46 protein-coding genes and 1 tRNA gene (2 of these 47 only partly in view) are annotated in these 57015 nt (G+C 66.2%); 23 read left to right on the top strand and 24 right to left on the bottom strand.

Going from position 1 to position 57015, the window contains the following annotated elements:
• From ACK4FJ_RS13810 to ACK4FJ_RS13800, 3 genes are all read right to left on the bottom strand, one after another.
• Window positions 1-19, bottom strand: partial view of a ferredoxin family 2Fe-2S iron-sulfur cluster binding protein gene (locus tag ACK4FJ_RS13810; protein WP_409767282.1) — the 5' end (the start) only. Its footprint begins 308 nt before the window's first position; only the first 19 of its 327 coding nucleotides appear in the window; its start codon is at window positions 17-19; its stop codon lies off the left edge, out of view.
• Between the two features lie 68 nt (window positions 20-87).
• Complete coding sequence (locus ACK4FJ_RS13805) at window positions 88-501, bottom strand: group III truncated hemoglobin (RefSeq protein ID WP_409767281.1); 414 nt, start codon at window positions 499-501, stop codon at window positions 88-90.
• A gap of 179 nt (window positions 502-680) precedes the next feature.
• Window positions 681-1862 (bottom strand): cysteine desulfurase family protein, encoded by a 1182-nt coding sequence (locus ACK4FJ_RS13800; protein WP_409767279.1) that lies wholly within the window; start codon window positions 1860-1862, stop codon window positions 681-683.
• 118 nt (window positions 1863-1980) lie between these two features.
• On the opposite strand from ACK4FJ_RS13800, the gene ACK4FJ_RS13795 reads away from it, so the two are divergent.
• On the top strand, window positions 1981-2694 hold the full coding sequence (locus ACK4FJ_RS13795; protein ID WP_409767278.1) for an alpha/beta hydrolase: 714 nt from the start codon (window positions 1981-1983) through the stop codon (window positions 2692-2694).
• A 117-nt stretch (window positions 2695-2811) separates the two neighbouring features.
• Here ACK4FJ_RS13795 and ACK4FJ_RS13790 read toward each other — a convergent pair whose 3' ends face one another.
• From ACK4FJ_RS13790 to ACK4FJ_RS13780, 3 genes are all read right to left on the bottom strand, one after another.
• Window positions 2812-3573: a hypothetical protein gene (locus ACK4FJ_RS13790; protein ID WP_409767277.1), complete on the bottom strand. Its 762-nt coding sequence runs from the start codon at window positions 3571-3573 to the stop codon at window positions 2812-2814.
• Between the two features lie 252 nt (window positions 3574-3825).
• On the bottom strand, window positions 3826-4524 hold the full coding sequence (locus ACK4FJ_RS13785) for a hypothetical protein (protein ID WP_409767276.1): 699 nt from the start codon (window positions 4522-4524) through the stop codon (window positions 3826-3828).
• Window positions 4525-4718: 194 nt separating this feature from the next.
• The gene (locus ACK4FJ_RS13780) at window positions 4719-4889 is read right to left on the bottom strand and encodes a hypothetical protein (RefSeq protein WP_409767275.1); all 171 of its coding nucleotides are present in this window, start codon (window positions 4887-4889) and stop codon (window positions 4719-4721) included.
• A 125-nt stretch (window positions 4890-5014) separates the two neighbouring features.
• On the opposite strand from ACK4FJ_RS13780, the gene ACK4FJ_RS13775 reads away from it, so the two are divergent.
• The 4 genes from ACK4FJ_RS13775 to ACK4FJ_RS13760 all read left to right on the top strand — a co-directional run bounded on the left by ACK4FJ_RS13775 (window position 5015) and on the right by ACK4FJ_RS13760 (window position 8668).
• Entirely contained in the window at window positions 5015-6334 is a 1320-nt protein-coding gene (locus ACK4FJ_RS13775) for a ferric reductase-like transmembrane domain-containing protein (RefSeq protein WP_409767274.1), read from the top strand.
• Between the two features lie 153 nt (window positions 6335-6487).
• Window positions 6488-6967 (top strand): MarR family winged helix-turn-helix transcriptional regulator, encoded by a 480-nt coding sequence (locus tag ACK4FJ_RS13770; RefSeq protein ID WP_409767273.1) that lies wholly within the window; start codon window positions 6488-6490, stop codon window positions 6965-6967.
• A gap of 56 nt (window positions 6968-7023) precedes the next feature.
• Window positions 7024-8316: a beta-ketoacyl-ACP synthase II gene (gene fabF / locus ACK4FJ_RS13765; RefSeq protein ID WP_409767272.1), complete on the top strand. Its 1293-nt coding sequence runs from the start codon at window positions 7024-7026 to the stop codon at window positions 8314-8316.
• A 34-nt stretch (window positions 8317-8350) separates the two neighbouring features.
• Complete coding sequence (locus ACK4FJ_RS13760; protein WP_409767271.1) at window positions 8351-8668, top strand: hypothetical protein; 318 nt, start codon at window positions 8351-8353, stop codon at window positions 8666-8668.
• Between the two features lie 41 nt (window positions 8669-8709).
• Here ACK4FJ_RS13760 and ACK4FJ_RS13755 read toward each other — a convergent pair whose 3' ends face one another.
• Window positions 8710-9798, bottom strand: coding sequence for an anhydro-N-acetylmuramic acid kinase (locus ACK4FJ_RS13755; protein ID WP_409767270.1), 1089 nt, complete (start codon window positions 9796-9798; stop codon window positions 8710-8712).
• A 108-nt stretch (window positions 9799-9906) separates the two neighbouring features.
• On the opposite strand from ACK4FJ_RS13755, the gene tyrS reads away from it, so the two are divergent.
• Both tyrS and ACK4FJ_RS13745 read left to right on the top strand, forming a co-directional pair.
• Window positions 9907-11163: a tyrosine--tRNA ligase gene (tyrS, locus tag ACK4FJ_RS13750; RefSeq protein WP_409767269.1), complete on the top strand. Its 1257-nt coding sequence runs from the start codon at window positions 9907-9909 to the stop codon at window positions 11161-11163.
• Between the two features lie 340 nt (window positions 11164-11503).
• Window positions 11504-13891, top strand: coding sequence for a penicillin acylase family protein (locus tag ACK4FJ_RS13745; RefSeq protein ID WP_409767268.1), 2388 nt, complete (start codon window positions 11504-11506; stop codon window positions 13889-13891).
• Between the two features lie 206 nt (window positions 13892-14097).
• On the opposite strand, the gene ACK4FJ_RS13740 is transcribed toward ACK4FJ_RS13745, so the two are convergent.
• Together ACK4FJ_RS13740 and ACK4FJ_RS13735 are read right to left on the bottom strand one after the other, a co-directional pair.
• On the bottom strand, window positions 14098-14334 hold the full coding sequence (locus ACK4FJ_RS13740) for a GIY-YIG nuclease family protein (protein ID WP_409767266.1): 237 nt from the start codon (window positions 14332-14334) through the stop codon (window positions 14098-14100).
• 126 nt (window positions 14335-14460) lie between these two features.
• Complete coding sequence (locus ACK4FJ_RS13735; RefSeq protein ID WP_409767265.1) at window positions 14461-17649, bottom strand: AsmA-like C-terminal domain-containing protein; 3189 nt, start codon at window positions 17647-17649, stop codon at window positions 14461-14463.
• A gap of 145 nt (window positions 17650-17794) precedes the next feature.
• Between ACK4FJ_RS13735 and ACK4FJ_RS13730 the strand changes: the two genes are divergently transcribed.
• From ACK4FJ_RS13730 to ACK4FJ_RS13715, 4 genes are all read left to right on the top strand, one after another.
• Complete coding sequence (locus ACK4FJ_RS13730; RefSeq protein ID WP_409767264.1) at window positions 17795-21034, top strand: bifunctional [glutamine synthetase] adenylyltransferase/[glutamine synthetase]-adenylyl-L-tyrosine phosphorylase; 3240 nt, start codon at window positions 17795-17797, stop codon at window positions 21032-21034.
• The gene (locus ACK4FJ_RS13725; protein ID WP_409767263.1) at window positions 21018-21584 is read left to right on the top strand and encodes a peroxiredoxin; all 567 of its coding nucleotides are present in this window, start codon (window positions 21018-21020) and stop codon (window positions 21582-21584) included. The genes ACK4FJ_RS13730 and ACK4FJ_RS13725 overlap by 17 nt, the downstream gene beginning before the upstream one ends.
• 182 nt (window positions 21585-21766) lie before the next feature.
• Window positions 21767-23173 (top strand): M23 family metallopeptidase, encoded by a 1407-nt coding sequence (locus ACK4FJ_RS13720; protein ID WP_409767262.1) that lies wholly within the window; start codon window positions 21767-21769, stop codon window positions 23171-23173.
• On the top strand, window positions 23130-23645 hold the full coding sequence (locus tag ACK4FJ_RS13715; protein WP_409767261.1) for a polymer-forming cytoskeletal protein: 516 nt from the start codon (window positions 23130-23132) through the stop codon (window positions 23643-23645). Before ACK4FJ_RS13720 ends, ACK4FJ_RS13715 begins: the two co-directional genes overlap by 44 nt.
• A 55-nt stretch (window positions 23646-23700) precedes the next feature.
• On the opposite strand, the gene ACK4FJ_RS13710 is transcribed toward ACK4FJ_RS13715, so the two are convergent.
• The 3 genes from ACK4FJ_RS13710 to ACK4FJ_RS13700 all read right to left on the bottom strand — a co-directional run bounded on the left by ACK4FJ_RS13710 (window position 23701) and on the right by ACK4FJ_RS13700 (window position 26055).
• Complete coding sequence (locus ACK4FJ_RS13710) at window positions 23701-24387, bottom strand: esterase/lipase family protein (RefSeq protein ID WP_409767260.1); 687 nt, start codon at window positions 24385-24387, stop codon at window positions 23701-23703.
• A gap of 138 nt (window positions 24388-24525) precedes the next feature.
• On the bottom strand, window positions 24526-25395 hold the full coding sequence (locus tag ACK4FJ_RS13705) for an SDR family oxidoreductase (RefSeq protein ID WP_409767259.1): 870 nt from the start codon (window positions 25393-25395) through the stop codon (window positions 24526-24528).
• A gap of 21 nt (window positions 25396-25416) precedes the next feature.
• The gene (locus tag ACK4FJ_RS13700) at window positions 25417-26055 is read right to left on the bottom strand and encodes a DsbA family protein (RefSeq protein ID WP_409767258.1); all 639 of its coding nucleotides are present in this window, start codon (window positions 26053-26055) and stop codon (window positions 25417-25419) included.
• An 84-nt stretch (window positions 26056-26139) separates the two neighbouring features.
• Here ACK4FJ_RS13700 and ACK4FJ_RS13695 point away from each other — a divergent pair, with 84 nt between their 5' ends.
• Window positions 26140-27042 (top strand): LysR family transcriptional regulator, encoded by a 903-nt coding sequence (locus ACK4FJ_RS13695; protein WP_409767257.1) that lies wholly within the window; start codon window positions 26140-26142, stop codon window positions 27040-27042.
• Window positions 27043-27137: 95 nt separating this feature from the next.
• Here the strand turns inward: ACK4FJ_RS13695 and prfB are convergent.
• From prfB to ACK4FJ_RS13680, 3 genes are all read right to left on the bottom strand, one after another.
• Window positions 27138-28257, bottom strand: a protein-coding gene (prfB, locus tag ACK4FJ_RS13690) for a peptide chain release factor 2 (protein ID WP_409767255.1) whose coding sequence is annotated in 2 segments (ribosomal slippage) — window positions 27138-28187 and window positions 28189-28257 — 1119 coding nt in all. Because the reading frame shifts where the segments join, the coding sequence is not laid out codon by codon here.
• Window positions 28258-28417: 160 nt separating this feature from the next.
• The gene (locus ACK4FJ_RS13685) at window positions 28418-29182 is read right to left on the bottom strand and encodes a DsbA family protein (protein ID WP_409767254.1); all 765 of its coding nucleotides are present in this window, start codon (window positions 29180-29182) and stop codon (window positions 28418-28420) included.
• A gap of 82 nt (window positions 29183-29264) precedes the next feature.
• Window positions 29265-30602 (bottom strand): M48 family metalloprotease, encoded by a 1338-nt coding sequence (locus tag ACK4FJ_RS13680; protein WP_409767253.1) that lies wholly within the window; start codon window positions 30600-30602, stop codon window positions 29265-29267.
• A gap of 133 nt (window positions 30603-30735) precedes the next feature.
• On the opposite strand from ACK4FJ_RS13680, the gene ACK4FJ_RS13675 reads away from it, so the two are divergent.
• Together ACK4FJ_RS13675 and ACK4FJ_RS13670 are read left to right on the top strand one after the other, a co-directional pair.
• Window positions 30736-32205, top strand: coding sequence for a gamma-glutamyltransferase (locus ACK4FJ_RS13675; protein WP_409767252.1), 1470 nt, complete (start codon window positions 30736-30738; stop codon window positions 32203-32205).
• A 29-nt stretch (window positions 32206-32234) separates the two neighbouring features.
• A complete protein-coding gene (locus tag ACK4FJ_RS13670; RefSeq protein ID WP_409767251.1) occupies window positions 32235-33392 on the top strand; it encodes a pyridoxal phosphate-dependent aminotransferase in 1158 nt (385 codons plus the stop codon).
• A 121-nt stretch (window positions 33393-33513) separates the two neighbouring features.
• On the opposite strand, the gene ACK4FJ_RS13665 is transcribed toward ACK4FJ_RS13670, so the two are convergent.
• Entirely contained in the window at window positions 33514-33981 is a 468-nt protein-coding gene (locus ACK4FJ_RS13665; RefSeq protein WP_409767250.1) for a GNAT family N-acetyltransferase, read from the bottom strand.
• Between the two features lie 20 nt (window positions 33982-34001).
• Window positions 34002-36932: a ribonuclease E/G gene (locus ACK4FJ_RS13660; protein WP_409767249.1), complete on the bottom strand. Its 2931-nt coding sequence runs from the start codon at window positions 36930-36932 to the stop codon at window positions 34002-34004.
• A 512-nt stretch (window positions 36933-37444) separates the two neighbouring features.
• On the opposite strand from ACK4FJ_RS13660, the gene ACK4FJ_RS13655 reads away from it, so the two are divergent.
• Window positions 37445-38659 carry an N-acetylmuramoyl-L-alanine amidase gene (locus ACK4FJ_RS13655; RefSeq protein ID WP_409767248.1) on the top strand — a complete coding sequence of 405 codons (1215 nt, stop codon included), beginning with the start codon at window positions 37445-37447 and terminating at the stop codon, window positions 38657-38659.
• A 9-nt stretch (window positions 38660-38668) separates the two neighbouring features.
• Here the strand turns inward: ACK4FJ_RS13655 and ACK4FJ_RS13650 are convergent, their stop codons facing one another.
• Window positions 38669-39220 (bottom strand): TlpA family protein disulfide reductase, encoded by a 552-nt coding sequence (locus tag ACK4FJ_RS13650; RefSeq protein WP_409767246.1) that lies wholly within the window; start codon window positions 39218-39220, stop codon window positions 38669-38671.
• A 232-nt stretch (window positions 39221-39452) separates the two neighbouring features.
• On the opposite strand from ACK4FJ_RS13650, the gene ACK4FJ_RS13645 reads away from it, so the two are divergent.
• The 4 genes from ACK4FJ_RS13645 to ACK4FJ_RS13630 all read left to right on the top strand — a co-directional run bounded on the left by ACK4FJ_RS13645 (window position 39453) and on the right by ACK4FJ_RS13630 (window position 43938).
• Window positions 39453-41909, top strand: coding sequence for a penicillin-binding protein 1A (locus tag ACK4FJ_RS13645; protein WP_409767245.1), 2457 nt, complete (start codon window positions 39453-39455; stop codon window positions 41907-41909).
• Window positions 41910-42033: 124 nt separating this feature from the next.
• Window positions 42034-42108: transfer RNA gene (locus tag ACK4FJ_RS13640), tRNA-Val, on the top strand.
• 75 nt (window positions 42109-42183) lie between these two features.
• Window positions 42184-43017: an aldo/keto reductase gene (locus tag ACK4FJ_RS13635; protein WP_409767291.1), complete on the top strand. Its 834-nt coding sequence runs from the start codon at window positions 42184-42186 to the stop codon at window positions 43015-43017.
• Window positions 43018-43056: 39 nt separating this feature from the next.
• On the top strand, window positions 43057-43938 hold the full coding sequence (locus tag ACK4FJ_RS13630; RefSeq protein WP_409767244.1) for a response regulator: 882 nt from the start codon (window positions 43057-43059) through the stop codon (window positions 43936-43938).
• A 6-nt stretch (window positions 43939-43944) separates the two neighbouring features.
• Here the strand turns inward: ACK4FJ_RS13630 and ACK4FJ_RS13625 are convergent, their stop codons facing one another.
• Window positions 43945-45006, bottom strand: coding sequence for a helix-turn-helix transcriptional regulator (locus ACK4FJ_RS13625; protein WP_409767243.1), 1062 nt, complete (start codon window positions 45004-45006; stop codon window positions 43945-43947).
• Window positions 45007-45257: 251 nt separating this feature from the next.
• On the opposite strand from ACK4FJ_RS13625, the gene ACK4FJ_RS13620 reads away from it, so the two are divergent.
• A complete protein-coding gene (locus ACK4FJ_RS13620; protein ID WP_409767242.1) occupies window positions 45258-47252 on the top strand; it encodes a TonB-dependent receptor domain-containing protein in 1995 nt (664 codons plus the stop codon).
• A 21-nt stretch (window positions 47253-47273) separates the two neighbouring features.
• Here the strand turns inward: ACK4FJ_RS13620 and ACK4FJ_RS13615 are convergent, their stop codons facing one another.
• Together ACK4FJ_RS13615 and ACK4FJ_RS13610 are read right to left on the bottom strand one after the other, a co-directional pair.
• Window positions 47274-49184 (bottom strand): bifunctional sugar phosphate isomerase/epimerase/4-hydroxyphenylpyruvate dioxygenase family protein, encoded by a 1911-nt coding sequence (locus ACK4FJ_RS13615; RefSeq protein ID WP_409767241.1) that lies wholly within the window; start codon window positions 49182-49184, stop codon window positions 47274-47276.
• Between the two features lie 152 nt (window positions 49185-49336).
• Window positions 49337-50035, bottom strand: coding sequence for a TetR/AcrR family transcriptional regulator (locus ACK4FJ_RS13610; RefSeq protein ID WP_409767240.1), 699 nt, complete (start codon window positions 50033-50035; stop codon window positions 49337-49339).
• Between the two features lie 243 nt (window positions 50036-50278).
• Between ACK4FJ_RS13610 and ACK4FJ_RS13605 the strand changes: the two genes are divergently transcribed.
• A complete protein-coding gene (locus tag ACK4FJ_RS13605) occupies window positions 50279-51097 on the top strand; it encodes an RMD1 family protein (RefSeq protein ID WP_409767239.1) in 819 nt (272 codons plus the stop codon).
• Between the two features lie 33 nt (window positions 51098-51130).
• On the top strand, window positions 51131-52540 hold the full coding sequence (locus ACK4FJ_RS13600; protein WP_409767238.1) for a homospermidine synthase: 1410 nt from the start codon (window positions 51131-51133) through the stop codon (window positions 52538-52540).
• A gap of 49 nt (window positions 52541-52589) precedes the next feature.
• On the opposite strand, the gene ACK4FJ_RS13595 is transcribed toward ACK4FJ_RS13600, so the two are convergent.
• The 3 genes from ACK4FJ_RS13595 to ACK4FJ_RS13585 all read right to left on the bottom strand — a co-directional run bounded on the left by ACK4FJ_RS13595 (window position 52590) and on the right by ACK4FJ_RS13585 (window position 55833).
• A complete protein-coding gene (locus tag ACK4FJ_RS13595) occupies window positions 52590-53333 on the bottom strand; it encodes a CoA-transferase (RefSeq protein WP_409767237.1) in 744 nt (247 codons plus the stop codon).
• A gap of 5 nt (window positions 53334-53338) precedes the next feature.
• The gene (locus ACK4FJ_RS13590; protein WP_409767235.1) at window positions 53339-54157 is read right to left on the bottom strand and encodes a CoA transferase subunit A; all 819 of its coding nucleotides are present in this window, start codon (window positions 54155-54157) and stop codon (window positions 53339-53341) included.
• An 80-nt stretch (window positions 54158-54237) separates the two neighbouring features.
• On the bottom strand, window positions 54238-55833 hold the full coding sequence (locus ACK4FJ_RS13585; protein ID WP_409767233.1) for a class I adenylate-forming enzyme family protein: 1596 nt from the start codon (window positions 55831-55833) through the stop codon (window positions 54238-54240).
• A gap of 196 nt (window positions 55834-56029) precedes the next feature.
• Here ACK4FJ_RS13585 and ACK4FJ_RS13580 point away from each other — a divergent pair, with 196 nt between their 5' ends.
• A protein-coding gene (locus tag ACK4FJ_RS13580) for a PHA/PHB synthase family protein (protein ID WP_409767232.1) crosses the window boundary here: on the top strand, window positions 56030-57015 show its 5' portion. 811 nt of this gene lie beyond the right edge of the window; 986 of the gene's 1797 nt are visible here — the first part of the coding sequence; its start codon is at window positions 56030-56032; its stop codon lies off the right edge, out of view.

Below are 57015 nucleotides of genomic sequence, written 5' to 3'. Positions count from 1 at the left end.
TGAAGGTCATCTTGGGCATCGCTTACTCCTTGCTGGGGCGGGCTGGATATATAGCCCAGTCCGCCGGCCCGCAAGTTAGGGGACCCCTCAGCCCTCTCCCGGACGGGGCGCCGTCTCCCGCTCGCGGATGGCGGCCTGCCAGTGGCGCAGGCGCTGGTCGACGAAGCCGGCCGCCTCCATCACCCGCTTCTGCCCGGCCGGCGGCAGGTTGGCCTCGGCGGCCTGGCGGAACAGGGTGAGCCAGCGGTCGAACTGGGCCTCGCTCATCCGCAGCCTGCCATGGGCGCTCATGACGCAGCCGGCATAGCGGTCGGTGCCCAGCAGGACCCGGGACCAGAAATCGGTCACCACGGCGAGGTGCCCGTCCCAGTCGGGGATCACCGCCCGGAACATCGGACCCAGCAGCGGATCGGCATCGGCGGCGGCATAGAAGTCGCGCACGAGAGCGGCCACCTGATCCTCCGTCGCCAGCACATCCGCCTGTTCCTGAACCTCTGCCATGACCGACTCCCTGAGACCGAACCGGCCTCATGGGTAGCCGAGTCACGCCCGGGAAGGCCTTGCGCAGGATCAAAACCGGGGAAATTCCCCACCGTGCCGGCGGGGCGAAAAATCACTTTAAAATAACTAAATTATATTAATAAATTCAAATAATTATATAAATAATATAATTCAAAACATCACTTCATGTTTCTGTTCGCCAGGGCGATCCAGGCCGCCGCCGCGCGCTCGACGTCGTCTGCCGTGCTGGCCCAGCCGAGGCTGAAGCGCAGGGCCTCGCGGGCGGCCGCTTCGGGCAGGCCCATGGCGGTGAGCACATGGCTGGGGGTGACCTTGCCCGACGAGCAGGCCGACCCCGCCGACACGGCCACCCCGGCCAGGTCGAGGGCCATCACCTGGGTCTCGGCCGGCAGGCCGGGCAGACCGATGCAGAGCGTGTTGGGCAGGCGGGCGACCTCGCCGGCATGGACCGACGCCGCCGGACAGGCGGCCAGCATCAGACCCTGCAGCCGGTCGCGCAGGCTGGCCAGCCGGGGGCCTTCCAAAGGCAGGGCCAGCCGGGCGGCCTCGGCGGCGGCCCCGAAGCCGGCGATGCCGGACAGGTTCTCGGTGCCGGCTCGCATGCCCAGTTCCTGCCCCCCGCCGGCCAGCAGCGGCGCCGGGGTCCAATCGTCGCGCAGCACCAGCGCCCCCACCCCGGTCGGGCCGCCCAGCTTGTGACCCGAGAGGGTGAGGAAGTCGCAGGCCAGGGCCGCCAGGTCGACCGGGATTTTGCCGGCGGCCTGCACGGCATCGCACAGCACCAGGGCGCCGGCCTCATGGGCCAGCTGGGTCACTTCGGCCACCGGCTGGATCGCCCCGGTTTCGTTGTTGGCCAGCATGAGGGCAACCAGCGCCGGGCGGGGCAGTTCGGCCAGGGCGGCGGCGATGGCCCCGGGCGGAGCCACGCCATCCGGGCCGGCTGGCACTTCGCGCAGGGGCAGCCCCAGTTCGGCGGCCAGCAGGCGGGCCGGGCGCAGGACGGAATCATGCTCGATGGCCGAAACGACCAGCGCCTTCACCCCGCCCTGCCGGATCGCCAGCCGGAAGGCCAGGTTGTTGGCCTCGGTGCCGCCGGAGGTGAAAACCACGCGCTTGGGTTCAGCCCCCACCAGAGCGGCAACCTGGCCGCGCGCCCGGCTGGCCAGCGCCCGGGCGGCGCGGCCGAACCGGTGCACCGAGGAGGGGTTGGCCGGGGCGCCCAGGACCTCCAGAATCGCGGCGCGGGCTTCAGGCCGAAGCGGGGCGGTGGCGTTGTAGTCCAGGTAGGCCGCCGTAGACGTCGCAGGGGATGTTTCGGGGGGTGCCTTAGGGGCAGTCATCTGATTTCCTGCTTTTAAGCTTGAATTTCGCGCTGCCAACTATGGTAAAACTGGCCCGCGAGCAACCGAATATCCAGCGCCGGATACTCCCCAATTCCGGCGGAAGCGACGAGCAGAGATGCCTGACATAATTTTCCCCGGTCCCGACGGGCGGCTGGAAGGCCGTTATACCCACGGGCCGGAGGCCAATGCCCCCATTGCCCTGATCCTGCATCCGCACCCGCTGTATGGCGGGACGATGAACAACAAGGTTGTCTACAACCTGTTTCACGTCTTCGCCAAGCGCGGCTTCTCGGTGCTGCGCTTCAACTTCCGCGGCGTCGGCCGCAGCCAGGGCGTCTTCGACCATGGCACCGGCGAACTTTCCGATGCGGCCTCGGCGCTCGACTGGCTGCAGGCCTATAACCCCAATGCCTCGGCGGTGTGGATCGCCGGCTTCTCCTTCGGCGCCTGGATTTCGATGCAGCTGCTGATGCGGCGGCCGGAGATCGACGGCTTCATCTCGGTGGCGCCGCCGGCCGGCATGTATGATTTCGGCTTCCTCGCCCCCTGCCCCTCCTCGGGCCTGATCATCCAGGGCACCGACGACAAGATCGTGGCCGAGCCGGAAGTGGCCAAGCTGGCCCAGCGCCTCGCGCTGCAGAAGGGCATCAAGATCGATTACAAGAAGGTCCAGGGCGCCGACCATTTCTTCGAAGGCAAGCTGGATGAACTGACGGCGGCCTGCGACAAGTATGTGAAGACCTCGCTGGTGCCCACCTCGGCCCGCGCCGGCAAGGGCGCCGTGGCCGCGAACAGCAATCCGCAATCCGGGCCGCAATCGGGCAGCTGATTTAGCTTCCCATTTGTAACTCTGGCGTCTCATTGCACAGACAGCAAATGGGACCCCGGGTCTCGTTGCACTCGCCCGGGGTGACGATAAGAAACAGTCGTCACCCCGGCCGGAGCGTCAGCGCAGAGCCGGGGTCCCATTATTTTGCGCCTCCATCTCCTCGTCGGGATCGGGGTCTTTCGCATAACGGATGCGGTGCATGTCCGGCCCCGGCAGGTCGATGATCGTGCCGAGCAGTTCGGCGCGGCTGCGTGGCGGCGGCGGCGCGGGTGGACGCGGCGGGCGCGGTTCCGGCTGCCAGGCTTCCGCGTAGCTGCGCGGCTTGGGCGGTGATGATGACTGCGGCGGCAATGGTGACTGGGGCGCGGCGGCCTGCACCGGCTTTGCGTCGTTTTGCGATGGTTTTGCATCGCTTACATCTTGATTTTGTTGAGACTGGTTTTTCTGCGCTGAGGCTTCAGCGGCCTGCCGGCGCGCGAAGCTTTGCTCCATGCGCGCCACCTCGGCATCCATCCTGGCGCGCTGGGCGGCAATGCGTTTGCGGAAGGCCTGGTTGGGCGGCGGCGACGCGGCGAGCCGCAGGCGTTCGCCGGCATCGGGGCGGTTGGTCGATGGCGTAACCTCAGCGAGTCCGGCCTGCTCACCCAGCCAGCGCAGCGTCGCCGGATCGTATTTTTCGATCTGCGGCATGGCGCGCAGCAACGCCTCGCGTCCCTCGCGGGCCAGCCTGAATTGCGCCTGCAGGCGGCGGCGGTCGCCGGCCTGCTGGATCAGGAAGCGGAACCGCTGGCTGCTGCGCACATGGCGCCAGAAACGGTCCTCGTCGATGCCGAGCGCCGCGCAGATGGTCGGCAGTTCCTCGCCATCGGCCCACATCACCGCCCCGCGCCGCCAGGCGATCTGCGGCCGATTGCGGCGGGGGTATGTACTCTTCCTTGAACGGATCGTTTTCCGGTCGGTACGGCATAGCTCGCCTCCTGCTCTGGGGAGGCGGACAAGGATAACGCGGATTGAGGAAAAAGAAAACAAAAAAAGAACAAATAGGATAGAAGACTATAAATCAGACGCTTTCAGCCACAAGACCGAGTGATCACGCCTTGGCTGACGAAAGAACTGAGGGTTTTCCAGCCGCTACTCTTGTGGAGGTCTCCGCCTATTTAGACTTATGACCGGGGGCGTATACGTCCCTTCAGGACTATGCCGAGGGGGCTGAGTTTTTACTGAAGGGGCTTCGTAACGATGGCTAGGCAGTTCACCCACCCTCTTCCGATACTCGGGTTCTAGATACCGCAGTAGATCCAACGTGTAACGAAAATAGGCTTCTTGCTGTTTCAGAATTTCCAGGTCCAGATGCTCAACGTGGAGCATGATGTCGCCTGTTTCAGTCTTCACAGCTTTATCGAAGTCTGTGAAGTAAAGCCCGTCTTCAATGTCATAAGCCCAGTGGCAGTGAGCATACTGATTCCGGGTTCCTTTACACCATCGCATTGCGCCTAATGTTTCGTTGTAGACATCTTTCATCCCAACCGAGTCAAATTTTGGCCGCATAATCGCGCTTGTTATCTGGATGCGTGAATCTTCGCCTTTGATCCGAAAAAAAGCGCGTATTCCGGACTGTCGGTCTCCCAGGGTAGCCGCAAAACAAGACGCAAATAGGTACTCCAGTTCGCCGTAACCGGCTAATATGCGGCCGATAATGGCTGCATGATTTGGAAACGCCATAAAGGCTGGCATTATGGTTTCTGACATTAGCAAATCCCTCGATTCCGCAATGAACCGACTCCCACCCAAATAGGCGAAAGAGCGTTTTGAGGCGGCTTTGTGCAGCACGCTAGCTATCCCGCCTCACAAGCTGAAGGATATCTCTAAGCAGGTAGATAGGCCCAAGTAGAAAAAGAAAGTCGACTAAAGCTTCCTCTTAAGCTGCTTCACATACTCCCGTATCAATCAAACCCACATGGTAAGCGGGGGACCTAGGCAGGTTGGTGATTCATCAGTCGCACGACGAGCTGCCGGGCCATGGCCTAGTCGTGCGGCTTGGGCGGGTCGCGCTCCTGCCCGGTGCCCCAGCTTTCCAGCCAGGTGCCGAGTTCATCGCCGGTGATATGCAGGCCGGTTTCCTGGAAATCCTGCCACGCCCCAAGCGCCTCGCGCTTGAAGCTTTCGCGGGCTTCCTTGCGATCAGGAAATTCCATGGCGGCTGTGCCTTCTGAACACGCGGCAGAAAATGACGTGGGCCAAAAAATATGAACCAGTCGTAGCACGGATAATCGGATGTTGGGAATTTTCCGGCAAGCTTATCGTGTGCCATAATCGCCCCATGCCTCCAGCCCTGCTGATCGCCGGCTATATCCTGCTCACCCTCGCCCCGCTGGCTCTGGCCTGGGCGCAGGGCAAGCCGCCGCGCGCCTTCGTCGACGAGCTGTCGTCCGGGCTGGCGCTGGCCGCCTTTGCCATCCTGCTGATGGAGTTCCTGCTGTCGGGCCGGTTCCGCAGCATCTCGGAACGCATCGGCATGGATGTGACCATGCGCTTCCACCAGTTGCTGGCGCGCGTGGCCGCCGCCTTCATCCTGGTGCATCCCTTCCTCTATGCCACGCCGCTGGGCCTGGTCCGGCCCGACGACGCCACGCATCAGGGCCATCTCGGCCTCACCGGGGCTGCGGCCTATAGCGGCATCATCGGCTGGCTGCTGCTCCTGCTGCTGGTGGTCACGGCGATGCGGCGTACGCAGATCGGCCATTCCTACGAGCGCTGGCGCATCGGACATGCCGTGGGCGCCGTGCTGATCGCCGCGCTGGTGGCGCATCATGCCTTTGCGGCCGGGCGCTACAGCGGCGAAGGGCCGCTGCTGTGGTTCTGGGTTGGGCTGCTGGTGCTGGCGGGCATGACCATGCTGGTGGTGTATCTGATACGGCCGCTGCTGCGGCTGCGCCGGCCCTATGAGGTGGTGGCCGTGACGCCCGTGGCGCCGCAGACCTGGCAGCTTGAGATCAAACCGCGCCATGGCGCGGCGATGACATACGACGCCGGGCAGTTCGTCTGGCTGCGTGTGGGCGGCAATCCGTGGTCGCCCGACGAACACCCGTTTTCGCTGGCCTCGGCGCCGGCGGACCGCACCAAGCTGTCGTTCATCATCAAGGCGTTTGGCGATTTCACCTCAAAGCTGGGCGACGTCGCGCCCGGCACAGTGGCCTATGTCGACGGGCCTTACGGGCATCTGACGCTGGCGCGGCGAAAAGCTGAGGGCGTGGCTTTGCTGGCCGGCGGCGTCGGCATCGCGCCGCTGCTGGGTATCCTGCGCCAGATGCAGCTGAGTGGTGATCGCCGCCCGGCGATGCTGGTCTATGGCAACCGCAGCCGGACGCAGATCGTGCTGGCCGATGAGTTGGAGGCGCTGACGACAAGCCTCAATCTCACAGTCGTGCATGTGCTGTCGGAACCTGATGATGCGTGGACCGGCCGGCGCGGCATGCTGGACGAAGCCCTGCTGCGCGAGTTGTTCGGCTTCGACGGCGCCCAGCGCTGGTGCTACCTGCTCTGCGGGCCGCAGGGCATGATGGACAGCTGCGAGCGCAGCCTGCTGGGCCTAAGCATTCCGGCGCGGCAGATCGTCTCCGAACGGTTTTATTACGACTGAGGCGCCCATGACGGCCGCACACAGACTGCTGGTTGTTTTCTGGGGTATCACCGCAGCCATCGTGGCGGCCGTGCTGGCCTTCGCCCTGCGGTGAGGACTATGGCTTCCGGGCCGGGCCTTTGACTTGTGCATATGCATATGTCAGGGTGGGTCATGGCCGCCCGCCCCCCGAAAACGTCCAAGGTCAAAACCGCCAAGGCCGCCGCCTGCCTGCCGGAGGGCATGTCGGATGTCTGCATGCTGCTGAAGACGCGGCGCGCGGCACGCACGGTCACGCGGCGCTACAACGCGCTGCTGAAACCCTTCGGGCTGCAGAGCACGCAGGTTTCGCTGCTGGCCGCGATTGCCAGGGGCGGCTTCGACTCGGTGAGCGACCTGGCCGAGACCATGGCGCTGGAACGCAGCGCCATGCTGCGCAACCTGAAACCCCTGGAACAGGCCGGGCTGATCGCCTGCCCCCGGGGCGGCCAGGGCCGGGCGCAGAAATTCGCCCTCACCCGCAAGGGCGATGCGCTGCTGGTGAAGCTGATCCCGCTCTGGCAACGGGCGCAGGATGAGCTGCGCGAGGCCCTGGGCGACAAGGCCTGGCGCGCGGCACAGCGGGGGCTGGCCGCGCTGGGATCGCTGGCGTGAGTTTTGGGGTCTGAAAATTTTTTGCCTTAACATGTGTATATGCACAGGAGAAAGCCATGAGCATATCTAACGCCCGCCCCGCCAGCGACCGTATCGTTGTCACCGGCATGGGCCTCGTCACGCCTCTGGGCTGCGGCGTGGCGAAAGTCTGGGAGCGGCTGGTGGCGGCGAAATCCGGCATCCGGCGCAACACGCGCATCGATGTCGCCGACCTGCCCAACCAGATCGCCGGCCTGGTGCCGACGCGCGCGGACGATGCCGAGGCCGGCCTCGATATCGACAGCGTGGTGGCGCATAAGGATCGCAAGAAGGTGGATCTCTTCACTATCTATGCGCTGGCCGCAGCGGAAGAAGCGCTGACGCAGGCTAACTGGAAACCCGAGGACGAAGCGGCGCGCGAGCGCACCGCCACGGTGATCGCCAGCGGCATCGGCGGCTTCCCGACGATCACCGAGGCCAAGGCCACGTTGGACTCGCGCGGGCCGCGCCGGCTGTCGCCCTTCGTGGTGCCGGCCTTCCTCGCCAACTTGGCCGCCGGCAATGTCTCGATCCGCTATGGCTTCAAGGGGCCGCTGGGCACGCCGGTGACGGCCTGCGCCGCCGGATTGCAGGCGATCGGCGACGCCATGCGCCTGATCCGCTCGGGCGAAGCCGATGTGGCTTTGGCCGGCGGCACGGAGGCCTGCATCGACCGGCTCTCCATCGGCGGCTTCGCCGCGGCGCGCGCCTTGTCGACGGCGCGCAACGATGCCCCCGAGACGGCCTCGCGGCCGTTCGATCGCGACCGCGACGGTTTCGTGATGGGCGAAGGCGCCGGCCTGCTGGTGCTGGAGACGCTGGAGCATGCGTTGACGCGCGGTGCTGTGCCGCTGGTGGAACTCACCGGTTATGGCACCAGCGCCGATGCCTGGCACCTCACCTCGGGGCCGGAAGACGGCTCGGGCGCGGCGCGCGCCATGCAGGCGGCACTGAGGATGGCAGGCTCAGGCGGCGGCGAGATCGGCTATGTGAACGCCCATGCCACCTCGACGCCGGTGGGCGACAATGGCGAGGTGGCGGCTTTGCGCCGCGTGTTCGGCGACAAGCTCAAGGACGTGGCGGTTTCCTCCACCAAGTCGGCCATCGGCCATCTGCTCGGCGCGGCCGGCGGCGTGGAGGCGGTGTTCACCGCCATGGCGATCCGCAGCGGCATCCTGCCGCCGACCCTGAACCTGCATGCCCCGGACGACGGCAACGAGGATCTCGACTTCGTGCCGCTGACGGCGAAGGCACGCGCCATCACGGCGGCTTTGTGCAACGGCTTCGGCTTCGGCGGCGTGAATGCCGCGATTGTCATGAAGGCTGTGTGATGCTTAGCTGACGGGGCAAAATGAAGGAGCCGGCATGAGTCTGCGGGCATGGATCATCCTCGCCATCATCGCCGCCGCCGGCTGGACCGCCGCCGGCCTGATGGCGCTGGTCTTCCTCGCTTATGTCGGCTGGATCGGGCTGCTGGTGATCGGCCTGATCGTGTTGCTGGCCAGCATCGCGGTCGACCTCAATGCCGACCACCCGGCGCATCTGCCCAGCGCGCATCTGATGGCGCGGCAGTATGAAAGGATGCTGGAAGGCAGCCCGGAGGACCGTGCCGCGCGGTTTGCCGAGCGGCTGGAGCGTCGGCGGCTGCTCTACTCGTGCGCACCTTCGCCATCGCGCTGGTGATGCTGGGCGGCGGCATGACTTTGCTGCACCAGATCTGAAAATCAGGGGCGATAGAACCGCCCGCCGCTGACCGGTCTGCGTACGCCGGTGGTGCCGGGCAGGCTTAAGCTCAGGCCGCGCGCGGCCCGCGCGGCGAGGAAAGCGAAGGCCTCGGCCTCCAGGTGGTCGCCATGCCAGCCCACGGCCTCGACCGCCTCGACCGGCATGTTGAGCTGCTGGGTCAGCATACGCATCAGCGTCGTGTTATGCCGGCCGCCGCCGCAGACCAGGCAACGCAAAGGGCGTTGCGGCAGATGTTGCAGCCCGCGTGCGACGCTGGCCGCCGTGAATGCCGTGAGCGTCGCGGCGCCGTCCTCCACTGAAAGCCCCTGCACGGGGGCGGCGCTGAAATCGTTGCGGTCGAGGGATTTCGGCGGCGGGGCACTGAAATAGGGATGGTCGAGCAGGCGCTGCAGGGCGGCTTCGTTCACGCGGCCCTGCGCCGCCGTTGCGCCGCCTTCGTCATGGGCCTGACTGCTGTGATGCAGCATCCAGTCGTCGATCAGCGCGTTGCCCGGGCCGGTATCGAAGGCGATCAGGTCGGAGTCTTGGTCGCCGCCGATATAGGTCACGTTGCCGACGCCGCCGAGATTGAGCACCAGCAGCGGCGGCGCCAAGCCGGCATGACGCGCCAGCGCTGCATGATAGAGCGGCACCAAAGGCGCGCCCTGCCCGCCCATGGCGACATCGGCGGAGCGGAAATCGGAAACGGTGGCGATGCCGGTGAGCCGCGCCAGCAGGGCGCCGTCGCCGATCTGCCAGGTGCGGCCTTCGTCCGGGCGATGCAGGATGGTCTGGCCGTGGAAGCCGAGCCAGGCGATGTCCTGCGCTGTCATGCCAGCCTTCTCCAGCAGGGCGGCGACGGCCTCGGCATGGGCCTGGGTGAGCTGCCGCGCCACGGCGCCGGCCGCATGGCCGCCACTGTTCAGCAGCGCGCGGATTTTCTCGCGCAGCGCCGGGGCATAGGGCAGCGTCAGCGCCGGGCCGAACTCCGCGATGCTTTCGCCATCGGTGCGCAGCAGGGCGGCGTCGATGCCGTCCAGCGAGGTGCCGCTCATCAGGCCGATGATCCAGGAGGGCTGCGGGGACAAGTCGGGAACACCTGATCGAGAGGGCGGAGGCTGGGAGAATCGGGTCCGCTATGATAGACCATCGGGCCTTTCCCGCCCACAGGACCCAAGCCAAAGCCAGAGCGCGCCATGACCGAGTTCCGTTCCGACTTCCTGCAGACCATGAGCCAGCGCGGCTACCTGCACCAGTGCACCGACGGCGAAGCCCTCGACGCACTCGCGCAGACGCCGGCGGGGATCACCTGCTATGTCGGCTACGACTGCACCGGGCCGAGCCTGCATGTGGGCCACCTGCTCTCGATCATGATGCTGCGCCGCCTGCAGCAGGCCGGCCACAAGCCCATCGTGCTGATGGGCGGCGGCACCACCAAGGTGGGCGATCCCTCGGGCAAGGACGAGGCGCGCAAGCTGCTGACGGTGGACGACATCGCCGCCAACATGGCGAGCATCAAGACCGCCTTTTCGCGGTTTGTCACCTTCGGCGACGGCCCGTCGGACGCCATCATGGTCAACAACGCCGACTGGCTCGACAAGCTCAACTACATCGACTTCCTGCGCGATTACGGCCGGCATTTCTCGGTCAACCGCATGCTGTCGTTCGACAGCGTGAAGCTGCGGCTGGAACGCGAGCAGCCGCTCAGCTTCCTCGAATTCAACTACATGATCCTGCAGGCCTACGATTTCGTCGAACTGGCCCGCCGCCACAAATGCAATCTGCAGATGGGCGGCTCGGACCAGTGGGGCAACATCGTCAACGGCGTGGAACTCGGCCGCCGCGTGCATGACCTCAGCCTCTATGGCCTGACCTGCCCGCTGCTGACCACCGCGGCCGGCCACAAGATGGGCAAGACCGCTTCGGGCGCCGTGTGGCTGAACGAGGACATGCTGCCGACCTACGATTACTGGCAGTACTGGCGCAACTGCGAGGATGCCGATGTGGGCCGCTTCCTGCGCCTGTTCACCGACCTGCCGCTGGACGAGATCACGCGGCTGGAGCGGTTGCAGGGCGCCGAGTTGAACGAGGCCAAGAAGGTGCTGGCCACCGAGGCCACTGCCTTGTGCCGTGGCCGCGAGGCGGCCGAACATGCGGCCGAGACCGCGCGCAAGGCCTTCGAGGAAGGCAGTTTCGGCGGCGACCTGCCGGTGGTGAAGGTCGCGCGCGACCGACTGGAAGCCGGCATCGAGGCCTTCGCGCTGGTGCTGGAAGCCGGCCTGGCGAAATCGGGCGGCGAGGCGCGCCGGCATATCCGCGGTAACGCCATCAAGCTGAACGACCAGCCGGTGAAGGAAGAGACCCAGCGCATCTCGGCCACCGACCTCGGCGCCGATGGCCGCCTGCGGCTCAGCTTCGGCAAGAAGCAGCATGTGCTGATCGAGACGGCGTAAGACCAAACAAAAAATGGGATCCCCGCTTTCGCGGGGATGACGTTCCGTGTTTCGTCATCCCGGCCTTGAGCCGGGATCCCATTTACGCTCCCCGAGTCGCTTCCATCATTCCTAAACCGTCACCCTCGGGCTTGGCCCGAGGGTCCATCTGTCAGACCTGTCAGGTCGTGAGCTACCAGAAAAAACGTGGATGCCCGGAACAAGTCCGGGCATGACGGTTTTGGGAAATCGATTCAATGACGATACAACGAATCGTCATGCCGCCTTCCCGCTTCCGCAGCGGCAGGATTGCCGCCGCCGCCGCGCTGGCGGATAGTCTCCTCTATCAAGGAGACCCGCCATGCTGAAGCGCATCGTCCAAATCCTGCTTGCCCTCGTGATCGTCGTCGTCGCCGGCATCGGCGGCGGGCTGGCCTGGCTGCGCTGGGGCAACGGCTACAAGACCGACGGCGAGCTGCGGATGGCCGGCCTGGACGCGCCGGTGCGCGTGCTGCGCGATGGCCATGGCATTCCCTATATCTTCGCCCAGAACACGCCCGACTTGATCCGCGCGCAGGGGTTCGTCACCGCGCAGCACCGCCTGTTCCAGCTGGAAGCCTATCGCGCGCTGATCTATGGCCGCGTGGCGGAAGTCGTCGGCGAGGCCGGGCTGGAGAGCGACAGGCAGATGCGCATTCTGGGCCTGGCGCAGAATGCCCAGCGCCATGCGAAACTGCTGAGCCCGGAAGCGCGCGATTTCCTCACCTGGTATGCGGAAGGCCTGAATGCCTATGCCGCGCTGACATCCGACCACCCCGTCGAGCTGAAACTGGCTGGCTTCCGCGTCGGGCCGTGGAGCCTGGACGACATGGTGGCCGTGCTGCATTTCGTTAATCTGAGCCACGCCACCAATTACCGGGCCGAGCTGCTGATGCAGGCGATGATCGACAAGCTGGGCTTCGAGAAGGCGAAGGCGCTGTTCCCGCTCAACGTCAATCCCGACCGCAAGGCGCAGCTGGCTTCGCTCGATACTCCGGTGCAGGTGGTGGAAGGCCTGAACGTGCAGGACCTGATCCTGCAGACCGGCGCGCCGATTGCCGCCCCCATCGAACTGGGCAGCAACAACTGGGCGGTGTCGGCCGCGCGCTCGGCTTCGGGCGCCACGATTGTCTCCAACGATCCGCATCTGGATGCGCGCACCCTGCCCGGCATCTGGCATCCCGTCGGCCTGTTCGCGCCCGGCATCCAGGCCGTGGGCGCCGCCCTGCCCGGCGTGCCAGGCCTGACGGTGGGCCGCACGCCCCACGTGGCCTTCGGCGTGACCAACGGCTATGGCGATTCCCAGGACCTGTTCGTCGAGACGGTCGATCCCGCCAACCCGGCGAACTACATGAATGGCGGCGCGAGCGTGCCCTTCGAGACGCGCGAGGAGATCATCCGCGTGAAGGACGGCAAAGCGGAAGGCGGCGTGCGGGAAGAGAAACTGACCGTGCGCGGCACGAAACGCGGCCCGGTGGTGGGCAGCGCCGCCAATGGCCGCGTGCTCAGCCTGCGCATGGCTTCGGCCGAGATTCCGGGCGGCGGTTTGGGCATCGAAAAGCTGCTGACGGCGAAAACCGTGCAGGAGGTGGATGCCGCCGCGCAGCAGATGGGTGTGATGTATTTCAACTACGTGTTCGGCGACAGCAGCGGCGCGGTGGGCCATCGCGCCACCGGCCTGGTGCCGTTGCGCGCCAGCGGCCAGGGCGTGTTCCCCAAGCCGGCGGAAACAGCGGCCAATGACTGGCGCGGCTTCATCCCGCCCGACAAACTGCCCGGCCAGATCGCGCCGGCCCGCGGCTGGGTCGGCACCGCCAATCACGACACCCAGCCGGATAACTATCCCTATCATTACGGCAGCTATTTCTCGCCGCCCTATCGTTACGCCACGATCAAGAACCGCATCGAAAACGGCCCGGCGATGAAGGCCGAGGACCATCTGAAGCTGATGCAGGATATCAGCAACGCACAGGCGCGCATGCTGGCGCCGAAGATCGTGGCCGCCCTGCAGGGCGGCAAACATGCCGATCTGGCGACGATCCTCTCGGGCTGGGATTTCCACGAGCGCACCGACAGCGCCGCGCCCACCATCTATCATGCGATCTACGAGGCGCTGGCAATGCAGACCTTCGCCGATGACCTTGGTCCGGAGCTGGCGAAACGCTGGCTCTCAAGCTGGTACACTTGGCAGTCGCGTTTCGATGCGCTGCTGGAAAACCCGGCCTCGCCCTGGTTCGACGATGCGGCCACGCCAGCCGTGGAAACCCTGCCCGACATGATCCGCCGCGCCGCCGATGTCGCGCGCGCCGACCTGCAAGCCAAATACGGCGAGACGCCGCAGGGCTGGCTATGGGGCAAGGCCCATACCATCGCCTTCGTCAGCCCCTTGCGCCGCAGCGGCGCGGGTGCGGCATTGCTCGGCACCGCGCCGCAGGCTTACGCCGGTTCGGGCGAGACGGTGCAGCGGGCACTGTCGGCCTATGGCCAGGGTTTCGAGACGCGGTTCTTCGCCTCGTTGCGCTTCATCGCCGACTTCTCGGATTCCGAGAAGGTGATGGCGGCGGTGTCGGGCGGCGTGGCCGAGCGCCAGTTCGGCCCGCACCAGCGAGACCAGCTTGATGCCTGGATGAACGGCCGCCTGCTGCCCTGGTGGTTCGCGCCGCAGGCGGTGGAAGCCAATGCGCGGCAGGTGCTGGTGCTGAAGCCGTAACGCAAGCTGCCTCACCGTCGCAGGAAAATGGGACCCCGGCTCTGCGCTGACGCTTGGCCGGGGTGACGATATTTTTTCGGCGCCCTTTTATCCGCCACTCCGGGCGAGTGAAACGAGACCCGGGGTCCCATTTTTCAAAGCAATGTCTCGTATAAATCGGCCCAGGTCGGATTCGTCGACTGAATCAGTTCGATCTTCCAGGCTCTCTACCACCGCTTGACCCGCTTCTCGCGTTCTATCGCCAGACGGATATCGTCGTGGGCTTCGACATAAACAAGGCGTTTCAAGCCGTACCGTTTCGTGAAGCCATCCGCCACCCCATCGCGATGCTCCCATGCCCGCCGTTGAATATCGGATGTGACGCCGACATACAGCGTTCCGTAGGGTTTGTCCGTGACGATATATACCCACCCGCCTGCCATGCGGAAGATGGTCGAAAACAATGGGACCCCGGGTCAAGCCCGGGGTGACGCAATGCGGGTTAAAAATAGCACCGTCACCCCGGGCGAGTGAAACGAGACTCGGGGTGACGGCTTTTGTGAGAGCCGCGAAATGGCGCGGCCCAGTACCTAAGGCGTGATCTTGGGAGGTTCCGGCGGCGGTGGGGGCTGCGGCGGCTGTTGCGGCTGCTCCTGCGCGGCGCCCGGTTCGCTGGTCGGTGCCTGGAAGACGCGGCGCAAAAAACCCGGTGCGATGGCCGACAATGGATTGACGGTGAATTGCGGGTCGTCCTTCGAGCCCGAGACCGCGAAATTCACACCGATGATGCCGTCGCCCACGAACAGGTCGCCCAGCAGCGGAATCCTGCCCAGGATGGTGTTGAGCACGAAGGCGGGCACGGCGGTGCCGGCGACGCTGATGCTGTCGGTGCGGTCGTAGATATTGCCCTCGAAGGTGATGCCAAGCTGCGGACCGGTCAGGCGCGCGGGATGCAGGGTGAGCACGCCATCCTTCTTGCTGAACGGCACCTCGCCGGTCTCGAACAGGATGCCCTCGCCCGAGAGCAAAGCCGAGAGGCCGGCGAAGGAGCCTATGCCGAGCAGCCGCGCCAGGAAGGGCGCGCGCACGGCGCGGACGTTCTGCATGGTCATCTTGCCGGTGAGCGGCTGGCTGGCCTTGGTGTCGTCGTAGGCGCCGCTGACCTGCATGGTGCCGCCCTGCATGTCGGTGATGCCGAGGAAATGCAGGATGGCGCCGGCATTGTCGGAATCGAGGCGCAGGTTGCGCCCTTCCAGCGCCGGCGTGATGAAGAAGCTGATACCGCCCTTGGTGGCGAAGCCGCCGGTGAGGCTGACGCGCTCGAGCCGCTTGGGCTCGCGCTGCACGCTGAGCGACAGGTTGCGCATCTCCAGCCCGTCTTCCAGCACCGCCTCGTCGAGCCGCAGGTCGAGCGTCAGGCGCGGTTTGGTCGCACCCGGCTCGCCATCATCGGCGAAGGCATCCCTCACGAAGGGCCGCAGGTCGAAGCGTTTGCCGCCCAGTTCGATCCGCGCGTCGCCGTTGGCGGCATAACCGATGCGGCCGCTGGCGTCGTTGTCGCCATATTTCAGGCTGGCGATCTCGGCGGACCAGCCGCCATCCTTGTTGAGCTGTGCCTTGGCGCGACCCGACAGCGCGGGGCCGGTCAGTTCGATCAGGTCGAAGATCACCGGCTGACCGGCGCGGGTGCGGACCTGCACCCGGCCCTGCCCTGGCGTGCCGGCCGGCTTGCCCAGATGCGCCTCGGCGACGACGATGGTGGCGTCCGTCAGGTCGAACTCGCCGCCGATGGCGGTTTCGCCGCCGCGGCGTTCCTCGATCTCCATGTTGGCATCCACCGGCCCGTCGATATAGGGTGCCAGCGGATAGCCCAGCGCCTTGCGCTGCGCCTCGTCGATGCGGCCCTGCAACCGATAGCGCGCCGGCACGGCGACGCGGGCATTGAATTCCTGGCGCCAGAAAATCTGCAACGGCACGCCGTTGAGCGCCGCCTTGCCGCTGGCCTCCAGCGCCTTGGCATCGACCTTCAGCTTCATCTCGCCATTGCTCAGGCCATAGCGCCCCATTAGGCCGTCCATGCTGAGCCCGGTGAGGTCTGCCTCGGCCGTCACCGCGATGTCGTCGGTCTTCAGGCTGTTGAGCAGCGGGAATTTCAGCCGCCATTTCACGACCGCATCGCCGCCCACGCCTGCCGGCTTGATCGCCAGCCGGGAAGGAAAACCAAGCGGCTTCTGGTCGATCAGCGCCAGCACGTCGCTGCTTTTGCCGCGCGCCGCGCTGACGATCTCGGCATGCTGCTCGGCATCCTGCAGGCCGGTGATCTTCACCTGGCCGGGGCCGACCTGAAGCACGCCGGTTGGCAGCGTGACGGTCGCGTTTTCCACGGTCAGGTCGAGCAGATCGGCATCCAGCGTGGCGCTGCCCTTCGCCGCGCGCAGCTTGGTCATCGGCGCGAGGTAATCGACCTGTAAACCCTCGAAGGCGAAATCCAGTTTCACGGCCTCGCGCGGCAGGCGCTGTTCGCCCGACAGCATGGCCGGAGTGAGCGCGGCCTCGAAGCGGCCGGCCGAGACCTTGCCCTCGCGGATATTGCCGGTGACCCAGTCGCGCGCGTTCTTCGCCATGCCGGCCGGCCAGTATTGCGCCAGCGCGTCGGTCGGCAGGTCGAAGAACTGGCCCTTCAGCTCCAGGCCGTAGCGCTCGCCCTCGGCGCGGCTGACCCAGCCGCCGAAGGACATGCGGAAGCCATCGGCGAAGGCGATGCTGCCCTCGTCGATGTAGAGGCGGTTGTTAGCACCATCGGCATAGCCGCGGAAGCGCGCCTCGGTCAGATCGAGCGGCACGGCGAGGACATCGGGCGCCTGCACGCGGCCGGCGCCGGCATGCAGGTCGAAATTCAGGCCAAGCTGTTCGCCGCTTTCGTTCAGGCGCAGGGTCAAGCTGCCGCTGAGCGGCGCGGCGAAATAGTCCAGCGGCTGCAGTTCGGGCACCACGTCGGCGAAATCGGACGGTTCGACATTGTCGAACTGCACGTTGACGCTGGCGGCGCGGTCGGCCGAGACGTAATCGGCGCCGACCGTGAGGTTGACGCGGCGGTTGCGCCAGTCGAGCGCACCGGTGGCCGAGGCATAGACATGGCCCTCGCCGCGCCGGAAGGAGAGCTGCGCTTCCGGCACCACCCAGCGCTGATTCAGCTTCCAGTCCTCGATCACCAAGCGCTCGGCCAGGATCGAGACCATCTGGACCTGGCTGAGCGGATCGGTGGGATCGGGCGTGCGCGAGAGCGCGTCGAACACGCCAGCGAACATGCTGGTGGCGAGCGCGTCGCTGGGCGTGCGCAATTCCTCGGCATCGGTGGTGGCGCCGGGCTGGCCGTCGCCCTCAAGCGGCAGGCCGATCTGGAAACGGCCCTGGGCATCGCGCACCAGGCGTGCCTCGACGCCGCTGGCGAAGATATAGCGCGGCGCGATCACCCCGCGCAGCAGCGACGGGCCGCTGAGCGCCATGTCGACGAAGGGAATTCGCAGGGTGACGCGTTCGTCGCTGGCCCGGTAGCGCACGTCGACCACGCGCAGGCGCAGATTCTGGTCGCGCTCCGACCAGGCCAGCACGAGGTCGGCCATCTCGGCACGGATGCCGAATTGCGGCAGGGCCAGCGCCTCGCTGACATAGGGAATGAGAAAACCGACCGAGATCGGTTCCTGGGCCACGCGCCAGGCCAGAAACCCGCCCAGGCCGACCAGCGTCAGCGCCACCGCCACGACCGAGCGAACCAGCAACCGACTCCATCGCAAAACCACGTATCGCGTCCTCGTATGCGCCGGCCCGACCCGGCCGGACTGGCATTATGGTGACAGGGGGTTGCCGCTGCTTGACCCTGTGCGGAGTTTAGCCGAACTTCGCCTGCGGCACGAGGGAAACGCCATGCCATCCAAGCGATTACCGGCAAAAACCGGCAGGAAGACCAGCACGGCCAAAGCAACTACGGGCCGGGCGGCGAAATCCTTCGCCGCCAAACCGGCTGCCACGAAAAAAGCCGCCCCGAAAAAGAGCGCCGGCAAAAAAGCAGCCAAGGCTTCCGCCTTAAAGATCGGCACGGGCGGCACCGGCCGCAAGGCCGCCCCGGCAAAAAAACGTTCCGCCACGCGCCCGGGTTCCGGCGGCGCATGGCCGGGCCTGCCGCAGCCATTCGACCGGGACGCCGCCGCACGCGGTTTCGAACACTGGGCCGACATGCTGGCCGACCTGCCAGACCGGGCGCTGGCGAAACACCTGACCGCGGCGACGAAACACCCTGACGCAAAAACCCTGCTGGCCTGCCTGTTCGGCAACAGCCCGTTCCTGACCCAGCTGGCGCTGGACGAGCCCGCCACTCTGGCCCTGCTGCTGGAACGCGGCCCCGATGCCGCCTTCGAACAGGCGATGCAGGCCGTGAAGGACGCCACGCGCGGCTGCGACGAGCCCGAGGCGCTGGCCACGCCGCTGCGCCATGCCAAAAAACGTATCGCGCTGTCCATCGCGGTGGCCGACATCGCAGGCCTGTGGCCGCTGGAGAAGATCACCGGGTGTTTAAGCGACTTCGCGAGTCTGAGTATCGACAGCGCCATGGCCGTGCTGCTGCGCCATGCCGCCGCGCAGGGCGAACTGAAACTGCCCGATGCGAAGAAGGATCCCTGCCGCGGCTCGGGCTTCGTCGCCTTGGGCATGGGCAAGCTGGGCGCGCGCGAGCTGAACTATTCTTCCGACATCGACCTGATCATGCTGTTCGACCAGGAAGTGGTGCGCTACACCGGCCGCAAGACGCCGCTGGAATGCTTCGTGCGGCTGACGCAGCAGATGTTCCGCCTGCTGCATGACCGCACCGAGGACGGCTATGTGTTCCGCACCGACCTGCGGCTGCGGCCCGATCCGGGTTCGACGCCGGTGGCGCTCTCCATGGCGGCAGCCGAGACCTATTACGAAAGCTTCGGCCAGAACTGGGAACGCGCGGCGATGATCAAGGCGCGCCCCGTGGGTGGCGACGTCAAGGCGGGCCAGGGCTTCCTGCAGCGCCTGACGCCCTATGTGTGGCGCAAGAACCTGGATTTCGCCGCCATCGAGGACATCCATTCGATCAAACGGCAGATCCATGCCCATAAGGGCCATGCCGAGATCGCGGTGGAAGGCCACAACATCAAGCTGGGCCGCGGCGGCATCCGCGAGATCGAGTTCTTCGCCCAGACCCAGCAGCTGATCGCCGGCGGCCGCGACACGCGGCTGCGCTCAGCACCCACCTGCGATGCGCTGCGCGCCCTGGTCGCCACCGAGCGCCTGAGCCAGGCCGTGTGCGACGAGCTGATCGAGGATTACCGCTACCTGCGCAAGGTGGAGCACCGTCTGCAGATGATCGCCGACGAGCAGACCCATACCCTGCCGCGCGAGATCGACCATCTGGCCTGCTTCCTGGGCGAGGCGAATCCGCAGGCTTTCCGCGCTCGCCTGCTGGATGTGCTGGCGCGGGTGAAGCGCTATTACGACGACCTGTTCAGCGAGGCGCCGTCGCTGGGCTCCGAGACCGGCAGCCTGGTCTTCACCGGCACCGACGACGATCCGGAGACGCTGAAGACGCTGAGCGGTCTGGGCTTTACCGATCCGCCCGAGATCGCGGCGATGATCCGCGGCTGGCATTTCGGCCGCTATCGCGCCATGCGCTCGGAACGCGCCAGAGAAAAACTCACCGCCATCATGCCGCAATTGCTGGAAGCCTTCTCGCGCACCGGCAGCCCCGACGTGGCGATCCGCCGCTTCGACCATTTTTTGTCCAGCCTGCCGGCCGGCGTGCAGCTTTTCGCGCTGCTGCAAGCCAATCCCGCCGTGCTGGGCACCCTGGCCGAGGTGCTGGCCGCGGCACCGCAGCTGGCCGAGACGCTGGCGCAGAACAGCGCGCTGTTCGACAGCCTGCTGGAATATGCCGAGCATCCGCCGAGCTTCGACGCCGAGACGCTGGCGGCCAGCCTGAAGCGGCAGCTTTCGGCGGCGCGCGACTTCCAGGACGTGCTGGACTGGACGCGGCGCTGGACCACGGAGCTGAAGCTGCAGGTCGGCATCGGGCTGCTGCGCGGCACACTGGACGGCGTGGCTGCCGGCGATGCCTTAAGCCGCGTGGCCGATGCGGTGCTGGCCGAGTTGCTGGAGCGCGTGACGGCGGAATTCGCCAGCCAGCATGGCAGGATTCGCGACATGCAGTTGGCACTGATCGGCCTGGGCCGACTGGGCAGCCGCGAACTGACGCTGGAATCCGATCTCGACCTGGTGCTGATCTTCGACTGCCCGGAGAATGCCGGGGAGTCGAACGGCGCGCGGCCGCTGACGCCGGGGCTGTATTTCGCGCGGCTGTGCCAGCGCTTCATCAACGCGATCACGGCGATGACCGGCGAAGGCCGGCTGTATGAGATCGACATGCGCCTGCGTCCCAGCGGCGGCGCGGGGCCGATCGCCATCAAGCTGGATGCCTTCGCCGAATACCAGCGCACCGAGGCCTGGACCTGGGAGCATATGGCGCTGACGCGCGCCCGCGTGGTCTGCGGCGACACGAAGCTCAGCGCGCGCTTCGACAAGGTGCGGCGCGAAATCCTGACCATGGCGCGCGACGAGAAACGTCTGCTGGCCAATGTGGCGAGCATGCGCGCGCGGCTGGCGGCGCAGAAGCAGGGCAAGGGCATCTGGGACCTGAAACAGAGCCGCGGCGGCCTGGTCGATCTGGAATTCATCCTGCAATACCTGTTGCTGCGCCATGGCGCGGCGCAGCCGGACATCCTGCTGGCCAATCCGCTGCAGGCCCTGGAGGCCATGGCGCAGGCCGGCCTGCTGGACGCGAAGGCTTTGCGCGTGCTGCGCCTGGCCGGGCCGCTTTATGCCACCCTGCTGGCGGTGACGCGGCTGGCGGGGCGCGAGGAAGCCGGCGATCCCAGGCTGTGGCCGCCGGCCCTGGCCAAACGCCTGCCGGAACTGACGGGCGATGGCGGCCTGGAGGCCCTGGACGAACGGCTGGAGGATTGCCAGCGCCAGGTACACAGGCTGTTCGTCACCCTGGTCGAGCAGCCGGCCGCGCCCCATCTTTCGCTCGCAGATTCGCTGAACCAGGATTCCAACCGCACAGGACAGGACGATGGCAACCGCAGCTAAGACGAAGACCGCAACAAAGAAGAAAGCCGCCGCCAAGACGGCAACGCCGAAGAAGGCCGCATCGAAGAAGGAGGGCGCTGCCGCCGCCGGATTGCAGGTGGGCGACAAGGCCCCCGCCTTCACCATGCCGACCGATGGCGGCGGCACGGTTTCGCTCAGCGCCCTGAAGGGCAAGGCGGTGGTGCTGTATTTCTATCCCAAGGACGACACGTCGGGATGCACCAAGGAAGCCATCGACTTCACGGCGGCGAAGGCGAAGTTCGACAAGCTGGATGCCGTGGTGATCGGCTGCTCGCGCGACACCGCGAAAAGCCACGACAAATTCAAGGACAAGCACAAGCTGAAGGTGGTGCTGGCGGCCGACGAGTCGGGGAAAATCACCGACTCGTATGGCGTCTGGGTAGAGAAGAGCCTGTACGGGCGCACCTATATGGGCATCGAACGATCCACATTCCTGATCGACCGTACCGGGAAGATCGCGGCGATTTGGCGCAAGGTAAAAGTGCCCGGTCACGTCGACTCGGTGCTGAAGGCTGTGCAGGCGGTTTAGAATCAAGCGCTTGCTGCCTTTATCCACATTCTGTGGATAACACGCGCGACACGTGTTAAGTCCGTGTTCGCGCGTGTTTTTCTAAGATTCGTAACAGATTCTTTCTTGCATTAACCAAACCAAATAAGCCCTAATCGGCCCCAGCCAGAGGCGAGCGGTTTCCAAGACAAACGGGGGGCTTAGTGACGCGACGCGCGAGACGGCAATGGCGGGAGTTGCGCGACCGCCTGTTCCCAGAACGGCAGATCATTTTCCGCAGCCGGGGCGACGTGCGTTACGTCGCTCTCTCCAGTCGCGCCCAGATCGCGATGGCGGTGAGCGTGGTCGCTTTCGCCGGCTGGATCGGCTACGCCTCCGTGAACGTCTTCTATCGCGACGCCCTGCTCGACAGCCGCGACCGCCGCATCGCCGAACTCAGCCTGGCCTATGACCGGCTGGCGGCCGATTACGAAAAGAACCAGGAAAATTTCGTGGTCGCCTCGCGCGACCTGGAAGAGCGCTATCGCCGCCTCTACGACATGGCGATGAAACAGCGCAGCCCCGTCCTGCCCCCATCCGACACTGCCGAGGGCAACAAGGCCACGCCGCCGAAGGCCACCGCCAAGGCCGCCCCGGATGCCGCGCCCCAGAGCACGCTGGCCGCCAAGCCGGACGGCGAAACGGCCAAGGCTGTGGAAGGCGCAGCCGGCGGTGCCAAACCCGGCAGCGCGAAACCCGAGACCACCAAGCTGGCCTCGGCAGCCACCAGTCTGACCGGCAGCGACGACCCTGCCTCGATCGAGGATCTGGAAGGTATGCTGCGCGAGTCCAAGGCCAAGCCGCCGGTGCCGGCGGTGAAGCCGCGCGACATCGAGACCCGCATCCTGGCGGTGCGCGGCCGCCAGCGCGAATTACTGGATGAGCTGAGCCATCGCACCGAGCAGAGCCTGGCCGCGCTGGAGAAGGCGCTGAGCCGCACCGGACTGGATATCGGCGGCATGCTGGCACGCGCCACCGAGGCCCGCGCCGAGGTCGGCGTCGGCGGTCCGCTGCGCAGCCTGGACAGCCCGGCGACCCAGACCGCCTCGCTGGATCCGGTCGACCGCGACATGAACAGCCTGGAAGGCAAGCTCGGCCGCTGGGGCGAATTGATGGCCCTGGCCCAGCGCCTGCCGCTGGCCCTGCCGATGGGCGGCGAAGCGGAAACCTCGTCCACCTTCGGCCGCCGCATCGACCCCTTTACCAAACAGCCCGCCTTCCATGCCGGCATCGATTTCATCGGCCCGAACAAGGCGCCGGTGATGGCCACCGCACCCGGCGTGGTAGTCTTTGCCGGCCGCAAAGGCCCGTATGGCCGCGCGGTGGAAATCGACCATGGCCTAGGCGTGAAAACGCGCTATGCTCACTTAAGCTCGATTTCCGTTCAGGCGGGCGAGACCATTCCCTACGGCCGCCTGATCGGCACCATGGGTTCGACCGGCCGCAGCACCGGTCAGCATCTGCATTACGAAGTGCTGCTCGACGACGAGCAGATCGATCCCGCCAAATTCATCGAGGCTGGCTATCATGTTTTCAAGCAGCAAGAAGACCAATCCGCAGCCCGCCGCTAAGCAGGCTCCGCCCTCGATCCTGAGCGCCGGCCTGACGGTCAACGGCGATCTCAATTCCGAAGGCGAGGTGCAGATCGACTGCCTCGTCAACGGCGATGTCACCGCCGGCCGGCTGGCCATTGGCGAGAATGCCAAGGTGGTGGGCGAAGTGGTGGCCGAGCATGTGCTGATCCGCGGCGAAGTGATCGGCCGCATCCGCGCCAAGTCGGTGGAACTGGACAAGACCGCCAAGGTGCGCGGCGACATCTGGCACGAGCTGCTCTCGATCGCCGCCGGCGCCAAGATCGAAGGCCTGTGCAAGTTCGCCGAGAACCCGCGCGACATGGTGGCCAAGCTGAGCGTGGTCGCCTCCTCGGACGCCAAGGAAGAAACCGAGAAGACCGTGCAGAAGGCGATCAAGGGCGCGGCCGAAACCGGCCTGTCGGGCACCCTGCCCGGCCTCGCCGCCCGCGCCGCCACGGCGACGAGCTGAGAGAACCTTCATCCAGTCCAGAAGGCGGCCCCTGCGGGCCGCCTTTTTTTATGGCCTAGAAACGTCCCTCTTTCAGGAACCTTTGCACGGCGGCGATCACGTGCGGATCGTCGGGCAGAAAGCTATGCCCGACCGGCAGCATCAGCGTATGCGTCAATGCCGGCGGCAGGGCGGAATCCAGTTCCACCGTGCCGTCGCCCTGCTCCGTGGCACGATGCAGCAGGTTGATCCAGGCGCTGGGAATCAGCGGATGGAAACGCCGCGTGCCGGCAATCGCGCCGGTCTCCAGCTTCGGCCAGGGCAGGTCTGCCAGCCAAGGCGCGTCGCGATACAGCTCGCGCGCCGGGCGGCCGAACATCTCGGGCAGGCGGCTGAAGCCGCGCCGCGCCTGCAACCGCGCCACGGATAACGCGCCGCGATTGGGCACCCCCAGCAGCACGAGGCGACCGGCAGGAAACGGCAGCGGCTCGGACAACAAACTGCGCAGCAGCAGGCCGCCCAGCGAATGGCCAACAAAATGCGTTCTGGCGAAGTGGGTGCGTTGCGCACCGGCCAGCGCGGCGATGCGCGGCCGCAGCAGGGCCAGCAGGCCGGCATAATCGTGATGCCGCGAGGGATAATCCCAATTTTCGACGGCATAGCCGTCGCGCACCAATGCCTGCGCCAGCTTCGCCATCGAACGCGGCGTGCGCGCCAGGCCATGCAGCAGGATCACGCGGTCGGGTGATGATGTGGAATCCATTCCCCATAGTCATGCCCGGACTTAATCCAGGCATCCATGGGTATTTTAAACAGCGACTGGAAAATGCGTCGATGGCCGGCCAAGGAGGAGTGTTCCCGGGCCGGCCATGACGATAATAACGTGGTCCTTACGCCAGGTTTATGCCGCCGCCTGCAACGCCGCGCGCAACACTTGCTCGATGCCGAGCGGTTTCTGCCCGGTCAGCTTTTCCACTGTATCGGTCACCTTGGCCATGCGCCCCTGCTCCACTGCGGCCTGGGCACCGACCAGCGCTTCGACCAGAAAGGGCGGCATGCCGAGCTTCTCACGGAAAAAGCCGGCAAGCTGTTCCGGCGTGAGCGGCACCACCGGGATCGGCTTGCCGGCGATCTTCGACACGATGGCGGCAACATCCGGCGCACCGAGCGCTTCCGGGCCGGTCAGCTCGTAGACCTTGCCGTCATGGCCGGGCTCAGTCAGTACGGTAGCAGCCACACGGGCGATATCGGCGCGGGCGATCGAGCTGGTCTTTCCGGTCGGCGCCGCCGTGGCATAGGCCCCGTTGGCAATCGCGCCTTGGGCATTCATCACCAGCAGGTCGGCATAGGTGCTGGGGCGCAGGATGGTGAAGGCCAGGCCGCTGTCGCGCAGCGCCTGTTCGGTATCGGCATGGATCGCCGCAAAGGTGAAGGGCGAAGCCGGATCGTTGTCGAGATAGCTGGTATAGACGATGCGCTTCACGCCGGCGGCCTTAGCAGCGGCGATGGCATTGCGATGCTGGGCGATACGGGTGGCGTTGTCGGCATCGCCGGAAACCAGCATCAGCGTGGCAGCGCCGGCAAAAGCAGCGGCCAGCGTCTCCGGCTTGCCGTAATCCGCCTCGCGGACCGTCACGCCCCTGGCGGCCAGCGCGGCGGCTTTGTCCTTGTGCCGCACCGAGACGGCAACCTGCGCGGCTGGCACGCGCTGCAAGGTCTCGGCAAGAATCAGGCTGCCCAACTGGCCGGTGGCCGCGGTGATGACGATCATAACTGTCTCCCTGGTTTTCGATCAGGCCGCCTGCACCAGCAGGTTCAGCCGTTCATGGTCGCGATAGAGGAAATCCGATGGCACCTGACGTGGCGGGCCGCCTGCCGCATCATGCAGCAACAATGTGGGCACGCCGCGCGCACCCGTGGCATCCACCAGCATCTGGCCCTGCGCCGCCCATTGCCGGGCATGATGCAACTCCCCGGCATCGGCAAAGGCGGCGACGAAATCCGCCATCGGCAAGCCATGAACCTCGGCCAGCCCGGCCAGCACGGCCGGATCGGCGACATCGCGGCCATCGACATAACGGGCTTTCTGGATGTCGCGCAGCAGATCAATGCCGTGACCAGGGCGGCGACGCTCCAGGATCGACAATGCCAGCGTGGCCGGACCGGAATCGACCAACCCGCCGGGCTGCATCACCACACGGTCGAAATAGACAGCCGAGAATATGCGGCCCGTGAGATGGCCAATGCGCGTATCGGCCTGGCGGATATGATCGCGCATGCGCTCCAGCTGTATGGCCTGCTGCCAGGCGAACAGGCCGGTTGGCACCACGCGCACCGTCACGCCCGGCAGGCCGCGCAGCCGGTCCAGGCCGGCACCGGCACCGTAACACCAGCCGCAGAGCGGGTCGAACATATAGGTGAACTGGGTCATGGCGAGACTATGACGCGCGGCCCGCGCCGGATAAATCCGGCAAACAGGAATTGACTGTTCAGTTTTAATTGACAATCTATCGGCATGACCGACGTGAACCTGAACCGACTGGCCGTGTTTGCCGCCGTGGTCGAAACCGGCGCTTTCACCGCGGCGGCGCGCCAGCTCGGCCTGACCAAGGCGATGGTGAGCCAGCATGTCGCCCGGCTGGAGGCAGAGCTGGGCACCACCCTGCTGATCCGCACCACGCGCAAGGTGACGCCGACCGAGGCGGGGCAGGCCTTCCATGCCGATTGCCAGCGCATCCTGGCCGAGACCGAGGCGGCGCTGAGCCGGCTGCGGGTCAGCCGCGATGCCGTTGCCGGCCGCCTGCGCATCACCAGCGGCGCCGACAACGCGACCGCCCTGCTGGCACCCGCGCTGGCCAGCTTCATGCAGCGTCATCCGGCGCTGACCGTCTACCTGATCGTCAACGACCAGATCGTCGACCTGGTCGGCGAGCGGTTCGATCTGGCGATCCGTGCCGGCTGGCTGCGCGATTCACGTCTGCGCGCCGTGCGGCTGGGCGGCTTCCGTCAGGTGGCGGTCGCCTCACCCGACTATCTGCGCCGCCATGGCACGCCGCAGAACCCGGGCGATCTCGCCGCCCATCGCTGGGTGACGCTGACCTATCTGCCGGCGGCACAGGCACTGAAATTCACGCCGCGCCAGGGTCGCGGCCGCGCGCAGATCGCACGGGTGACAACAGCGCTGCAGACCAACAATACCGCGGCGATGCGCAGCTTCGTGCGCAGCGGCGGCGGCATTGCCGTCTTCCCCGATACCATGGTGCGCGAGGATCTGGCGAAGGGCCAGCTGGTCGAACTGCTGCCCGGCTACGCGATGCCCGAGGGCGGCATTTTCGCGGTCTATCCAGCGATGCGCCATGTGCCGCCGAAGACGCGGCTGTTCATCGATTTTCTGAAACAGCGGCTGGCGGCGCGCTGAACCCGAGCATCGAACGCGGCCTGCGGGCCAGGCCATGCAAAGACGTGGATGGCCGGGTCAAGCCCGGCCATGACGATTATAGAAGCGGAAAGGAATTACGCCGCGTCCTTGTCGCCGCCGCCGACCTTGGCCGCGAGCTGGGCGGCCATGAAGGCGTCAAGGTCGCCATCCAGCACGCCCTGGGTGTCGCTGGTTTCCAGCTCGGTGCGCAGGTCCTTCACCATCTGGTAGGGATGCAGGACATACGAGCGGATCTGGTGGCCCCAGCCGATATCGGTCTTGGCGTCGTTCAGCGCCTGCTGCTCGGCCTCGCGCTTCTGCAGCTCGCGCTCGTAGAGCCGCGCCTTCAGCATCTTCATCGCCTCGTCGCGGTTGCGATGCTGGCTCTTGTTGATCTGGCAGGCCACAGCGATGCCGGTCGGGATATGGGTGATACGCACGGCGGAGTCGGTCTTGTTGACGTGCTGGCCGCCGGCGCCCGAGGCACGGTAGGTATCGACGCGCAGGTCCTTGTCCAGCACCTCGATCTCGATGGTGTCGTCCACCACCGGATAGACACCCACGGAGGAGAAGCTGGTATGGCGACGCGCGTTGGAATCGTAGGGCGAGATGCGCACCAGCCGGTGCACGCCGCTTTCGTTCTTCAGCCAGCCATAGGCATTCGGGCCGATCACCTTGATGGTGGCCGACTTGATGCCGGCTTCCTCGCCTTCGCTCTCTTCCTGGAACTCGACCTTGTAGCCGTGCTTCTCGGCCCAGCGCACATACATGCGCAGCAGCATCGAGGCCCAGTCCTGGCTTTCGGTGCCGCCGGCGCCGGCATGCACTTCCAGGAAGGTGTCGTTCATGTCGGCTTCGCCCGACAGCAGGCTTTCCAGCCGCGCCTGGGCCACTTCCTTCGACAGGCCCATGATCACGGCCTCGGCCTCGTCGACCACGGCCTGATCACCCTCGGCCTCGCCGAGTTCGATCAGGTCGATACTGTCCTGCAGGGCCGATTCCAGCCGGCGCTGGGTGGAGACCGCGCGTTCCAGCTTGGTGCGTTCGCGCATCAGGGCCTGCGCCTCGGCAGGCTTGTTCCACAGGCTCGGATCTTCCGAGCGGGCGTTCAGTTCCTCGAGTTTCTTGACTGCGTTATCCCAGTCAAAGAGACCTCCTCAGCAGTCCGAGCGACTGCTGGATTTCATCGGCCATCGACCGAATTTCGGCGCGCATACTGTTTCCTTCATCAACTTTTGTCGGGCGGAAAGTAATAAGTCGTGGATGGCCGGGTCAAGCCCGGCCATGACGAAAAGGGCCGAAAACAGAGACGAAAAATAACCGTCATGCCCGGGTTTAGCCCGGGCATCCACGATTTTTCGTCAGCCCCGAAATCTCAACCCCGCGCGGCCTGGACCAGCTTGCGCATGGACTCCAGCGAAATCGCGCCGGGGATCAGTTCCTGGCCGATCACGAAGCCGGGCGTGCCGTTGATGCCCAGCTTTTCGGCCAGCGCGAGGTTGGCGCGGATCACCTGCTCCACCTTCGGCGCGCCCATATCAGCCTTCAGCTTCGTCACATCCAGCCCGCTGGCGGCGGCGATGCGGAACACTTCCGCCTCGGTGAGCTGGCCGCGGAAGCCCATCATGGCATTGTGGAAAGCGAGGTACTTGCCGCCCTTGTCCTGTTCCAGCGCGGCGATGGCGGCGCGCGAGGCCAGCACGCTGTCGGGCCCCAGCACCGGCAGTTCCTTCAGCACGACGCGCAGCTTCGGGTCTTCCTTGATCAGGGTCAGCACGCTCTGCTGCACCTGCTTGCAATAGCCGCAGCGGTAATCGAAGAACTCGACCAGCGTGACATCGCCCTTCGGATTGCCGGCGACGAAGGACACGCCATCGTCGAACAGCGCCTTGGCATTGGAGGTGAGCGTCTGGCGGCGGGCCTCTTCCTTCTTCACAAGCACATGGCTGGCTTCCTGCAGGATTTCGGGGTGGCGTACCAGCACTTCCAGGACTTCCGGATTGTCGACCAGCACGTCGCGCACGGCGGCCCGCTGCTCGGCCGGGAAAGCCGGAGCCTGCATCTGGGCCAACGCCTGTTTTGAGGCCGGGAATGCCAGCAGCAGGGCGAAGGCAACAGCGGAAAAACGGAACGGCGACATGGAAAAATCCTTTGGATGAAGCTGCCGGACTATGCGGCGGAGCCGGCAACGGGACAAGGCACAAGAGCGTGAGTAAAGAGGGTTACCGGCGCTGCTGCTGCTGGCGGCGCAGGTCCTTGGATGCGGCGATGATGTCCTGCGCGCGCAGCCAGCCGGGCGTGCCCTCCTTCAGCAGGCGCGAGGCGCGCTCGGCCTGGCCTTCGGCGTCGCGGGCGCTGCCGATCACCAGATAGCGCTCGGCCGAGGCCAGCGAGGCCATGCCGATGTCGTTCTTGCGGCCATAGGCGGTGGCGAGCTGCTGCCAGGCGGCGCCGCTGTCGGGTTCGCGCAAGGTCACCTGCCGCAGGATGCCGATGGCTTCGTCCAGCCGGCTATCGTCGTTCAACGCCACTAGGCGCTGGCCCACACCGAAGGCCAGCAGCGGTTCGTTCGGCGCCAGGCGATAGGCGTCCTGCGCCGGCGGCAGCGAGTCGGCGACGCGGCCCATGTTGAGCAGGATGTCGGCCTTCAGTTCATGGAAGAACGGGTCGTTGGGATAGTCGCGGATCAGGCTGTCAGTCTCGGCCAGGCTGCGCTGGAAATCCAGCGCGCGGAAATAGGCGAAGGCGCGGGCGTAACGGCCGTACAGCGAGGTGTCGCTTTCGGGATATTTGCGCAGGGTGACCGGCAGTCCTTCCAGATAGCCGACCAGTTTGGCCTGCATGCGTTTGAAACGCTCGATATTCTCCGGGCTGTCCTTGGCGTTGCGGAAGGGCGAACGCTGCTGGCGCGATTCCAGCGCAGCGACGCGTTCCGGCGTGAGCGGATGCGAGCGCACGTAAGGGTCCTGCCGTTCCAGCACCAGGGCCTCCTGGCCGCCGATGATGCGCAGGAACTCGATCAGGCCCGAGGCGGATTGCCCGGTCTGTTCCAGATAGGTCGCGCCGGCCTGGTCGGCGGCGGATTCCTGGCTGCGGGTGAAGGACAGGAAGCTGCGCTCGGCCACATGCTGGCCGCCAAGGATGGCCGCGGAGGCCGCCTCGCCCGACCCGGCCACGGCCGCCGCCGCGCCAAACAGCATGGACAGGATCATCGCGGTGGAGGCCGTGTCGATAGCGTCGGACATGCGGGCCAGGTGGCCGCCCGAGATATGGCCGATTTCGTGCGCCAGAACGCCGATCACCTGGGCCGGGCGGTCGGCCCGGATAAGCAGGCCGGTATTGACGAAGATGCGCTGGCCGCCGGCGACGAAGGCATTCAGGCTGCGGTCGTTGACCAGATGGACCGAGATGGCTTCGCTGGCCAGCCCGGCCGCCCCGAAGAGTGGCGCGGCATAGGCGCGGATGGTATTTTCGATCTCGGCGTCGCGCACAAGGGATGCGCCGCGACGCTGGGCCTCGGCGGCGGTCGGCAGAACCGCCCCGGCGGCCGTCAGCATCATACAGCCGACAGCGAATGAACGGCGGAGAGAACGGCGCATGGAAGACCAGCGTACGGCCATGGCGAAGTATTGTCCCAACCCCGGAATTCCGGGCCAAGCAAGACGGTTCATCCTAGGTAAGGGGCCATCCCACATGCGTCAATGCACCCTTCTCGCGATAGTAGCGGTTCTGGCCGCCGGTTGCTCGGGTTCCGAAAGCAAGGTCCAGGTCGGCCAGATCGACTACCTGAAGGGCTTCATCGGCGGCGTCGCGGCCGACGAGCCGCGTGCCGCCCTGGTGGCCCGCGACGTGCTTTCGGCCGGCGGATCGGCCGCCGATGCCGCCGCCGCCGCCGCACTGGCCTATGCCGTCACCTACCCCTCGGCCGGCGGCCTGGGCGCGGGCGGCGTCTGCGTGGTGGGCGACGGGCCGACCAAACGTACCGAAACCATCGAGTTTCCCATCGTCGCGCCGAAGAATGGCGGCAATGTGGCCGTGCCGCCGCTGGTGCGCGGCATCGGCCTGCTGCAGAGCCGCTTCGGCAAGCTGCGCTGGGAAGCGGTGGTGACGCCGGCCGAACAGCTGGCCCGCTTCGGCGAGCCGGCCAGCCGCGCCTTCGTGCAGGCCGCGGTGGAGACCATCCCGCCGGTGACCGCCAGGCCCACACTGGCCCCGCTATTCGGCACCCGCACCGGCATGGTTCCCCAGGAAGGCGAGCGCCGCGTGCAGTTCGCGCTGGCCGCCACGCTGGGCCGGCTGCGCACCGCCGGCCCGGGCGACCTGTATCAGGGCCATCTGGCCCAGGCGGTGCTGGCCGACAGCCGCGCCGCCGGCAGCGGCCTGACGGCCGAAGAGCTGCGCGGCTATGCCGCCACCATCGGCAAGCCGATCGAGGTGCCGTTCGAGAACAATGTCGTCTTCTATGCCTCGAACAACGCCGCCGGCGGCGCCGTCGCCGCCTGGCTGATCGAGCAGTCGCATGACGAGGCCGGCCTGATCGGCAGCGGCAGCATGAAGCCCGAGAAATTCGCCGCCGCGCTGGGCCAGGCCTATCGCGCCGAAGGCCCGCTCAACATGTATGGCTTCGGTTCGGCCAGCATCGCGGTGATCGACAGCAACGGCATGGCGGTGTCCTGCGCCTTCGGCATGGGCCCGGCCTATGGCAGCCGCATGGTCGGCCGCGAGACCGGCATCCTGTTCGGCGCCGCGCCGGGCATGCCCGGCGAGGAATCCGCCTACCTGACCGCCGTGGTGGGCATCAACAAACGCGTCGGCCAGGCCTATTACGCCGCCGGCGGCAGCGGCGGCGCGCCGGCCCCGGCCGCCGTGGCCTACAGCCTGCTGCAGGCCGGCTTCAGCAAGGCAAAGGAACCGGCCATCGCCGCGCTGGCGGCGCCGCGCCTGTTCCAGGCCAATCCGCAGGCGCCGCTGCAATACGAGCCGGGCGCCGATCCCGCTGCATTGGCCAGCGCGCGCAGCCGTGGCCTGAGCGTGGCCGAATTCGGCCGGCTTGGCCGCGTGAACCTGGCCTATTGCAGCAACGGCCTGCCGCGTTCGCCCGAGACCTGCAGCTTCGCCGCCGACCGGCGCGGCTACGGCCTCAGCCTCGGCCGCCAGTTCTGAGTTTTCCATCAAAGCTTCCGGAGTCCGTCATGTCGCCCCCTTCCCCGTCGCCGTCGCGTCGCGGCGCCATCGATCCCTTCTTCGTGATGGAGGTGATGAAGGCGGCCGCCGCGCGCGAGGCCGCCGGCGGCGACGTGATCCACATGGAAGTGGGCCAGCCCTCCACGCCGGCGCCGCGCAAGGCCATCGAGGCCGCCGTGGCGGCGGCGCAGCGCGAACCGCTGGGCTACACGCTGGCGCTCGGCATCCCGGAACTGCGCGCGGCGATCTCGGCCCATTACCGCAGCTATTACGGCCTGGACGTGCCGCCGGAGCGCATCGTCGTCACCACCGGCTCCTCGGCCGGTTTTCAGCTCGCCTTCCTTGCCGCCTTCGATGCCGGCGACACGGTGGCACTGGGCGAACCGGCCTATCCGGCCTATCGCAACATCCTGAAGGCCCTCGACCTCAATCCGGCGATGATCGTGACCGAGCCGGAGACGCGCTTCCAGCCGACGCCGCAGCTTATCAACGCGCAGGCGCCGCAGGCGAAAGGCGTGCTGGTGGCCAGCCCGGCCAACCCCACCGGCACCATGCTGGGCGATGCGGAAATGAAGGCGCTGATCGACGACTGCAAGGCGAAGGGCCGCTGGCTGATCGTCGACGAGATCTATCACGGCATCACCTATAACGGCCGCGCGCAGTCGGTGCTGGCGCTGACCGACCAGGCCATCGTGATCAACAGCTTCAGCAAATACTTCTCGATGACCGGCTGGCGGTTGGGCTGGATGGTGGTGCCGGAAAGCCTGCTGCGGCCCATCGAATGCCTGACGCAGAATTTCTACATCTCCGCGCCCGGCATCAGCCAGGTGGCCGGCGTGGCGGCGATGAGCGCCTATGACGAGCTGGAAGAAAACGTCGCGCGCTATGCCAAGAACCGCGAGATCCTGCTGAACGAACTGCCGCAGGCCGGCTTCGACAGGCTGGCGCCGGCCGATGGCGCCTTCTACATCTACGCCGATATCAGCCGCTTCACGAATGATGCGAACGACTTCTGCAAGCGCATGCTGGCCGAAACCGGCATCGCCGCCACACCCGGCTTCGATTTCGACCGCGGCCGCGGCCATTACTTCATGCGCTATTCCTTCGCCGGCAGCACCGACCGCATGATCGAAGCGGCGAAGCGGCTGAAGGGCTGGCGGAAATGACGGCATCGTAAAATGCCGTCATCCTCGGGCTTGGCCCGAGGATCCACGAGTTGCTTTAAAACATGAAAATGAAAACGTGGACCCTCGGGCCAAGCCCGAGGGTGACGCGATGTGGTGTGTCTTACGCCGTCGCCGCCAGCGACTTGGCCATATGCACCAGTTCACGGCCCTCGAAGGTTTCCAGGCCAGTCTCGGCATAGCCGAGATGGGCATAGAGCTCGCGGTTCTCGGTGAACTGGGCATTGGTGTAGAGGCGGATTTCGGTGAGGCCGCGCGTCCGCGCCTGCGCTTCGGCGAAATCGAGCAGGCGGCGGCCCAGCCCCGTGCCCTGCTGGGTCGGATCGACCGCAACGCTCCAGATCAGCAGATGATCGTCGGCCGACCGCAGCACCAGCGCGCCGGCCAGGCCATCCTCGACGCCATCCACCACCCAGACCTCGTAGGTCTGCAGCAGGGCAGCCGGTGTTTCCGTCATCGGCTGCGGCTCGGCGCCGATGCGCGGCACGTATTTCACATAGGCGCGCTTCTGCAGCGCGCCCAAGCGTGTCTCATCCGCCGCCGTGGCGCGGCGGATCCTCGCATCGTTCACCGGATCTCTCACCGGAAGACTCACCGGCGCCACCAGCCCTTCTTCGGGGCCGGCGCGTCGGCTTCGGCCTTCTCGGTCTTGCCATCGGTGCTGATCACCACGGTCTCGAAGACCGGACCGGTGGCGACCGGCGCAGACGCTGCCGGAGCAGCGGCGGCGGGCGCCGGAGTTGCCTCGGCGGCGGGTTCAGCAGCCGTCGCAGGTTCGGGAGCCGGCGTTGGAGTTGGGGCCGGTGCGGGCGCTTCCGTCTTCGGGGCCGGCGGGGCCGCGCGTGCGGGGGCCGGTTCCTCATCGTCGAATTCGTAACCCGGCAGGCCATCAAGCAGCGCGCCGATGGAGGCCGGCGTCATCGCAGGCGGCGCCATCTCGCGCGGGCGCGGTGCATCGACGCGGGGGGCATCCTGACGGGGCGCATCAGTGCGTGACGCGGCGTCCTGGTCCGCTGCCTCGCCTTCGGCCGGTGCGCCGCCTTCATCGCGACGGCGACGGCGACCACCGCGACGACCCCGACGACGGCGACGGCCATCGCCGCCATCCTCGTCGCGCGCTTCGGCGCCGGCATCATCACGGGCGGTCTCGTCCTGGCCATCGTCGCTGCCAGCCTCGTCGGCGGCGGCATCCGCGCCCTCATCCTCGCCGGCAGCGCCCTCGTCGGCATCATTTTCGCCTTCGGCGCCGGCCTCGCTGCCTTCGCCACGCGGTGCGTCCTTGCCGCCACGACGACGGCGACGACGACGGCGACGGCGGCGGCCATCGCCATCCTCCTCGGCCCCTTCGGCGCCGGGTGCGGGCATCTCCTCGCCCTCAGACTCATCGGCCGCCACGTCATCGGTTTCGGCATAGGCCGATTCCTGCGTGATCGGACGCGGCGCTTCATGGCGCGGCGCCAGATCGGGGCGATTCACCTCGCCCGGCTGGCGCGGCTTGTTGCGCTCGATGCGGAAATCGGGCGGCACCAGGGTGGCATCGGCGGCCAGGATCACGCGCATCACATAGCGGCGCTCGATCTCGCTCAGGCGTTCGCGCTTGTGGTTGAGCAGGTAGATCGCCACTTCCGCCGAGGTCGAGACGGTGATCTCGGCCGAACGGTCGCGGATGCCCTCCTCCTCGATGGCGCGCAGTACCTGCAGGGCGGTGGATTCCACCGACCGCACATAACCGCGGCCCTGGCAATGCGGGCAGGTCATGGTCGAGCTTTCGATCAGGCTCGGCCGCAGACGCTGGCGCGACATTTCCAGCAGGCCGAAGGCCGAGATGCGGCCGACCTGGATGCGCGCGCGGTCGTTGCGCAGGCATTCCTTCAGGCGCTGCTCGACCTTGCGGATGTTGCGGTTCTCCTCCATGTCGATGAAGTCGATGACCACAAGGCCGGCGAGATCGCGCAGGCGGAGCTGGCGGGCGATTTCCTCGGCCGCCTCAAGGTTGGTCTTGTAGGCGGTCTCCTCGATATTGTGTTCGCGGGTGGACTTGCCCGAGTTCACGTCGATGGAGACCAGCGCCTCGGTCGGGTTGATGACGATATAGCCGCCCGACTTGAGCTGTACGGTGGGCGAGAACATCGCATCGAGCTGCTGCTCGACCTGATAGCGGGTGAAGAGCGGGATCTTGTCCTGATACTGCTTCACGCGCTCGGCATGGCTCGGCATCAGCATGTGCATGAAGTCATGCGCGAAGCGATAGCCCTCCTCGCCCTCGACGATCACCTCGTCGATCTGGTCGGAGTAAAGGTCGCGGATCGAGCGCTTGATCAGCCCGGCCTCTTCATAGATCAGGGCCGGCGCCGAGGATTCCAGCGTGCGTTCGCGGATGCTGTCCCAGCTGCGCAGCAGGTATTCGAAATCGCGCTTGATCTCGGGCTTGGAGCGTTCCATGCCGGCGGTGCGCACGATCACGCCCATGCCGTCCTGGATGTCCAGCTCCGCCGTGATCGCCTTCAGGCGCTTGCGGTCGGCCTGAGACTGGATCTTGCGCGAAATGCCGCCGCCGCGCGCGGTGTTGGGCATCAGCACGCAATAGCGACCGGCCAGCGACAGATAGGTGGTGAGCGCGGCGCCCTTGTTGCCGCGTTCTTCCTTGACCACCTGCACCAGCATGATCTGCCGGCGCTTGATGACTTCCTGTATCTTGTAGCGGCGGAAGGCATTGGCACGGCGGCGGCGGCGGCCATCGCTGGTCTCGTCGTCGCTCTTGCCGTTTTCCTCGGCGCGCGCCTCGGCGGCCTCTTCCGCATGGCTTTCTTCGGACTGGCCTTCTTCGGACTGGCCGGATTCCGCCATGCCGGACTCAGCCAGGGCAGCTTCGCCATCGGCCACGTCGGGCGCGGCATCGTCGTTTTCGGCACGCGGCGCGGCTTCATCGGCCTCGACGGGCGCACTGATGCTCGGCACCGGGCTGGCGCTGGCCGGCACGTTCCAGTAGGCCGGCGCCGCGACATCACTGGCTGCCTCGACGGCATCGGCAATCGCCTCGCCCTGGGCGGCGGCTTCGGCGCCTTCTGTCGGAGTGTCCGGCTTGATCTCCTCGACGGTGTCGTAATCGCCGTCGACTGTCTCGATGCCGTGATCCTCGGCATGTTCGTCGCCATGGTCGCCGGCGGCCTTGGCGGCTGCGCGGGCTTCCTCGGCGGCCAGTTCGGCCTCCTCGGCGGCGGCGGCCTCGGCCTCTTCCTCGGCCTGCTGCGCCAGCAGGGCCTGCCGGTCGGCGATCGGGATCTGGTAATAGTCGGGATGGATTTCGCTGAAGGCCAGGAAGCCATGGCGGTTGCCGCCATATTCCACGAAAGCGGCCTGCAGCGAGGGCTCAACGCGGGTGACCCGCGCCAGGTAGATGTTGCCCTTGTTCACCTGTTTGGTGGAGGTCTCGTAATCGAATTCCTCGAGACGGGTCCCCTTCACCACCACAACCCGGGTTTCCTCCGGATGGGTGGCATCGATCAGCATACGCATGCCCATGAGGCACTATTCCTGCGGCGCGGCGCCGCCCGCGCGAATAACAAACGGCGGCGCGCCTTGGTTCTCGGGGCTGGCATCGGCCGGATCGGCCCGTCGCGAGACACCAGACCGGACGAACCGGCGGGCCTGCGGCGGTAATGATCCTGACGACCGAGAGGGGGGACTTCATCCGGGGAATAATGGTTCCACCGGGCGCGCCGCGCGCTGTCGGTCTGCCGAGCCCCCGCCGGATCGTCGACCCGGGCGGACGCCCCGAAGGTTCACTCCAAATCCGGGGTGTCTTGAGCGCAGCTTCCGAGGCCATCCGCTCCAGGCCGCCTCCTTTTAGGGCTGACAACTGGCTATCGCGGGCTGGCTCAGGGCCGATGCGCCGATCTTTCCGCTCTTCCGGCCGGCTAAATCCTTGACGGACAAGCTTTTGGGCGGAGGGTCCGATCTGACTCGGATATTCGCGATTGCATCGTACGCTTTGGCAGGGCATACCGACAAGGTCTTTCTTGCCGCGCCGCACGATGACCCCGGGGCTTTCGATCAAGCGACTGATTTTACTTGCAATTATTGCATTCCTGCTGCCGGCTGCGCTGCCCGTCGCCGCTGGGGCCGAACCGGCGCGAGTCACCCGCCTGCAACTGGGCCTGAATGCCGGCCTGACCCGCCTGGTGGTGGAGGCTTCCGAGCCGGTATCGGCCGAGCTTTCCGCCCAGGCCAACGGTCTGGGCCTGGTCCTGCTCCTGCCGGGCCTGCGCTGGGCCGCGCCGCCAGCCCAGCCCAATGCCGCCGGCCTGGTCGCCGGGCTGGGCCTGCCGGTGCGCCACGACGAACGCACCGAAATCGCCATCGACCTGATCGAGCCCGCCGTGGTGGAGCGCGCCTTCCGGCTGGAGCCGCAAAACGGACCGCTCGGCGCCAGCGGCCACCGGCTGGTGATCGACCTGCGCCCGGCCGATCCGCAGGCCTATGCCGAGGCCTTCGCCGCCTCCGTCATCCTGCCCCTGCCGAATGCGGTGGATATCGCGCCGCCGCCGGCTCATGCGGCCGACCGCCGGCATACCATCGTGCTGGACCCCGGCCATGGCGGGCAGGATCCTGGCGCGATCAGCGCCTCGGGCCGGCACGAGAAGGACATCACCCTGGCGGTGGCGCTGGCGATGGCCCAGCGCCTGCAGGCGACCGGACGCTACCGCGTGATCCTGACGCGCGACCGCGACCGCTTCGTGCGGCTGAACGACCGCGTGGCGCTGGCGCGCAAGCACGAGGCCGACCTGTTCCTCTCCATCCATGCCGACAGCCTGCGCGGCGACCGCGCCACCAGCGGCGCCACCGTCTATACCCGCGCCGACACCGCCACCGACCTGGAGGCCGAGGCGCTGGCCCTGCGCGAAAACCGCGCCGACCAGTTGGCCGACAGCGCGGCCGAACGCGACGTGGACGACGTGGTGTCGATCCTGCTCGACCTCGCCTCGCGCGACACGGCGCGGCTGTCGGGCCGCTTCGCCGGCCTGCTCACCGCGTCGATGAGCGATACCATCGCCCTGCGCCGCAACGCCCTGCGCGCGGCGAATTTCCGCGTGCTGTCGGCGCCCGACGTGCCCTCGGCGCTGCTGGAACTGGGTTACCTGTCCAATCCGGGCGACGAGGCGCTGCTGTTCTCGGAGTCCGGCCGCAACCGGCTTGCGGCGGCGGCGGTGGCCGCCATCGACCGCTTCTTCGGCATCGAAACCCGCTGACGACGCGCTTCAGGCGCGCGGCGGAATGACGGCGGCTGCCTCCAGCAGTTTGGGGCGGTAGTTCTGGGCCCGACCGCTGCCGACATGCCAGTAGTGGATGATGTTGCCGGCAGTGAGGATATAGACGGTCGGCGCGGCGAAGGCGGTGTTGCTGCCATTCACCAGCGGCACGCGGCTGCCGCGCGTGGGCGGATGCAGCACAGGAAATCGCAAACCCATATTGTTGTTGAGCCACTGCCGGGTGGTTTCCGGATGCTCGGCATAGGACATGACGGCAAAGGCGATGCGCGGATCGTGGCGCAATTCGCGCCAGACCTCGGCCAGCGCCGGCATGTCATTCCGGCAATGTATGCACCAGTAGCCGCCGATATAGAACAGCAGGGCGCGATCCGAGTAATCGCTGAGGCGCACGGTGGCGCCCTCGGCATTGTGCAACGCGATGTCGGGGATGCGATTGCCAACACGCCAGCCCTCGCCGCCCGGCTGCGTGGTCACGCAGCCCATCAGGCCACTCCCCAGGCCTGCCATACCGACCCCCAGAATGCCGCGCCGCGTGAACATCCTGTCCTCCGTTGCCGCACCGGCCCAGCCTAGCGCCACTTTGAATGATGAGGAACGCGAAAATCCCCGATTCCCGCGCTCTATCCTTTGCCGTGCCATGGCACCGCCACAATTATCCGCCTATACAGGCGAATGTTTCGGGAGTACCTGTACGCCCGATTTTCCGGCTTATGATTCCGGCCATAGATTCCGGCCGCGATAACCGGCCCAGAAACGGCCGCCCCGGGGTGCCATGCGTCTGCTGTCGCGTTTCCTGTTCCTGCTGTCCTTCGCCGTGCTGGCCGTGATCGGCGCCGGTGCCGCCGGCCTGGCCGGGCTGTGGTATTACGGCCGCGACCTGCCCGACTACAAACAGCTGGAGAAATACGAACCGCCGGTGACGACCCGCGTGCATGCGGGCGACGGCCGCCTGATCGCCGAATTCGCCCGCGAGCGCCGCCTGTTCGTGCCCATCCAGGCGATCCCGAAACCGGTGATCCAGGCCTTCCTGTCGGCCGAGGACAAGAATTTCTACGAGCATAGCGGCATCGATCCGATGGGCGTGCTGCGCGCCGTGATCCAGAATGTGGTGAACCTGGCGCAGAACCGCCGGCCGGTCGGCGCCTCGACCATCACGCAGCAGGTGGCGAAGAATTTCCTGCTCGGCAATGAAGTCTCGCTCGGCCGCAAGGCGAAGGAAGCCATCCTCGCTTTCCGCATCGAGAACACCTTCAGCAAGGACAAGATCCTGGAGCTGTACCTGAACGAGATCTATCTCGGTTCGGGCGCCTATGGCGTGGCCGCCGCCGCGCTGGTCTATTTCGACAAGTCGCTCTACGACCTGACCCTGCCCGAGGCGGCCTATCTGGCCGCCCTGCCCAAGGCGCCGAGCAACTATCATCCGGTGCGCCATTACGAACGCGCCAAGGCGCGCCGCGACTGGGTGATCGAGCGCCTGCAGGAAGACGGTGTGATCAGCGTGGAGCAGGCGCGCGCCGCCATCAGTACGCCGCTGGTGGCGATGACGCGGCCGGAATCGGAACTGGCCCGCGCCGACTGGTTCGCCGAGGAAGTGCGCCGCGACCTGGCGCAGAAATTCGGCGACAAGGGCCTTTATGAAGGCGGCTTGAGCGTCCGCACCACGATGGACCCGAAGCTGCAGGCGATCGGCGAGCGCGTGCTGCGCGACGGGCTGGAAGCCTATGACCGCCGTGCCGGCGGCTGGCGCGGCCCGCTCGCCCGCGTGGCCCTGACCATGCCGGGCCAGGACTGGCGCACGCAGCTGAATGCCATCCTGCCGATCCCCGGCATCCTGCCGCCCTGGCGCGTCGGCGTGGTGCTGAAGGTGGACAACGACAGCGCCGAGCTGGGTTTCAGCGACGGCAGCAAGGGCAGCCTGCCCCATGCCGGCCTGCGCTGGGCGCGCAAGAAATTCGGCCCCGACCATTTCGGCCCGGTGCCGCGCACGCCCGGCGAGGTGATCGCCGCCGGCGATGTGGTCGCGGTGGAAGCCATCGACGGCAATGCGAAGAACGGCTACGCGCTGCGCCAGATTCCGGAAGTGGGCGGCGGCCTGGTCGCCATGGACCCACATACCGGCCGCGTGCTGGCGCTGGTAGGCGGCTTCGATTTCAAGCTCAGCCAGTTCAACCGCGCGACGCAGGCCAACCGCCAGCCCGGCTCGTCGTTCAAGCCCTTCATCTATGCCGCGGCATTGGACAGCGGCTTCACGCCCTCGTCGCTGGTGCTGGATGCGCCCTTCGTGCTGGACCAGGGCCCCGGCCTGCCGCTGTGGAAGCCGGGCAACTATTCCGACCAGTTCTACGGCCCGTCCACCCTGCGCGTCGGCATCGAGAAGTCGCGCAACCTGATGACCGTGCGCCTGGCCCAGGCCATCGGCATGGAGAAGGTGGTGGATTACGCCAAACGCTTCGGCGTGATCGACAACATGCCGCCGGTGCTGTCCATGGCCTTGGGCGCCGGCGAGACCACTTTGCTGAAAATGACCACGGCCTATGCCGAGTTCGTCAATGGCGGCAAGAAGATCACGCCGACGCTGATCGACCGCATCCAGAACCGCAGCGGCGCGACGATCTATCGCCACGACACGCGGCCCTGCCAGGACTGCCTGGCCACCGTGTGGCAGGACCAGGCCGAGCCGGCCCTGCCCGATCCGCGCCCGCAGGTGATCGATGCCGTGACGGCGTATCAGATCACCTCGATGCTGGAAGGCGTGGTACAGCGCGGCACCGGCATCCGCATCCGCGAGCTGGGCAAGCCGCTGGCCGGCAAGACCGGCACCACCAACGACAGCATGGACACCTGGTTCATGGGCTTCAGCCCCGACCTGGCCGTCGGCGTCTTCATCGGCTACGACACGCCGCGCGACATGGGCAAGCGCGAGACCGGGTCCTCGGTGGCGGTGCCGGTGTTCAAGGCCTTCATGGCCGAGGCGCTGCAGGACAAGCCGAACATCCAGTTCCGCGTGCCGCCCGGCGTGCGGCTGGTGCGCGTGCAGGCGGCCACCGGCGAACTGGCCCGGCCGGGCGACCGCAACGTGATCCTGGAAGCCTTCCGCCCCGGCACCGAGCCGCAGCCGGGCGAGCGCAGCAGCGTGCTGGACGGCTCGATGAGCGAGCATGACGGCATTTCCGGCGTGGGCGGCAGTGCCGGCGCGGCGCCGATCTCGGGCACGGGCGGCCTGTATTAAAAGATTGGCGGCCTGTATTAAGTCGCTGTTCGCAAAGGCCGCTTCGCACCGCTTGACACCATCGGACGGCGTCTTTATACGCTCCCCTCACGGTTTGATTGCCGGTCCAGTCCGACCGGCCGGCGGGCGGTTAGCTCAGCGGTAGAGCACACCCTTCACATGGGTGGGGCCACTGGTTCAATCCCAGTACCGCCCACCATTTTCCTTCAGCCTTCTCGCCATCGTTGCATCGGTTCGCCCTCATCTGCGGGAGCGTCGCGTGATGTCTGCCTTCATGCCGAGCGTTGCATTGCCCAGCGGCGAGACCGTGCCCGCCCTGGGCCAGGGCACCTGGAACATGGGCGAGAGCAAGGCGAAGCTGCGCGACGAGGTGGCCGCGCTGCAGCTTGGCATCGAACTGGGCATGACGCTGATCGACACCGCCGAGATGTATGCCGACGGCATGGCCGAGCAGGTGGTGGCCGCCGCCATCGACGGCCGGCGCGACGATGTATTCCTGGTCAGCAAGGTGCTGCCGCAGAATGCCAGCCGCGCCGGCACGATTGCCGCCTGCGAGCGCAGCCTGAAGCGCCTGCGCACCGACCGCATCGACCTCTACCTGCTGCACTGGCGCGGCGGCGTGCCGCTGCATGACACGATCACGGCCTTCAACGACCTGCGCCGCGCCGGCAAGATCCGCTTCTGGGGCGTGAGCAATTTCGACACCAGCGACATGGACGAGCTGGAGCGCCTGAGCAACGCGACGGCGGTGGCGACCAACCAGGTGCTCTACAATCTCTCGCGCCGCGGCATCGAGCATGACCTGATGCCCTGGTGCCGGCGGCATAACCTGCCGATCATGGCCTATTCCCCCATCGAGCAGGGCCGGCTGCTGAAGAATGCAGCGCTGAAGGCCGTGGCCGCGCGCCACAATGCCACGGCGGCGCAGGTGGCGCTGGCCTGGCTGCTGCGGCAGAGCGGCATCATCGCCATCCCCAAGGCCTCGCGGCCCGAGCATGTGCGGGAGAACCATGCCGCACTGGAGATTCGGCTGACGCGGCAGGACCTGGCCGAACTGGATGCCGCCTTCCCGCCCCCCAGCGGCCCGCAGCCGCTGGAGATGCTGTAAGCGGTCATCCCGCGACCGCTTTCCGGCGTATAAAGGGCCATGAAACCGCTGCCCGATACCCTGCCGCGCGACCTGACCGTGATGGTGGTCGACCCCGACCGCCATACGCGCAACCTGCTGCGCCGCATGCTGCTGGATATGGGCTTGCGCAACCTGCTGTTCGCCGCCAATGCGAGCGAGGCGCTGGACCTGCGAGCAGCCTGCGCCGGACCGCTGGACCTGCTGCTGGCCGAACTGGACCTGCCGGAGCAGGATGGCATCGTGCTGGCGCGGCTGCTGAAGACCGAGCAGCCCGGCCTGCCCATTGTGCTGCTGAGCCGGGAGGTGACGGAAACGACGGTGGCGCTGGCGCGCGAGGCCGGCATGGCCGCCCTGCTGGCCAAGCCGCTGGCCCCCGACCAGCTTTACGAAAAGATCGTCGGCACTTTGCAGGGCGATCCCGGCTACAGGGCGCGCGAATGGCTGCGCAGCGAGGAAGGCCTGGCGTTTGCCGCCGAGGCGACGCCGGAGATGCGCGCGCTGTACGACATCTGGAACGAGGCGCGCGGCGAGATGGCGATGCCGCCGCGCGACTTCCTGCAGGAACTGGAACTGCGCCGCACCGAGTCAGGCTTCGGCCGCAGCATCTTCATCGTCGAGGTCGAGCCGCCGAAGCCACGCCTGCGCTACAGCTTCGTCGGCGACGCGCTGCAGGCCCGGCTGGGCTGGAATGTGGAAGGCACGTATATCGACGAGCAGAATTTCATCTATCGGCGTTATGCCGAACCCGCCTATGCCCGCGTGATCGGCCACAGGCTGCCGCATTACCGTCGCGTGGGCGCCATCGAACGCATGATCCTGTTCCGCTACCAGCGCCTGCTGCTGCCGTTCGGCGACGCGGGCGGCGTGCAGACCGTGCTGGGCTATGCGCGGCCGCGTTAGGGAAACCTATTCGACCGTCGCGGCGGGACGCGCCGGTGATCCGTCATCGCCGGCCATCGCCGCGTAACCCGCCAGACGCGGTCGCACATCGCTGGGCGAAACGCCGAAATGGCGTTTGAAGGCTGTGGCGAAATTCGCCGCGTTGCCATAACCGGCAACATAGGATGCCTCGATCACGCTGATCGTGCCGCTTTCCAGCATGGCACGGGCGCGCTCCAGCCGGCGGGCCCGCACGTAGTCGAAAACCGACGTGCCATGTATGGTGCGGAACAGCCTCTGAAGGGCGCTGACGCTCATGCCGACATGACGCGCGACATCCTCCAGCCGGGGACGTTCGTCGCCGGAAGCCTCGATATAAGCACAGGCCTCGCGGATGCGGTCTCGCTCGCGGCCGCCACAGCGCGGCAGCATGTCCAGTGGATCGCTGCCCGTCAGCCGGCGCATCATCTCGGCCACGATATCGACAGCATGGCTTTCAAGCTGCAGCCCATGCAGCAGCATGCCGTAAGGCGACGGCGCCAGCACCTGCTCGGCCAGTTGCACATGACGCAATGAAGGCTGCCAGGCAGCAAAGCCGAGATGGCTGCCGGCCAGCCGGTGCAGCGTCTCGGCGTCCATGCCATCCTCCTCTGCGATCTGTTCCAGCCAGCCGGGTGGAATGCTGACCGTTACCTTGCGTACCCAGTTGCCGCGGATGCCGCGGCGCACGAAGCGGTCGGGCCATGCATAGGACAGCAGGAAAGCCTGCGGCACCGGCCGGCCGTCGGCATCGACCTCGGCCCCCAGCGAAATGTCGCGGTCGCCGGCCGTGATCTTGGCGCGGCCGCGCAGGAAAATGCCGACCGTGATGCCGGGATCATGTGTGCCTTCGCTGACCAGATCGTGGGCATCGACCGCATCGGTGGCATGCAGCATCAGGCCAGACCGCAGTTTCTGCAGACGGAAGCTGCCTTCCAGGACGACATCATCGGCCGCAGCCGACAGGCGGTAATCCCCGTCCGATACAAGGGCCTGCAGATCACGCGCCGTAACCCGCGGCCCGGCCGTGCCCTTCGAGCGATCCTGCATCCTGCCTTCCCTCCATCGTCGCCGGGCGATCTCCGCTTGCGGAATGTGATCTGACCATTCCGCAAACGAACTAGACCGCCGCGCAAAAGCCGGTGCAGGCCCGCGCCGCTATAAGACGGCATCCGCGGGACCGAGTCCGGCCCTTAAATGCGAATGCTTCGCATTTTCTTTAGCATGTACCCGAATCCGGGTCCAGTCATGCCGGCCGCGCCGCGTCGGGAAGAACTATGTGTAAACAAGGGGATATAGATATGTCTGGTGGAATTTCCGCGCTGCGCCGCGATCAGGCGGCGCTATGGGGCGTGTCGGTATTGGCGCTGGTGGCCGGAATCGGACCGGCCTGGGGTCAGCAGCAGCCGGCCGCCACCCTGCCCCCGGTTCAGGTGGAAGGCAAAAAGCTGGCGATCGAGGTCGAACAGGCGATCGACGCGGAGCAGATCGACCGCGACCAGCCGACCACCCTGCGCGAGCTGTTTTTCGACAATCCGGCCATCACGGCCACGAGCGGCAGCACGGCGGCACAGAAATTCTATCTGCATGGCCTGGACCAGGCGAAGCTGAACGTGACCATCGACGGCGCGCAGCAGCGCAACAACGTCTGGCACCATAACGGCAACATGACGCTGGACCCGCTGTTCCTGAAATCCGTCGAGGTTGAGTCCGGCGTCTCGGCCGCCGATTCCGGCCCCGGCGCGCTGGGCGGCAGCGTGCGATTCAAGACCAAGGACGCCAAGGACATGCTGCTGCCCGGCCAGACCAGCGGCGGCACGGCGATCCTGGGCTATGACACGGACTCGCAGACGTGGCGTACCACCGGCGCCGGCTACACCGCGCAGAGCGGCTTCGAGCTGCTGGGCATCGCCACGCTGTCGCGCGGCGACAATTACAGCAATGGCGACGGGACCGAGGAAGCCGGCACCGGCACCGATCTGATGAGCGGTCTGGCCAAACTGGGCCACGAAGCCGCGAACGGCCATCGCCTGCGGCTCTCCACCGAATATGCCGAGGACGATGCCACCCGCCGCCTGCGCAGCAACCTGGGCGTCCTGAGCAATGCCCAGGGCCGGCTGCTGAACAGCAACCGCGCAGTGCGCTCGACCACCGTGCTGAGCTACGAGACAGCGGAACCGACCGATTACGTCGATCCGAAATTCGAGCTGTATTACAACCGCAACACACTGGATCGTCCCTGGGAAAACAAGAGCCAGACCAGCGCCCATGGCGACTTCAACCTGGTCCTCGCATCGGTTGGCGGCAAGCTGCAGAACACCTTCGTCATCCCGACCGGCAACCTGACAGTGGGTGTGGATTACAATCGCGACGACAGCGAAATCGAGCGCTTTCACTTCACGACCAATGTGGGCGAGGAAGTGACCAATCTGGGCGCCTTCGTCCAGGCCCGCGTTTCGCCCCTGACCGACTGGCGGGTTTCCACCGGCCTGCGCGGCGACATGCAGAGTTACGAATCGGTCGACAACAAAACCTTCGACAATTCAGGCCTGAGCCCGAACCTGTCGAGCGAATATGACCTGACCAATCGCATCACCGCCTTCGCCGGCCACAGCTACAATTTCGGCGGCCTTGAACTGGCCGAACAGGCGCTGTTCCATGCCGGCAACTACACCTACGCCAACAACCTGAAGCCGGTGACCGCGCATAACAGCAAACTGGGCCTGCGCTACAACGACCAGGGCTTGGCACTGGAAGGCTCGCTGTTCCGCACGGCGATGGAAAATCCGGTCGCCTACAACTTCACCACAAGAACGCGCCTCAATGGCGAGGACTTGGTGTCGCGCGGCTTCGATCTGGGTGCCGGCTACAAGTGGAGTAACGCGCTGGTCAGCGCCAAATACGCCCATACGGATGTGAAGTATGGCGGCCGCATGGCCCTGAGCAGCGATTACAACACCGCCGTTCCGGTGGGTGACATGTTCGCCCTGCGCGGTGAATACACCTTCGTGGATTACCGCCTGACCCTGGGCGCGAGTTCGGAGATCGCGCTGGGCATCGACGATCCTGCGTTGCGCGCCGCCGGCTTCAACGACATCGAGAACTACGAGGTGTTCAATCTCTACACCGAGTGGCAGCCGATGCAGGAGGTGAAGTCCTGGAAGCTGCGCTTCGAGGTGAACAACCTGTTCGACGAGTATTACATCAGCCGCTCGACCTACGGCCAGACCGGCACGATCACGCCGCTCTATTCACCGGGCCGCAGCGTTTATCTCTCGTCCAGCATCAAGTTCTGATCTGCAACAACGTCGGCGGCGCTAGAGCAGCGCCGCCGGCACCATCTCGCGGGCCTGCGCCTGCGCGGCCATGCGCACCGGGGCATTGACGGCGCCATACTGGTCGTAGCCGGCCTTGCGCTGCACGACCTCGAAGAAAAACCGGTCCTCGAACATCTGCGTGTAGACGTGGAGGAATTCCCCGCCTGCCTCGTCGCGGTCGTAGAGGATGCTGTGCTGGCGCAGGCGGTCGACCAGCGCCGGGTCGATGTCGAATTTCGCCAGCAGGTCGTCGTAGTAATTTTCCGGGATACTGAGCAAAGGTACGCCGGCCTCGCGCATAGCCCCGGCGGCGGCGAAGATGTCCGCCGTCGAGAAGGCGATGTGATGCACGCCGGCACCGGAGAAATGCGAGACCGAGCGCGCCGTGGCGGTGTTGCGGTTTTCCGAGAAGCTGAGCGGGAAACGCAGGCTGCGCTGCGGGTTCGATACCGCCCGGCTGCGCACCAGGCCATAGGGATCGGGCAGCACCCAGATATTGTCGGGCTGCAGCCCCAGAACGGCGCGATAGAACAGCAGCCAGGAATCCATCTGCCCGGCCGGCACGGCCTGGGCGATATGGTCGAAGCGCTGCAGCCCGGCGGCATCCGCCTCGCCCTCTTCCAGGATGAAGTCGGTGGAGAAGTCGAAGGCGCTGCCGACGAAATAGACCAGGCTGCCGTCGATGGAGCGGAAGGCGGGGATGCTGCGCTCGTTCGGGCCGAGGCGGCCTTCGTAGCGCGTGCAGCCATAGGCATCGGCGCGGTTCAGCATCTGCGCCTCATCGGCCACCCGCAGGCAGATGGCGCAGATCGAGGTGCCGTGCACCAAATAATAGGAATGCGCGAAAGAGTCGCGCTCGGCATTGAGCACGATATTCACGCCGCCCTGGCGATACAGCACCACATCCTTGGAACGGTGCCGCCCGGCCAGGCGGAAGCCCAGCGCCTGGAGCAGGCCGGCGAGCGACTGCTCGGCCGTGCTGTCGACGGCGAATTCGATGAAGGCGACATCAAGCAGGTCGGGCACAGCCGGCGGATCGAACAGCGCGACCCGGCGCGGCAGGGCAGCGATCTTGTCGGCGGAGGGCGCTGCTTCGGCGCGACGGCGCATCTGCTCTTCCAGATAGCGCAGCGAGCGCATGCCGTCCTGCGCCGTCATGCGGGTGGGTCCGGCGCGGAAATCGTCGTTGAATACTTCCAGCGACAGCGGACCGGAATAGCCCGACGCGATCGCCTGCATGGTGAAGCCGGCCACGTCGAGATCGCCCTGGCCGGGGAAGCAGCGGAAATGCCGGCTCCAGGTCAGCACGTCCATGCTCAGGCGCGGCGCGTCGGCCAGCTGCACGAAGAAAATCCGTTCGCCGGGAATATCGGCGATGCCGGCGGGATCGTCGTTCAGCGCCAGGGTATGGAAACTGTCGAGCACGAGGCCGAGATGGGGATGCTCGGCGGCCTGCACCATGGCCCAGGCCTGGCCATAGGTATTCACATGCCGGCCCCAGGCCAGAGCCTCGTAGCCGATGCGCAGGCCGCGACGACCGGCGCGCTCGGCCAGTTCATGCAGCTGTGCCGCCGCCAGGGACGCATCCGGCAAGGCGGCCGGCGAGACACTGGAGCAGACCAGCATCAGCGGCGCGCCCAGGTCCTGCATCAGGTCGAATTTGCGTTCGGCGCGATCCAGGTTGCGGCGGAACATCGCTTCCGGCACGCCCTCGAAATCGCGGAACGGCTGGAACAGCACGATCTTCAGGCCCAGATCGGCGGCCATGTCGTGCACCTGCCGGGCCGAGCCGTTGAAGAACAGCAGATCGTTCTCGAAGATCTCGACGGCATCGAAACGCGCCGCCGCGATGGCCTCCAGCTTTTCCTGAAGGGTGCCGCTGATCGATACCGTCGCGATAGAGCGCCGCATGCCGCCTCCTCCATCCCTTTATTCTTGGCCAAGCCGGGTTCAGGCCGCATGGCCGCAACCACGCTTCACAGGGCGTCGCGCGATTATGTACGAACTAGTTAGTATGTCAAATTGGAAATGATGATCGCTGCATGCCGCGCCGGCGCGTCAGGTCAGGCCTTCACGAAACGCAGGATCATTTCCACCACGGTGTCGCGGCGGCGGCGCTGGGCTGCCGGCGAAGACATGTCGTGGTCGAAAATGGTGGAAAACGTATGTCGGTTGGCGACGTTGAAAAAGCAGAGCGCGCTGATCGACATATGCAGGTCGATGGGATCGAGGCCGGGGCGAAACACCTTGGCCGCCCGGCCGCGTTCGTAGATCTTCCGGATCGCGTCGATGGCCGGCACGTTGAGGCCACGGATCGCCTTCGACTGCTTCAGGTATTCGCCCTGGTGGATGTTCTCGTTCATCACCAGCCGGATGAAATCAGGATTGCCGCTTTCATACTCGAAGGTGAAGGCAACCAGCCGGCGCAAGGCCTCTTCCGGCGGCAGGTCTTCCAGGTCGAGCTGCGCCTCGATGCCCCGAATGCCGCGATAGGCCTCTTCCAGCACGGCGATATAGAGGCCTTCCTTGCTGCCGAAATAATAGTAGATCATGCGCTTGCTGGTCTGGGTGCGGGCGGCGATCTCGTCGATCCGCGCCCCGCTCAGGCCCTTGGAGGAAAACTCCTCGCGGGCGACATCCAGGATGTTGCGCTTGGTCTTTTCCGGGTCGTTGGTGCGCCCGGCCTCGGCCCGTCCCAGCTCCCGGCCCGAGTCGCCACGCCGGCGTCGCGGTGAGGCCTTCGTATTGGTGCTTTTTTCCATTGCCAGCGCGCCAGCCCGTCTGCATAACCGGATTTGATCATAGCATTAGCGGAATGTACGCACTAGTTCGTACGTTTTCTACGCTCCGCCCCGGGACCCGCCGGTTTCACGGGATTATAATATTGCCAGCGCGGGAAAACCGATATATGCCGCGCCACGCTGCTGTGTCCGGCCCTGCCGGCGGAGTCGGCGTTATGCCACCATCTTTCCATCCAGCCCTCCTTTTTTCCGACCCAGCAAGCCGTGACCGACCTGACACCCCCACCCCCCAACCCTGCCACTGTGCCGGGCCGACTGACCGTCCGCGCCCTGCTGCTGGGCGAGCGGCTGGACGTGGCCGGGCTGGAACGGTCGGACGCGATCTCGACGGCACCGTTTGCCTTCCGCGTCGGCGAGCGGGGCATGGTCGCCCTGTTCCGCTATGGCGCTGCCGTGCTGGCCGGCCTGTCGCCGGTGGAGGAAGACGACCTGCTGCGCAAGATCGCGCCCCGTGTCAGCGGCGCCTTCGCGACCATCGAGGACGAGGTGGCGACCGTCACGCTCAGCCCCGAGGGCGATGACAGCATCCCGCCCGGCGGCCCGATCCAGCTGCGCGAGCTGACGCCCGAACGTTTCCTGGTGATCGCCGATGCGATGGCGAAAAGCGTGGCGCTGGCCTCGAACGAGCGGCAGGTCAGCTCGGTATTCGACGTGATCGATCCGCTGGCGCGCGGCCTCGCCCGCGAGGGACGCCTGCCCGCCAATCGCCCGCAGCTGCTGAAGCTGATCGGCGGCGCCCTGCAGGTGGAACACCGCGTCGCCGGCCGCGTGGCGGTGGAAGACAAACCCGACGTGCTGTGGGACCGGCCCGAGCTGGAGCGCCTGTTCAAGCGCCTGCAGGACGAATACGAACTGACCGAGCGCGCCGCCGCACTGGCCGAGAAGCTGGACGTGATCCAGAACTCCACCCGCGCGCTGACCGACCTGATCGATGCCCAGCGCAGCCTGCGGCTGGAGGCGGCTATCGTGCTGCTGATCGTGTTCGAGATCGTGCTGACCTTCATCAACTGGACTTTTTTCTAGAGCATCATCCTGTTTCGTCTGACGGAGAAAGAAATGAAGCATGTGTCGTTTTCCGGCCGCCTGGTCATGGTCGGCTTTGGCAGTATCGGTCAGGGTGTGTTGCCGCTGATCCTGCGCCATATCGACATGCCGGCCGAACGGATCACGATCGTCACGGCCGAGGAACGCGGCCATGACGTGGCCAGGGAATACGGCATCACGTTCGTGCGCCAGCCGCTGACCCGCGACAATTACAAGACCGTGCTGGAGCCGCTGCTGAGCCAGGGCGATTTCCTGCTCAATCTTTCGGTCGATGTTTCCTCGGTGGCGCTGATCGAACTGGCGCAGGCGCGCGGCGCCTTCTATCTCGATACCTGCATCGAACCCTGGGCCGGCGGCTATACCGATCCGAGCAAGACGCCGTCGGAGCGCTCGAACTATGCCCTGCGCGAATCCGCCCGCGCGCTGATTGCCAAATACAGAAATGGCCCGACCGCCGTGCTGACCCATGGCGCCAATCCCGGCCTGGTGTCGCATTTCGTCAAGGAAGCGATGCTGCATATCGCGCGCGATACCGGCCTGCCGGCGAATGCGCCGACCGACCGTGCCGGCTGGGCCAAGCTGGCGCAGAGTCTGGGCGTGAAGGTGATCCATATCGCCGAGCGCGATACCCAGGTGGCGGAACACCAGCCCAAGCGGCGCGGCGAGTTCGTCAACACCTGGTCGATCGACGGCTTCGTGGGCGAAGGCTGCCAGCCGGCCGAACTGGGCTGGGGCAGCCACGAGAAGCATTTCCCCGCCGACGGCAAGCGCCATGAGTTCGGCTGCGATGCCGCGATCTACCTGATGCGGCCCGGCGCCGGCACGCGTGTACGCTCGTGGACGCCGCTGGAAGGCCCGATGCACAGCTTCCTGGTGACGCATAACGAGTCGATCTCAATGGCCGACTATTACACCGTGAAGGATGGCGACAAGCTGGCCTATCGCCCCACGGTGCATTACGCCTACCATCCCTGCGACGATGCCGTGCTGTCGCTGCACGAGATCGCCGGCAAGAACTGGGACATGCAGCCCAGCAAGCGGCTGATGATGGACGAGATCACCAGCGGCATGGACGAGCTGGGTGTGCTGCTGATGGGCCACAAGAAGGGCGCCTACTGGTATGGCTCGCGCCTGACCATCGAGGATGCCCGCAAGCTCTGCCCCCACAACAACGCCACCAGCCTGCAGGTGACGGTGGCGGTGCTGGGCGGTATGGTCTGGGCGCTGGAGAACCCCAAGGCCGGTCCGGTGGAAGCCGACGAGATCGACCATGCCCGCGTGCTGGATGTCTGCCGCCCCTATCTGGGCGAAATGGCCGGTGCTTATACCGACTGGACGCCGCTGTCGGAGCGCGGCCGGCTGTTCCCCGAGGACGTGGACAACAGCGATCCCTGGCAGTTCAAGAATTTCCGCGTGGTGTGAACGCGGTTATCCCGCTGATCAAACGGCCCGGTCATCCGGGCCGTTTTTTTTATTGTGCCGCTGCGGCGTCGGGGAAGACCTGCGCCACGAAACGCGGATAGGTCTCGCCGATCTCGGCCGCGATGCGCGTGCGCAGCAGCTGCAGCGTGGCGGCATCAGGGCCGGCGGTTTCCGGCACCTGCGCCGGGCAATTGAAATCGAAGCCGGTATTGTCGCGCACTTCTTCCACGCTGTGGCCGCGATGCACACTTTCGAGCGTGAAGCGCCGGCGCTGGCGATCGAAGGAGAACCAGCAGAGGTTGGTAAGCAGGCCGATGGGGCCGCCGGGGCGGTAGATGGCCTCGCCCGTGGGACCGGCAGCTGAGATGAAATCCACCTTGGGCACCAGCACGCGGCGGGTATGTTCTTCACGGAACAGGATCACGCGCGGCACAAGGTAATACAGATAGCCGGAGCCGAACGAACCGGGCCAGCGCACGTCATTCTGCGGATATGTGCTGCCCGCGCCGACCAGGTTGATATTGGCCTGGCCGTCGATCTGGCCGCCGCCAAGGAAAAAGGCATCCAGCCGTCCCTGCCCCGCCAGGTCGAACAGCTCGACGCCGCCATCGCAGAGAAAATCGTTGCGAATGCTGCCCAGCACATTCACGCGCATGCGGCCGCCCGAGAGCGCGCGGGCCAGTAAGGCTCCGGCACCGGGGATCGGCGAGGATGCGCCGGTGGCGACCAGCCGGCAGCCGGCCAGCAGGCGGGCGATGGTGGTGATCAGCAGTTCCTGGCGGCTGTATTCCATCGTCTTCACTCCGCCGCCTGGCGCGGTTGCACGAACTCGGCGAGGTAATGCGCAAAGCCTTCGTCGCTGCGCGCCAGTTCCAGATAGCGGCGCATATGGGCATCGTCGTAATCGTAGATGTCCCACAGCTTGATCGGCCAGGCGCCGCGCGGCGCCACGGCGATGTCGCCGATATAGGCCGCCGTCAGCGTGCCGGCTGCGCTTTCCTCCGAGGCCAGCAGGTCGACATCGCGGATTTCCTCCACGGTGATCAGCGACATGGCCGAGGCATGGGCCATGGCCACCAGTTCGCGGCGGCGGCCGATGAAGGCGTTGCCGTTGCGGTCGGCGAACGGCGCGTGGAACACCGCGATGTCGGGCCGGATCGCCGGCAGCAGCACGATGGGGTCCTTGTCCTGGGCAAAGGGATTGTCGATCACCTGCCAGTCGGGGCGGTTTTTCAGCAGGTCGCTGCCCAGCAGGCCACGCAGCGGCATGAAAGGCAGGCCCTTGCCGGCAGCCTGGATCGCGGCGTGCACGGCGGGACAGGTGGCATCCATCATCCTGAACGCACCACGTTTCAGCCCGGCGGCAAAGCGGGGCGCACCGCCATATTCGCCGAGCGTCACCGCCGAGGTTTCCAGCGTGCCGACACAGCCGGCGCCGACCAGCAGGTCGGTTTGCAGGCCCGAAACCGGCACGCAGACCACATGCAGGTTGCGCACGCCGCGGCGGATCATGGCGCGGGTGAGTTCCATCGCCACACCAGAGTAATCCGGCGGCACGGCGATCTTGGCGCCATCGGGAATCTGCGCGGCAAGCTGCGCGACGGTTGAGCCCGGCATGACGGTTTCCTCCAAATTATCTTGGCACGGATTGTTGCGCGGATCGGGCGCCTCGGCAATCCCAAAACAATTGGCGAAAATCAACTTGCGATGCTGTCGCGCAGCACACGCTTGAGCAGCTTGCCGTTGGCATTGCGCGGCAGGGGTTCGTCGAGCAGCGTGAAGGTTTCCGGCACCTTGTAATCGGCCAGGTGTTTGGCGCAATAGGCCTGCAATTCGGCCGCGTCCACAGGTTGCCGTCGCGCCACGAAGGCATGCACGCGTTCACCCAGCACCGGGCAGGGTCTGGCCACGATGGCGCTTTCCAGCACGCCGGGATGGCCGCTCAGCACGTTTTCCACCTCGACGGAGAATATCTTGTAGCCGCCGCGGTTGATCATGTCCTTCACGCGGTCGAAGACCCGTACGAAGCCATCCTGATCAATGGAGCCGACATCGCCGGAATGCCAGAAGCCGGCGGTGAAGTTCTCGGCGGTGGCCTGCGGGTTGTTCCAGTAGCCGCGCACCACCATCGGACCGCCGATCCAGATTTCGCCGCTTTCGCCGCGCGGCAATTCGCGGCCCTGCGCGTCCACCACGATCACCTCGGCGCAGGGTGCCTCCAGGCCCACCGAGTCCGAATGGCTGGCGGTGAAACGCGGCGGCATCATGGTGGTGGGCGACGTGGTTTCGGTGGCACCATAAGCGTTCATCAGTTGCAGCTGCGGCAGTTTGTCGGCCAGCGCCGCAATGGTGGATTGCGGCATCGGCGCGCCGCCATAACCGCCGATGCGCCAGGACGAGAGATCGTATCGGTCGAAATCCGGCTGCAGCAGGCAGAGATTATACATCGCCGGCACCATGATGGTGTGGGTCAGCCGTTCCTTCTGCGCCAGCGGCAGGAAATCGCGTGCCTTGAATTCGGGCACGACGATGACGCAGCCGCCGCCCTGCCAGGCGGTGACGATGATGGCGATCAGGCCGGTGACATGGCTGGCCGGCACCGCCAGCAGCGAGCGGTCCATCGGCCCCAGCCCCATGCAATGCTGAAAATGCAGAGCCGAATGCACGATGTTGAAATGGGACAGCATCGCGCCCTTGGGCCGGCCGGTGGTGCCCGAGGTGTAGAGGATCACGGCCGTCTCTTCCTCGGCCGGTGCGACGAAGGCGGGTGCCGGCGCCGTGCTGCTCAGCTCGGCGAAGGGCCGTGAGCCTTTGCTGTCGCCGCCCACCGCCACACGGTGTTTGAGCTGCGGCGCTTCCGTGGCCGCAGGCAGGCGGTCGACCAGGTCGGCCTCGTGGACCAGCAACGTTGCGCCGGCATGATCGAGGATATAGGCGATCTCGGGACCCTGCAGACGGATGCCGAGCGGCACGGCGATGGCGCCCAGCCGCAGGGCGGCCAGCAACACGGTGATGAACTCGACGCGGTTGCCGACCAACAGCGCCACGCGGTCGCCCGCCTTGATCCCCAGCGCGGCCATGCCGGCCGCCACGCGTTCGGCTTCATCGGCCAAGGCGCGGTAATCCAGCCGCGTTTCGCTCGCCACCACGGCGTCGCTGCCAGGCCATGCTTCCACGCTGCGGGCGAAGATGTCCCAGACATGGGCGGGACGGTCGGCGAAACAGCGCACCACACGATCGCCGAAATGCGCCTCGCGGCGGATTTTGATACTCGGATCGAGCGTCCAGGCCATGGTTCCTCCGGATTTTATGCCGGCAGGATGGCGGGTGCGGGGCCGGATCGTCAATTAACGGACTGATTTGGCAGCGCTATTTGCTGCAGCGCGGCAAATTGTCCGATCTGTTCGATTTATTGAGCATAATCAAATTCCTACCACAAACGGCTGGTACAATTGCGGCATAAACAAGCCTCTCACCCCGGGCCATCACATGCACGCCAAGCTTTCCGTCCCCGTAACAGCCGCGCCGACGGCCCCGACGACGGCCCCCTGCCCGCCCGAGGCCGAGGATGGCGTCGCCCTGCCGCTGGACCGGCTGGTGAATGCCACGCTGGCCAAGCTGTCGCTGGGTATCTCGCCACTGGCCCTGCCGGCCGCCTATCTGGACTGGGCGATGCATCTGGCGCTGTCGCCCGGCAAACAGGCCGAGCTGGGCCACAAGGCGTTGAGCAAGATGCTGCGACTGGCGCTCTATGCCGCCAGCGGCACGGGCCAGGACCAGAGCGCCACCTGCATCAAGCCGTTGCCGCAGGACCGCCGCTTCGATGACCCGGCCTGGCAGAAGCCGCCGTTCAATTTCATCTACCAGTCCTTCCTGCTGGGCCAGCAATGGCTGCACAATGCCACCACCGGCGTGCGTGGCGTGTCGAAGCATCATGAGCAGGTGGTGGAATTCGCCACGCGGCAGATTTTCGACATCTTCTCGCCCAGCAACAATCTGCTGACCAATCCGGTGGCCCTGCAGCGCACGATCAACGAAGGCGGCATGAACCTGATGCGCGGCTTCGGCAATTTCATCGAGGATTTGCAGCGCAACCTGGCCGGCCAGCCGCCCGTGGGCGCGGAGGATTACCGCGTGGGCGAGACCGTGGCGGTGACACCGGGCCAGGTGGTGTTCCGCAACCGCCTGATCGAAGTGATCCAGTATGCGCCGACGACCGACAGCGTGCTGGCCGAGCCGGTTCTGCTGGTGCCGGCCTGGATCATGAAATACTACATCCTCGATCTGTCGGCACGGAATTCGCTGGTGCGCCACCTGGTCGAGCGCGGCCATACCGTGTTCATGATCTCGTGGAAGAACCCGGATTACGACGACCGCGAACTGGGCTTCGACGATTACCGCAAGCTGGGCGTGATGGCAGCGCTGGATGCGGTGTCGGCGATCTGCCCGAAACAGAAAATCCACGGCGTGGGCTA

The organism is Ferrovibrio sp., from assembly GCF_046297595.1.
Classification (GTDB): Bacteria; Pseudomonadota; Alphaproteobacteria; order Ferrovibrionales; family Ferrovibrionaceae; genus Ferrovibrio.
This window is presented reverse-complemented; position numbering and strand designations above follow the sequence as displayed.

What these genes read in the sequence shown, in the direction of transcription:
- ACK4FJ_RS13805 (WP_409767281.1), bottom strand. Translation starts at nt 501, where the DNA reads ATGGCAGAGGTTCAGGAACAGGCGGATGTGCTGGCGACGGAGGATCAG.
- ACK4FJ_RS13800 (WP_409767279.1), bottom strand. Translation starts at nt 1,862, where the DNA reads ATGACTGCCCCTAAGGCACCCCCCGAAACATCCCCTGCGACGTCTACG.
- ACK4FJ_RS13795 (WP_409767278.1), top strand. Translation starts at nt 1,981, where the DNA reads ATGCCTGACATAATTTTCCCCGGTCCCGACGGGCGGCTGGAAGGCCGT.
- ACK4FJ_RS13780 (WP_409767275.1), bottom strand. Translation starts at nt 4,889, where the DNA reads ATGGAATTTCCTGATCGCAAGGAAGCCCGCGAAAGCTTCAAGCGCGAG.
- ACK4FJ_RS13775 (WP_409767274.1), top strand. Translation starts at nt 5,015, where the DNA reads ATGCCTCCAGCCCTGCTGATCGCCGGCTATATCCTGCTCACCCTCGCC.
- ACK4FJ_RS13770 (WP_409767273.1), top strand. Translation starts at nt 6,488, where the DNA reads ATGGCCGCCCGCCCCCCGAAAACGTCCAAGGTCAAAACCGCCAAGGCC.
- fabF (WP_409767272.1), top strand. Translation starts at nt 7,024, where the DNA reads ATGAGCATATCTAACGCCCGCCCCGCCAGCGACCGTATCGTTGTCACC.
- ACK4FJ_RS13760 (WP_409767271.1), top strand. Translation starts at nt 8,351, where the DNA reads ATGAGTCTGCGGGCATGGATCATCCTCGCCATCATCGCCGCCGCCGGC.
- tyrS (WP_409767269.1), top strand. Translation starts at nt 9,907, where the DNA reads ATGACCGAGTTCCGTTCCGACTTCCTGCAGACCATGAGCCAGCGCGGC.
- ACK4FJ_RS13745 (WP_409767268.1), top strand. Translation starts at nt 11,504, where the DNA reads ATGCTGAAGCGCATCGTCCAAATCCTGCTTGCCCTCGTGATCGTCGTC.
- ACK4FJ_RS13730 (WP_409767264.1), top strand. Translation starts at nt 17,795, where the DNA reads ATGCCATCCAAGCGATTACCGGCAAAAACCGGCAGGAAGACCAGCACG.
- ACK4FJ_RS13725 (WP_409767263.1), top strand. Translation starts at nt 21,018, where the DNA reads ATGGCAACCGCAGCTAAGACGAAGACCGCAACAAAGAAGAAAGCCGCC.
- ACK4FJ_RS13715 (WP_409767261.1), top strand. Translation starts at nt 23,130, where the DNA reads ATGTTTTCAAGCAGCAAGAAGACCAATCCGCAGCCCGCCGCTAAGCAG.
- ACK4FJ_RS13710 (WP_409767260.1), bottom strand. Translation starts at nt 24,387, where the DNA reads ATGGATTCCACATCATCACCCGACCGCGTGATCCTGCTGCATGGCCTG.
- ACK4FJ_RS13705 (WP_409767259.1), bottom strand. Translation starts at nt 25,395, where the DNA reads ATGATCGTCATCACCGCGGCCACCGGCCAGTTGGGCAGCCTGATTCTT.
- ACK4FJ_RS13700 (WP_409767258.1), bottom strand. Translation starts at nt 26,055, where the DNA reads ATGACCCAGTTCACCTATATGTTCGACCCGCTCTGCGGCTGGTGTTAC.
- ACK4FJ_RS13695 (WP_409767257.1), top strand. Translation starts at nt 26,140, where the DNA reads ATGACCGACGTGAACCTGAACCGACTGGCCGTGTTTGCCGCCGTGGTC.
- ACK4FJ_RS13685 (WP_409767254.1), bottom strand. Translation starts at nt 29,182, where the DNA reads ATGTCGCCGTTCCGTTTTTCCGCTGTTGCCTTCGCCCTGCTGCTGGCA.
- ACK4FJ_RS13680 (WP_409767253.1), bottom strand. Translation starts at nt 30,602, where the DNA reads ATGATGCTGACGGCCGCCGGGGCGGTTCTGCCGACCGCCGCCGAGGCC.
- ACK4FJ_RS13675 (WP_409767252.1), top strand. Translation starts at nt 30,736, where the DNA reads ATGCGTCAATGCACCCTTCTCGCGATAGTAGCGGTTCTGGCCGCCGGT.
- ACK4FJ_RS13670 (WP_409767251.1), top strand. Translation starts at nt 32,235, where the DNA reads ATGTCGCCCCCTTCCCCGTCGCCGTCGCGTCGCGGCGCCATCGATCCC.
- ACK4FJ_RS13660 (WP_409767249.1), bottom strand. Translation starts at nt 36,932, where the DNA reads ATGGGCATGCGTATGCTGATCGATGCCACCCATCCGGAGGAAACCCGG.
- ACK4FJ_RS13655 (WP_409767248.1), top strand. Translation starts at nt 37,445, where the DNA reads ATGACCCCGGGGCTTTCGATCAAGCGACTGATTTTACTTGCAATTATT.
- ACK4FJ_RS13650 (WP_409767246.1), bottom strand. Translation starts at nt 39,220, where the DNA reads ATGTTCACGCGGCGCGGCATTCTGGGGGTCGGTATGGCAGGCCTGGGG.
- ACK4FJ_RS13645 (WP_409767245.1), top strand. Translation starts at nt 39,453, where the DNA reads ATGCGTCTGCTGTCGCGTTTCCTGTTCCTGCTGTCCTTCGCCGTGCTG.
- ACK4FJ_RS13635 (WP_409767291.1), top strand. Translation starts at nt 42,184, where the DNA reads ATGCCGAGCGTTGCATTGCCCAGCGGCGAGACCGTGCCCGCCCTGGGC.
- ACK4FJ_RS13630 (WP_409767244.1), top strand. Translation starts at nt 43,057, where the DNA reads ATGAAACCGCTGCCCGATACCCTGCCGCGCGACCTGACCGTGATGGTG.
- ACK4FJ_RS13625 (WP_409767243.1), bottom strand. Translation starts at nt 45,006, where the DNA reads ATGCAGGATCGCTCGAAGGGCACGGCCGGGCCGCGGGTTACGGCGCGT.
- ACK4FJ_RS13620 (WP_409767242.1), top strand. Translation starts at nt 45,258, where the DNA reads ATGTCTGGTGGAATTTCCGCGCTGCGCCGCGATCAGGCGGCGCTATGG.
- ACK4FJ_RS13615 (WP_409767241.1), bottom strand. Translation starts at nt 49,184, where the DNA reads ATGCGGCGCTCTATCGCGACGGTATCGATCAGCGGCACCCTTCAGGAA.
- ACK4FJ_RS13610 (WP_409767240.1), bottom strand. Translation starts at nt 50,035, where the DNA reads ATGGAAAAAAGCACCAATACGAAGGCCTCACCGCGACGCCGGCGTGGC.
- ACK4FJ_RS13600 (WP_409767238.1), top strand. Translation starts at nt 51,131, where the DNA reads ATGAAGCATGTGTCGTTTTCCGGCCGCCTGGTCATGGTCGGCTTTGGC.
- ACK4FJ_RS13595 (WP_409767237.1), bottom strand. Translation starts at nt 53,333, where the DNA reads ATGGAATACAGCCGCCAGGAACTGCTGATCACCACCATCGCCCGCCTG.
- ACK4FJ_RS13590 (WP_409767235.1), bottom strand. Translation starts at nt 54,157, where the DNA reads ATGCCGGGCTCAACCGTCGCGCAGCTTGCCGCGCAGATTCCCGATGGC.
- ACK4FJ_RS13585 (WP_409767233.1), bottom strand. Translation starts at nt 55,833, where the DNA reads ATGGCCTGGACGCTCGATCCGAGTATCAAAATCCGCCGCGAGGCGCAT.